We start from the raw sequence: 57,671 nt of genomic DNA, 5'->3' as shown, positions 1-57,671 counted from the left end.
ATGGCATCTGCGCCGCATTAAGAGTGTTTAGTGTATCCAAAAAACCAATCTCATTGTAATCATATACATGATTATTGGCGATTCCAACTACATCTGCCCCCAAGTCTTGCATCAGTGATACTCTGCTTGGGTTAGCTCTAAATGTGTATGCTTTTCCAGCAAGTGGCTCACCTCTATCTGTGTAGGCGAACTCATTATTTATCATCAATATATCTGCAGACTGCATTTCAGAGATAAGATCTTCTGAAAAACAATCATATACGCCATTCATTTGCTGATCCATATAAGCCGTAGTGGCAATACCCTCAGCAAAGGAAACATCTCCAGTAAAATCTAAAACGATGTCTCCGTCTATATCTTTATCAATAACATAAGTCTTGTCGTAGGCATAGCTCTGTATTCCTGTGATAGAACAATAATCATACCACAGAACATGAATACTCTTTCCTGTGAGCTGGTACCAAATTTCTGGAGAGGTAAAATTTGCATAACTTGCAATCTGTTCGATAACTTCATCTCCATAAGTTGATGTAACCATGGAAAGGAAGGATTCATCGATTGGATGCCCTCCAATAAATTCGTGTGTACTATTATTTAATATTGTGTCCCACGCGTCATCCAAATCTACGATTTCAATTCGTTGTGGTGTACTTGCCTCTAGATTTACATTATCTACCTCTGTTGTTATTTTACCGCATCCTTCTAGCAACAAGAGACATACGCAAACTCCAGCAATATAGAATCTACATTTCCTCATTTATCTGTGCCTTAACTCGGACAACAGCCTCCATAGCCCCCTCATATCCTGAATCAGCAGCCATTTCGTAATACGATAAAGCCGTTTCCAAATTCCTCTCAACCCCGTATCCGTTTTCGTAAAGAAAACCTAAATTAACCTGAGCAATTGCATAACCCTGCAATGCTGCAAGTTTTTGATAATATACCGCAGATGCGAAATCCACATCTACTCCAAAGCCATTGTAATACATATAGCCTAATTGATTAAGTGCAGGTGCATAATCTAAATCCGCTGCAAGTAGATAATACTCCATAGCCTGCTCATAATCTCTATCTACACCTAAGCCATTTTCATAAATCTGACCAAGATAATAGCTCGCCTTAGCGTAACCGTTTTCTGACGCAGTAGTGAAATAAGCAATAGCCTGCTCACTGTCCGCTTCTACTCCATAGCCCTTCATATATAAAAGACCTATTGCAGTATTTGCCAGATTCTTAGCGTACTGATCAGCTAAATCTGTGCTGTCTGATTTTGTAACCCTTGAATAGTAATCAAAAGCCTTTTTAAAATCTACCTCAGTACCTATACCATTTTCATAAGAATAAGCTAAATAATACGCGCCATCTAAATCTCCAGAAATCTGCGCCTTGTAGAATAAATCAAAGATTTCTTCCTCTGGTGAAGCAGTTTCTTCATCCTCAGTAGATTCCGATTTGCTTTCTGATTTTTCTTTTGTCTCTAAGTCGTCTTCCACGTCCTCGTCGACTAAATCCTGCTTAGCAAGCAATACTCTTGCTTTACCAACATAAGCATTAACCGAACCACCTTCGATAGCAGTATCAAATAACTCCATTGCTTTATCTAAATCCTGATCGATTCCTGTGCCTGTAAGGTAAAAATAGCCAAGGGCACAAGTACCATCTGCATTACCAGAATCAGATGCCATCTGATACCAGGAAATAGCTTCCGTAAAATCCTGCTTTACTTCTTCTGTGCCGTATTCAAGCATACGGCCAAGCATTACCTGAGCTTCTGTGTCGTCTTCGTAAGCTAAGACCTCAAGCTCATTGTATTTAAGAACGGTGTAGTCCTCTACCTCAACGTCGTCAAATGCGACCTGTTCTGTGGTATCTCCAGTGTCTACAACCTCTTCATCGTCTTTTTTTCCACATGCTATACATGTAAAAGAACACATAGCTAGTAGAACTAATAAACGAATATGACGTTTCATAGAATTCCTCCAAGGACATAATAAGTCCATCAGCGCAAATTATATCATAATTTACAAGGCTTTTAAATAAAAAAATGCATCAGAAAATCTGATGCATTTTTAAAAACTTTAGGAAGTTTTATTATATTGATTGTGCAATATCAAAATTGATAATTAAGCATTAACAATCTTTCCAAAATCTGGCTTAAGTGAAGCACCACCGATAAGACCACCATCGATGTTTGGCTTGCTAAGAAGCTCTGCTGCATTTGAAGCATTCATAGATCCGCCGTACTGAATACGAACAGCCTCTGCTGTTGCACCATCATAAAGCTTAGCAATAAGCTCACGGATGAATGCACAAACTTCTTCAGCCTGATCAGCTGTAGCTGTCTCACCTGTACCGATAGCCCAGATTGGCTCGTAAGCGATAACAAGGTTCTTTACCTGATCAGCTGTAACGCCTGAAAGATCCCATGTAATCTGACGCTCGATCCACTCCTTGTATGTGCCAGCCTTGCGAAGTGCAAGTGACTCGCCACAGCAAAGGATTGGTGTAAGACCAGCAGCGAATGCCTTCTTAACCTTTGCATTGATAAGAATATCATTCTCACCAAAGATGTCTCTTCTCTCAGAGTGACCCATGATAACATACTTAACACCAGCATCTACAAGCATAGGAGCTGAAATTTCGCCAGTGAAAGCACCCTTGTCCTCGATGTAGAAGTTCTCAGCACCAACGTTTACGTTTGTACCCTTAACTGCCTCTACTACAGGAACGATGTCGATTGCAGGTACGCAATATACAACATCAACATCATCATTTACTACTAAATCCTTAAGCTCAGCAACAAGCTTTACAGCCTCAGAAGGTGTCATATTCATCTTCCAGTTGCCGGCAATAATTCTTCTTCTTGCCATTTTTTCTCTCCTTTACGAGAATAGAACTTCGCTAGTTACGCCTACAAGCCTTAGTATCTTTTCGCTCGACTAGAATGTCTCGCGCAAAAGATCTAAGAGCTTGTTGTCTACTAGCTTGTTCAATTCTCTTAATCTACATAAATAAGATTTATTTACCTTTACGATTTATTTGTCGTCTGCTGCGTAAACGCCTGGTAACTCCTTACCCTCAAGGAACTCAAGTGATGCACCACCACCTGTAGAGATGTGGCTCATCTTGTCAGCGAATCCCATCTGGTTAACAGCTGCTGCTGAATCACCACCACCGATGATTGTTGTAGCGTCTGTCTCAGCAAGAGCCTTAGCAACTGACTCTGTACCTACAGCAAGTGCTGGGTTCTCGAAAAGACCCATTGGTCCGTTCCAAAGAACTGTCTTAGCTGTCTTAACCTTGTTAGAGAAAAGCTCTACTGTCTTAGGTCCGATATCGCAACCCATTCTGTCAGCAGGCATCTTGTCTGAATCATATACTACAGTCTCAACTGGAGCATCGATTGGATCTGGGAACTCTGCAATTGTAACAGCATCTGTAGGAAGAAGAATCTCCTTACCCATGCTCTTTGCCTTCTCAAGCATTTCCTTGCAGTAGTCAAGCTTTGTATCATCACAAAGTGATGTACCGATTTCATAACCAAGTGCCTTCTGGAATGTGTAAGACATACCACCACCGATGATAAGTGTGTCACACTTTTCAAGAAGGTTGTTGATAACGTTAAGCTTATCAGCTACCTTAGCACCACCAAGGATTGCTACAAATGGACGTACTGGAGTCTCAACAGCGTTTCCAAGGAAGTCGATTTCCTTCTGCATAAGGTATCCAACTACGTTAGAACCACCCTTAGCTGTGATGAACTTTGTAACACCAGCTACAGAAGCGTGTGCTCTGTGTGATGAACCGAAAGCATCGCATACATAATCATCAGCAAGATCAGCAAGCTCCTTAGAGAAAGCTTCGCCGTTCTTTGTCTCTTCCTCGCCACGGAAACGAGTATTCTGAAGAAGAACTACATCTCCTTCCTTCATAGCCTCAACAGCCTTTGTAGCTGCCTCACCTGTTACATTGTAATCAGGAACAAATGTAACTTCCTTACCAAGCTTCTCTGAAAGACGCTTAGCAACTGGTGCAAGGCTCTCGCCCTCGTTAGGACCATTCTTTACCTTACCAAGATGTGAGCAAAGGATAACCTTTCCACCATCAGCGATAAGCTTATTGATTGTTGGAAGAGCTGCCTTGATACGTGTATCATCTGTGATTTCACCAGCCTTAAGAGGTACGTTGAAATCGCAACGAACAAGTACGCGACGGCCCTTAACGTTGATATCATCAACTGTCTTTTTGTTTAATGCCATTTTAAATTCCTCCTTATTCTCCAAGCCCGCCTGTTACACTCTCAAGCCTCGGATATTGCCCTGCTCGACTAAAATGTCTCGCTGCGCAACACCGAGAGCTTGATAGCTACAGGCTCACTTAAATGCCATAAAAAAAGGGCCGCGGTCCAATAGGACCGGACCCTTAGAAATCCAAAAATTAGGATATTTGGCCATATGCAAGGAATGTAAGCGACGCTGTACTATGTACTGCGAGCGAAACATAACGAAGCAGATGGGCAAATAGACAATTTTTTTATGCTAACTCTGAGAAGTACTTGATTGTACGTACCATCTGTGATGTGTAGCTGTTCTCGTTATCATACCAAGAAACAACCTGTACTTCGTACTGATCATCAGAAACCTTAGAAACCATTGTCTGTGTAGCATCGAAGAGAGAACCAAATCTCATACCTACGATATCTGAAGAAACGATTTCATCCTCGTTGTAACCGAATGACTCGTTAGCTGCTGCCTTCATAGCTGCGTTGATTCCTTCAACTGTTACATCAGCCTTGTTTACAACTGCTGTAAGGATTGTTGTAGAACCTGTTGGTGTAGGAACACGCTGAGCAGATCCGATAAGCTTTCCGTTAAGCTCAGGGATAACAAGACCGATAGCCTTTGCTGCACCTGTTGAGTTAGGAACGATGTTAACTGCTGCTGCACGTGAACGACGAAGATCACCCTTTCTCTGTGGGCCATCAAGTGTCATCTGATCACCTGTGTAAGCGTGGATTGTTACCATGATACCAGACTGGATTGGAGCGTACTTGTTAAGTGCGTCAGCCATTGGTGCTAAGCAGTTTGTTGTACATGAAGCTGCTGAAATGATTGTATCAGAAGCCTTAAGTGTCTCATGGTTTGTATTGTAAACGATTGTAGGAAGATCGTTTCCTGCTGGAGCAGAGATAACAACCTTTCTAGCACCTGCATTGATATGAGCCTGTGCCTTTTCCTTTGATGTGTAGAAACCTGAGCACTCAAGTACTACGTCTACCTTAAGGTCTCCCCATGGGCAATTGTTTGCATCTGGGAATGCGTAAATCTTGATTTCCTTACCACAAACGATGATTGAATCATCTGTTGAAGAAACCTCATCAGCATGCTCATACTTTCCCTGTGATGAATCATACTTTAAAAGATGTGCTAACATCTTTGGGCTAGTTAAGTCGTTGATTGCTACTACTTCGTAACCTTCTGCGCCGAACATCTGACGGAATGCAAGACGTCCGATACGGCCAAAACCGTTGATTGCTACTCTTACTGCCATTTTTAAATCCTCCTAAAGATTCTTTTAAAATTTTCTTGGGACTGTAAAATTTAGCCCCGTATGCACTTCATTTTAAACAATCTGCAAATATAATTCAACCCCAAATTGAAATATTGTTAAATTTTTCTCAAAGTTATTCATTTATAAGTATTTTTACTAGTTCACCTAACCAAACTTATGGTAGAATTTTCCTGATTAAACAATGGTTCTTATGGAGGTGTAACAATGCTTTGGGACAATCACATGCACTGCAACTTTTCCGGCGATTCCGATGCAAATCCTATAGATATGATTAATGCTTCAAAAGAAAAGCATCTTTCAGGAATCACCTTTACAGATCATCTGGATATAGATTATCCAAAGGAATATGGTTTCTTTGATTTGGATTTAGAGCACTACTATCCTTCTCAGCACAAGCTTGCCATGGAAAACTCATCTTCGAATTTCACTATTCTTACTGGGCTTGAGATTGGAATTCAGCCTCATATAAAAGATGAGTGTAACAAGGCAATAAACGGCTATCCATATGATTTTATTATTGGCAGCACTCATTTAGTCGATAAATGGGATCCATATTTTGACAGCTTTTGGGAGAGAGATTCAGAGGAAAATCTACTAAAAAGATACTATGAATGCATTTTGGAAAACATTACCGTATTTACGAACTTTGACTCAGTGGGCCATTTGGATTATGCATTTAGGTATGCAAAATCAGAAGCTGTAAAAAATAACACTCACAAGCCTTATGCTGATATTATTGATGCCATTCTTGAACGCATTATAAAGCTAGACAAAGCTCTTGAAGTAAATACTGCTGCTCTCAGAAAAGGCATGAAAGGCCCAAACCCTGCGACCTCTATTATCAAAAGATATCGCGAATTAGGAGGAAAACTGATAACGCTCGGAGCAGATGCTCATACTCCAGAAGATGTTGCAGCCGATTTCGATCGTTTACCTGAAATACTAAACAACTGTGGTTTTAAAGAATTTGCTGTATACCAAAAAAGAAAACCAATGCTCTATCCTCTCGGATAAAGCATTGGCTTTATTTTTCTTCATATATTGTGCTGCGTCCCTTTCCATTTGTTTTGGATTCATATAGGGCCTCATCAGCTTTATGCATATTATTTTCCAGATTAATATGATTATCAACCTTTACTATTCCGCAACTGCAAGTTACAGTCTTGTGGGTTTCAGCTTTTTTCAACTCGCTTAAAATATATTGAGTAAGAAGCTTCGTCTCCATCGGTGAGGCATAAACAATTCCTATGAATTCATCACCGCCCCATCTGGCTACTATTCCTTCTTTTCCAACGCAGTCACTAAGCACCTCTGCAACAAGTTTTAGAATGGAATTTCCATATAGATGTCCATATGTATCGTTAAAGGTCTTAAAGTCATCCACATCAACCATCATTAAGGATACTTCTTTACCTACAAACTTCCTTCGCCGAGACTTTTCAAAGATTTCTTTAAAAATCTTATTGTTATAGAGCCCTGTCAAATCATCTACGTTTTCAGCTTTTCGGCTAAAACTATTTAGTCGGGCGAGCAAAACAAAGCTCATCAATGTGTATATTCCAACAAGAACAAACATAACACCTGTTCGTTGGTTAACTCTAGCCATAATCGCATCTATTGTGCCTGAAATATCCTTTTTAACGATGATATTCCAACCTAATTCTGCGTTATAGATAACATTATAACATGTGTCGCCATCAAACCAGGTATACGATTCTCCTGCTCTTACTTTTTGTGTAACCTGATTCTCTGTTATTCCCATGTATTTTGCCGCCTCTTCAGGCTTCATGTAGAATCCAAAGGAATCTTTAAACAAACTATAATTCACACCTAAATTAACAGCACAAATAGTAACATCATATTCATTCTCAAGGTCCGTTATCTTTTTTTGAAAACCCTCTATACTTCTTGAAACACTAACAACACCAAGAGTCTTAAAACCCTTATCTTGAACAAGACAGTTTACAAACAAGCTTATTTTATCAGCATTAAGCATATCAGTATCTACTTGTACATCTTGCGACTTTAGGCACTCCAAAAATGAATAATACCATGCATCTATTTCATCATCAGGACTGAGTGTTTTAAAATACCCTTTGTCATAATAGTATTTCAACGAGGATGCTGAAACAAAAGAGATACAATCATACCCATAGGTCAATCTATACTCCATTAAGTATGAATAAAGCTTATATGCATGTTCACCAGTAATCTCACCATCTTCTTCATGACACCAATCTCTAATAAATAGATCATTAGAAATCATATTAGCAACCAAAATCTGTTCAGAAGCAAAGGACGACAGCTGTCCATTAATTTCTCCAGCCGTCAGTTTTGCATCGTTCCGTGCTTGATTGTAAGCCATCTCTTTATAAAACGACAATTCACCAACCTGAACAAAGAAATATGCACCAATAATAAATATGATAATTATTGAATTAACTATAGCAAAAGCATATTTTTTAATCATCCAGCCATGCCCTCATACTTTTTCGATTATACATTATACTTTAGCACAGCTATTTGGAAATTATGTGAATTATTTTCTACAAATAAATGACTTCTTGTAAGCTATTTAAGGCAATACCCCACAAAAAGTCATTTTATTATTAGTTCTCGCTATCAAGTTTTAACAAGGAATTGACTAATTCCTCACATATCTCTAGCTCAGTTTTATTATCTGTTTCTATAATAATATCTGCAGCTGCAACATACTTTTCTCTTCGCTTCATCATTAACTCTTCGATGAATTCTACACTCTTGTTGTTCTCAAGCAATGGACGTTCGTGGCTGTCCTTCACTCTTTCAAGAATAGTTTCCGGCTTAGCTGTCAAAAGAACAACCCTTCCATTCCTCTTCATTTCCTGAACATTCACATCTCTAAGAGGAGTACCACCGCCGCATGAGATAACTACATTTTTCTTTGCCTGCATTTCTTTCAAGAGATTAGTTTCTGCATTTCTAAAATACTCTTCTCCATAAACTTCAAATATATCTGAAATAGGCATTCCTTCTCGCTCAACAATCTCCTGATCCATCTCAACTACATCCATAGCAAAACATGTGCTGAGAAAATCTGAAATTGTAGACTTGCCTGCCCCCATAAAGCCAATAAGAACGATATTATATCCAAACAATTGTCTAGCCTGGATTCTCTTGGCATTTTTTACTATATGCTTATAAATATCCTTTACTTCTTTACCATGGCGCTTATCCTGTAAACTTCTATCAAGCCATGCATCTCTTTTTTCATCCTGCTCTGGCTGAAGAATCTGAAGGCCATGTTTCTCCTTATAAGCCATGATTTCTTCCACAATGGAATTTCTCATAAGAAGTGCATTTAAAATAATTTCATCGCTTTGAGCAAGATGCTCTCTTAGTGTTTTAAGTGTATTCATAGCATTACCCCTTAGTTCATCATTTTACGAACTATAGTAACAAAAAAACAGACAGATTGAAACAAAAATTTCAATCTGTCTGAAAAATTATTTTTAGATTAAATTAATTTTAGAGATACTCTCTCTTTTCAAGAACCTTAATAATGTTACGGCCTTCTTCTGTACCTTCGATAATACGACGAGCTCTCTTAGAATCACCAATGTTGTAGATTTCAACATCAGAATCACCAAACTCCTCGTTAATAGCATCCATAAGTGGTGTGTTAGCTCTCATACCAAGGCAGATGAATCCTAAATCGAAATCAATGTTCTCGATTTCACCTTCTGGATTCTTAACGATAAACATATCGTTGCAAACTTCCTGAAGAGCTGTGTTTGTCATCTGACGTACGTTGTACTTAGCCATCTTTGTAGCTGTATCACACTTTGTAACAGGATCAAGACCATTACCAATAATAGGAAGCATCTCGATGATAGTAACATCTGCACCTCTCTCTGTAAAGAATTCCATTACATCAAGACCTACAGCACCACCACCTACTACTGCAACCTTCTTACCCTTCATATCTGCTGGGTATGTATCAAGTCTTTCAATCATCTTAATAACTGTAGCTACATTTGTACCTTCCTTATCTACAAGGTCCATTAAACCTTTGATTGGAGGAAGTGTAGGGTTTGAACCAGTAGCATTAACAATGATATCTGGGTTCAAGCTCTTAAGCTGATCAATTGTAGTGTCGTTATTCTTAAATATGAAAAGATTTCTAAGCTTGCTTGCACGATTAATCATATACTTAGGGAAATCAGCAAGACGCTTCTTATCTGGAATCTTTGAAATCTGAACAGATAATCCGCCAAGCTCTGCTTCCTTTTCAAGTAAGAATGTAGTACATCCTACCTCTGCAGCTGTACAAGCAGCTTCAAGACCAGCTGTACCACCACCTACTACAACAACGTTGCAAGGCTTATTAATTTTTCTCTTATAATATTCATCATTTGCATTAACTGCTGGGTTAACTGTACAACGGATAGGAATATTGAGACCAATTCTGTGGCCAGCACAACCAACGTTACAAGAGATACACTTACGAAGCTCATCTTCTCTATTGTATTCAACCTTGTTTACCCATGCTGGATCAGCAATAAGACCACGGCCCATACCGATAATATCAGCATCACCTCTAGCAAGAATATCCTCAGCGACCTTAGGATCACGAATGTTACCCATTGTTACACATGGCTTACCATATTTTTCCTTAACAGCCTTTGCCATGTATGAACGCCATCCATCTGGAAGATAGTTAGCATCAATCTGGAACTGAATAGAACTATTGAGACCAGCAGAGACATCAAATACATCTACCTCTTCCTGGAAATACTGTAAGTAATCAATAGCATCCTCAAGTGTATTTCCTCCCTCTACGAACTCATCCGCACTGATACGTACGAAAATTGGGAAGAATGGACCTACCTGCTTTCTTACCTCTTCTACAACAAGCTTTGTGAAACGTGCACGGTTTTCTGGGCTACCGCCAAACTCATCTGTACGCTTATTTGTTGTAGGTGAAAGGAACTGGCTTAAAAGATATGAATGACCTGCATGAATCTCTACGCAGTCAAAACCGGCTGTCTGCGCACGCTTTGCAGCCTCACCATACTTCTTAACGATATTGTAAATTTCTTCCTTCTCAAGTGGACGTGGAATCTCCCCGCCTGCCTTTGAAGGAATATCTGATGCAGAAACTGGCTGCTCACCTGTACGTGCTGAAACAGCAGATGCACCAGCGTGGTTAATCTGAATACCTACACATGCGCCATGCTTATGCATTCTCTCGCAGAAATACCATAAACGTGGGATAAAGTTATCATGATCAATTCTAAGCTGAGTTGTACCGTTAGAACCCTGTGGAGAAAATACACTGGCATTTTCTACCATTAAAAGACCTGTACCACCCTTTGCACGCTGCTCATAGTAATCGATATGAACGAATGTCATCTCACCATTCTGATCACCATAGTTTGTTCCCATTGGTGTCATCATGATACGATTCTTCATAGTCATGCGTCGAATTGTGAGTGGTTCAAAAATATGTGGATAATTGTTTTTCATATTAGACTGCTCCTATTTACATAATAAAGACGTTTAGAGCTGTTAAGAAAAAGCGGGCAAGCTTTTCTATGTTAAGAAAAGTATAATCCCGCTTTAATTACAAAATCCAATACATTTTTTGTTTTTAATTAATGCATTGAATGTACCAATATGAAATCTATCATTCTTTTAACCGCTGGCATCTGATATCTGCCCTTCATATATGCCATATAAACCGTATGTGAAACACTATGTTCAGCCGAAAGCTTCTTTATTATAACGTCTTTTCTGTAGATAGAATCAACATCCGCCACAAGAGCGATACCAAAATCCGCCGCAACCAAGGCTGCAATACCATTCTCATCAGGTGATTCACAGATATAATTAGGCTCTATATTATTCTGCAAAAAGAAATCTCTTGTAGCTCTGCCAAGACCTGACTTTCTGGTATAGCCAAGAACAGGATACTTTGCAAATACATCTGCAGTTACTTCTTCAACATCTTCAAGTGGATGCCCCTTTGGAACAATTACCACTAGTTCCTGTTGCATAATAGGTATAAATTTGATACTAGGCTCATCCTTTACAAAAGAACCAAAGATAATATCATAATTTCCAGCCTTCAATCCTTCTAAGCTCTTGGATGTAATCTCCTGGTGAAAATTAAATGTAACATCCTTATTGCACTCTTCTAATAAGAAAGCTCTACATATATTAGGGATAAAAGAACCAGCAAGTGGTGCTACATAAGCCAAATCAATATGCCCGCCAGTTCCTGCCAGCTGATGCATTTTTCTATCAGCAACATTTATTTCATTTAATATGCGATCAGCATGCTCAAAGAAAATATCTCCGGTCTTAGTGAGAACAACATTTCTTCCAGTCCTTTCAAACAATACTACCCCTAGCTCCTGCTCTAACGAGTTAATGGAACGGCTCAAAGATGGCTCTGAAATATGTAGTTTTTCTGCTGCTTGGTTAAAATGCTGCAGCCTTGCAGCCTCATAGAAATACATGATTTGATTTAATGTCATGGTCTTCCTTTCCGCATTTTGCACAAGTTTATATTAGTAAATATTATTCACTATAAACAATATTACCACAATTGATAGCATAAAGCTATTAATTCTGTTCAATAGAAGTATTGGAATTATTAATACTAACAATATAAAATATATGTATAAAGACTGTTAAGATTTTAACAAAGGGCAAGAATTAAAGGAGGAAATTTAAAATGGCAGAAAGAATTACAGGACATACCGAGCTTATCGGACTTATGGCTTACCCAATCAGACACTCTAGCTCACCAGCTATGCATAACGAGGCATTTGCTTACCTTGGGCTTGACTATGCATATCTTGCATTTGAGGTAGATAATAGCACATTGGAAGATGCTGTTAAAGGTCTTAGAGCATTAAAGCTTGTAGGTTCTAACGTATCAATGCCTAATAAAACAGTTGTAGGAAAATATCTTGATAAGTTATCTCCTGCTGCAGAACTCTGCGGAGCTGTTAATACAATCACAAATGAGAACGGTGTTTTAACTGGACACATCACAGATGGTATCGGTTACATGCAGTCACTTAAGGATTACGACATCGATGTTATCGGCAAGAAGATGACAATCGTTGGTTGTGGCGGTGCTGGTACTGCTATCCAGATTCAGGCAGCTCTTGATGGTGTTAAAGAGATGTCAATCTTCAACGTAAAGGACGCTTTCTGGAGCAACGCTGAAGATACAGTTAGAAAGATTAACGAGCAGACAAATTGTAAGGCTACACTTTACGACCTTGCTGATCTTGATGCTCTTAGAAGAGAAATTGCAGACAGCTACTTACTTGCTAATGCAACAGGTATGGGTATGAAGCCACTCGAAGGTCAGACATGGCTTCCAGATACATCTTATCTCCGTCCAGACCTTATCGTAACAGATACTGTTTACGCTCCTGCAAAGACTAAGTTCCTTGAGATGGCTGAGGAAGTTGGATGTAAGAGAATGAACGGTTACGGTATGATGTTATTCCAGGGTGCAGCTGCATTCAAGCTTTGGACAGGAAAAGAAATGCCAATCGAACACATGAAAGAAGTACTCGGAATTAAGTACGAGTAAATTTAAATTTAAAGGAGTTTGAAATGAACAAAAAGTATTATCCTGCGGCTCTAATTCTTTACTTGAACTATTTTATTCACGGTGTTGGCTGCTCTATCTTAGGTCAGTCAGTAATTAAAGAGGCTCTTGCTACAAGCTGGGGCGTTGAGGTAATGTCAATCACAGCTATTTCTGCTGCACTTGGTCTTGGAAGACTTATCGCTCTTCCATTTGCAGGTCCTTTATCAGATAAGCTTGGTAGACGTATTTCAGTTGTTATCGGTGGTCTTTCATATGCCATCTATGTTATCGGTCTTGCTCTTGCATTTAATGCTGGTGCAAACGGCGGTTACCAGATTGCTTATGTTTGCGCTATCGTTGGTGGTATTGCAAACTCATTCCTTGATACAGGAATTTACCCAGCTGTTTCTGAGATTATCAGCGAAGCTCCAGGTATTGCAACAATGGGAATCAAGTTCTTCATCGCTATTTCACAGATGTTACTTCCATTCTTCCTTGGTGCTACTGTAGCAACAAACGCAGCTGGACTTGTAAGCTACAACAGATTATTCTACATCTGCGGTATTGCTTACATCATCTTAGTTGTACTTATTTTCATCCTTCCACTTCCAGATTCAGATGCAGCTGCAGCTGAAAAGAAGGAAGGACTTATTGATAGCTTAAAGCATACTCATTTCTCATTTGAGTCAATTGCTATGATCCTTATCGGTTTCACATGTACAGGTACATTCCAGTTATGGCTTAACTGTGCACAGAACTTTGCTAAGACAAATGTTGGTTGGGAAGATCCATCAATCATGCAGACATATTACTCAATGGGTACTCTCATCGCTCTTGTTGTTACAGCAATTCTTACACGTAAGATTAAAGATGTTAGATTCATCGTTGTATATCCAATCATCTGTCTTGCTACATTGGTTTGCGTTCTTATGTTCCCAAGCCAGGGTGTTTGCAAGGTTGCAGCTTTCGCTATTGGTTGGGCTGGTGCAGGCGGACTTCTTCAGATCGCAACATCAGTTTGCAACATGCTCTTCCCTAAGATTAAGGGTACAGTAACTGCACTTGTTATGATTGCTTCATCACTTTGCAACTACACAATCCTTACAGCTGCATCTCAGATGACTCCATCAGGTGTTATGGTTATGAACATCGTTCTTACAACTATCGGTGTTGTACTTGGTTTATTTGTAAATCTTAGATATACTAAGATGTTAGAAGCTAATTCTTAATAATCGAGAGGATTTAAATATGAATACTGTTAAAGTAAGAAATGTAGTTATCGGCGAAGGTGTACCAAAGATTTGTGTACCAATCGTTGGTAAGACAAAAGAAGACATTCTTAAAGCTGCTGAGTCTTTCAAGGGTGTTGCACACGACGTAGTCGAGTGGCGTGTTGATTGGTTTGATGGCGTATTCGAATTCGATAAGGTTGAAGATGTATTAAAGGATCTTCGTGTTGCTCTTGGCGATACTCCTCTTCTCTTCACTTTCCGTACATCAAACGAAGGTGGCGAAAAGTCAATCGAAAAAGATGCTTACGCTAAGCTTAACAAAGACGCTGCAGCAACAGGTCTTGTTGATTTAGTTGATGTTGAAGTTTTCACAGGCGATGACATCGTTAAAGATATCGTAGCTGCTGCTCACGAAAACAACGTTAAGGTTGTTGCATCTAACCACGATTTCGATAAGACTCCTGAAAAGGACGATATCGTATCTCGTCTTCGTAAGATGCAGGAGCTTGGTGCTGATATTCCAAAGATTGCTGTTATGCCTACTTGCAAGAAGGATGTTGTTACTCTTCTTGCTGCAACAGAGGAAATGGCAACTAACTATGCTGACCGTCCAATTATCACAATGTCTATGGCAGGCACAGGTCTTGTCAGCAGATTATGTGGTGAGGCTTTCGGTTCAAGCTTAACATTTGGTGCAGTTGGAAAGGCTTCTGCTCCAGGACAAATGAATGCTTCAGACCTTAGCACAATTCTTAATCTAATTCATGAAGCTATGTAAAATATAAGCATTCTCGGGGTGATTTGTGCAATGTACAAATTGCCCTTTTTTTATTGAATACTATATTATGAATATTCCATATTGCTTTAACTTTACTTTGCTAAAGTGATATGGAACATTTATAATAAAAAGAAAAGGGGAATTTCACGCATGACTGGAATTAAACGTATTTTTTTCTTCATTGATGAGTATCTTGAAGAATTCATTATGGTTGTTCTGCTTATAGCTATGAGTGTCATTATGGGCATTCAAATTTTCTGTCGATATATTCTGGGAGCTTCTCTCTCCTGGTCTGAAGAAATCACAAGATATCTATTTATATGGTCTGCATTTTTTTCTGTTAGTCTTTGCACTAAAAAATGTATCTCAATAAAAATCGACCAATTCATCCGCAATCTCAAGCCTAGAAAAAAAGGATTAATGAAGGTTCTTAACCTTACTGTTGAGTTTGTGTTTTTCGTATATTTAGTTCCTTACGCATATAGATATTTATTATCTACAATCGAAAGCGGTCAGGTTTCACCTGCTTGTGGCATCCCAATGTACTATGTACAATCTGCTCCACTAGTTTGCTTCACACTTTGTGCCATCCGCATTTTAGAGCGTTGGTTCCTCGAATGGCATAATGTAATCCACGAGGAAGAGTTAAAGGATTGGCCATCACATTTAGCAGAGCTTGAACGCCGTGCTAATTTAAAAAGGCCTATGAGCAATCTCCTCTCTCATGAAAACTTCAATAAAGAAGTTCTTGAGCCAGAGGAAAAAGCATCCCAAAATCAGGAAGGAGGTAATTAAGCATGAGTGCTTTCACAGTTTTATTCTTATTTATAATTTGCTTAATTATAGCCATTCCAGTTTCCATCTCTCTTGGAATTGTTGCAGTTCTTCCTGGAGCTTTTGATCCTTCATTCACTGCCAGTGCAAGCTATGTTATCCGCTCTATGGTTGGTGGAATCGATAGTTTTCCACTTCTTGCCGTTCCAATGTTCGTACTTTCCGGAATCATCATGGCACACGGTCAGATATCAAAAAAGCTCTTTGATGTTTTCTCTTATTTCATTGGAAAGAAAACTGCAGGTGTACCATGTGCCGTAATCATTACATGCCTGTTTTACGGTGCAATTTCAGGTTCTGCCCCTGCCACTGTTGCAGCTGTAGGTTCAATGACTATTCCTCTTCTTCTTGAGATGGGATACGACAAAAAATTCTCCACAGCAATTGTAGCCGTTGCCGGTGGTCTTGGTGTTATCATTCCTCCAAGTATTCCATTTATTATGTACGCAATGGCATCTGGAGAATCCGTTGGAAATCTTTTTATTGCAGGAATTATCCCTGGTCTATTAATAAGCTTTTTATTAATGCTTTATGCTTACATTCATTGCAAGATTGTGGGTGAAAACAAAGAAAAGATTAATCGCGAAATTGAAGCACTACATGCTAAAGGTTTGGGCAAAATATTTAAAGATAGCTTTTTCGCAATTCTCAGTCCCGTAATTGTACTTGGATGCATTTATCTTGGTATTGCATCACCTACAGAGGCGGCTGTAATTTCAGTATTTTATGCCCTTATTATCAGCCTCTTCATCTACAAGACAATTCGTATTTCCGATATTTGGAATATATTTGTTGAAGCCATGAAAACCTATGCGCCAATTCTATTTATACTTGCGGCATCTACTGCATTCTCTCGTGTGCTTACACTTATGCAGGTACCACAGATAGTCAGCGCATATATTTTAAACAACTTCACAAACAAAATTATTCTATTACTTGTTATCAACCTGTTCCTTCTTGTTGTTGGAATGGTTATGGATACAACACCAGCTATACTTATTCTTTCTCCTATCCTACTTCCAATCGTCAAGGCGGTAGGCATGGACGGAATCCACTTTGGTATTATGATGGTTGTAAACCTTGCAATCGGATTTGTTACACCTCCAATCGGTGTCAACCTTTTCGTTGCAAGCTCACTTACAGATGTACCTGTTATGGACATCGCCAAGAAAGCAATGCCAATGATAATAATGTTTTTAGTTGCACTGCTTCTCATTACGTTTATTCCAGCAATCAGTTTAGTACTTATATAATTAGTAATTGGAGAATCTTTATGAAACTTAGACGAAATAAGATACTTGCTTTATCAACTGCATTATTAATTAGCCTTAGCTTTACTGCCTGCACTACCAGCTCTGCTGTATCTGACACTCAGACTTATGCATGGCCTCTTGGTACATCCAGCCCAGAAGATACCGTCACTCAAATATATGCTGAAAAATTTGCAGAGGAAGTATACAGACTTAGCGACGGGCAAATGGTTATTCAAGTATATCCTAACAGTGTGCTGGGCGGAGACAGAGAACTGCTTGAATCCTGCAAAGATGGTGATATTCCTTTTATAGTTCAAAACACAGCTCCTCAGGTAACCTTCCTTCCTGATGTTGCAATATTTGATATGCCATGTTTGTTCAGCACAATCGAAGATGTGCGAGCCAAAGTAGATAATCCAGAATTTATGGATAAGATATCCGATGTTTATGAAAACGGTGGATATCAGCTACTAGGATATGCCGATCAGGGCTTCCGTGTAATGACTACAAACACCCCTGTTTATTCCATTAAAGATTTCAAGGGACAAAAGATTAGAACCATGGAAAACTCTTATCACCTGGCGTTTTGGAAGAGCTTATCTGCTTCCCCAACACCTATGACTTTCTCAGAGGTGTATATCGGCCTTCAGCAAGGCACAATTGATGCTCAGGAGAATCCTTACGAGGTTATCGTATCAAACAGATTATATGAGCAGCAGGATTACGTTGTAGAGACTAATCACCTTCCTCATCTAATATCTTTAGTTGCAAGTGATGAATTTATGGATGGTCTTACTCCTAAGCAACAGGAAATAATCTCTGAGGCAGCCCGTACAGCCACAGAATATGCAAGAACTCAGTCTGATAACAGAATTGCTTCTCGTATAGCTACAATCGAAGAAAGCGGCACTGAAATCATTCCTCTTTCCGATGAAATACGTGAAGAAATCAGAAGTAATGCAACTCCTGTTTACGAGTCAATTAAAGCTAATGTTGATCCAGAACTATATCAGATTTACACCGATGGAATTATAGAATAGAGAAAAGCGATAGCTCATTTTTGAGTTATCGCTTTTTATCTTTAAATATTCTTAGCCTTTTGCTTAATTCTCGTAAGAGTATTATCTATAGATTTTTCTGATTTATTTAGTCTTTGAGCAATCTCCTTATAATCTAAATCCTGCATATAAAGCTCAAAAACCTTCTTTTCCATTGATGACAAAGCAGATTTTAAACGCTCTATTAAATCCATATTCTCTTCCGCTTCGATTATCAATTCTGCTGGATCATCTGAAGTAAATGCAGGCTCATCAAAATCCCCGACCTCATCATTATACAAAGAAACGTAGGCATTTAATGGCGAATGCTTCTTACGATTTCCAGCCTCAATAGCCTTTATCATTTGTCTATCAATGCAGAGCTGAGCAAAATGAAAAAATGTAACTTCAGAAGATGTATCATAATCTCCAATAGCTCCAAACAGACCTATCATGCCCTCCTGAATCAAATCATCGTTCTCTCCACCTACAAGAAAGTATTTCTTGGATGTTTTCAAAACTAAAGGCTTATACTTCTCACATATGTAATTCAAAACAGCCTGATCACCGCTTTGATATCTCGCAACAAGCTGTTCATCAGTTAACTCAACGTACTCCTCACGCTGATCCATAAATAGCTCCTTAGAATCTATTATTTAGATTGATTAATTCTCTGTCTAACAACCTCGTATGCAAGTACACCACAAGCAACAGATGCATTAAGTGAATCGATATCACCATACATTGGAATAGATGCGACCATATCGCAATTCTTTTTAACTAAGTCAGAAACACCATGTCCTTCATTTCCAATTACAAGGCCAATTGAACCAGTAAGATTAAGGTCATACATTGTAGTACCGCCCATATCAGCGCATACAAACCACATTCCCTGGTCCTTAAGTTCCTCCATTGTCTTGCTGATGTTTGTTACCTTGGCAACTGGAGTATAGTTGATAGCACCTGCAGAGGCCTTAGCAACTGTAGCTGTAAGTCCTACTGCCCTATGCTTTGGAATAACCACACCATGTGCTCCAACCTGGTTTGCTGTACGAATAATAGCACCAAGATTGTGTGGATCCTCTATATTATCAAGGATAATAAGAAATGGCGCTTCACCCTTATCACGAGCTGCCGCCATAATATCATCAAGCTCAACATAATCATAGCTTGCTGCATACGCCAACACGCCCTGATGCTTACCAGTCTCCGAAAGCTGGTCAAGACGCTCTTTCTTAACAAAACTGATTACAGTATCCTTGCTCTTTTTTGCTTCTCTAAGAATAGTCTGAACCGGGCCATCCTTGCAGCCTTCTAAAACAAAAAGCTTATCAATAGTCTTTCCACTTCTGAATGCCTCCAACACTGCGTTGCGGCCTTCTACAATTCTACTTTCTTCCATAATGCTAAAACCTACGGTTTGTTACATCAACAATTACATAGAATCTTTTTTTCATCGTTTTCACTATACTCTCAAAAAAGAGCCTATGTAATTGTCAACTATAAACCTTACTCTTTCTATAAACTACGCTAGTTACGACTACTAGCTTACTCTTTCTATAACTATACCTCGACCGCTGCCAGTTCCAGACCTCGGGTGACGAGCTCACAAATGCGATCCATATCGCCTGTAAGGTAGAGATAGCCAAGCACTGCCTCAAAACCTGTAGCGTCAAGATAATCAATTGTGCTGGCGTTCTTTGCCTTGGTATGTGGCTTGGAATTGCGTCCACGCCTATACCAATCAGCCTCTTCCTCTGTAAGCTCATCCATAAGAGCTAAAATCATGGCAGCCTGTGTAGGTGCCTTTACAATCTGGCTAGCCCTTTGGTGCAACTTATTAACTGGGGTATTCCCTTTATTTACCAATATAGAACGAATCACCAAATCGTATATAGAATCGCCTATGTATGCTAGAGTAAGTGGCGAATATGTTCTGATGTCTTTTGGCTCTATATTGAACTTTTCATTAAAATAGCTGTTTAAATCAACTGCCATACTACTCCCTCGCGAGTATCCTTAATCTCTACACCCTTTGCTAAAAGCTCATCACGAATTGCATCTGCTGTTGCAAAATCCTTTGCCTTCTTAGCCTCTGCGCGGCGAGCAATTGCATCATTAATGAATGCCTCAAGTTCAGCATCAACAGATGAACCAGCATCTGCAAGTGCCTTAGCATGACCAATTAAATCAAGAGAAAGCACTCTATCAAAGCTTTCTACAAGTGCGAGCTTAGTTGCATCGTTTGTATCTGCCTTTAAAGCGTCATAAAGCACTGTAATAGCCATTGAAGTGTTAAGGTCGTTAGAAACTGCCTCTAAGAATTTAGCCTCGAATTCAGCCTTTACAGCCTCATCAACAGCACCTTCCTCCTTAAGCTCACTTACACGCTTAACAAGCTTATTATAGGCCTGAACTGTGTTATCCAAATTCTCCCAAGAGAATACTAAAGGCTTACGATAGTGTGACTGCAAGCAGAAGAATCTGTATACAAGTGGATCATATCCCTTTTCCTGAAGAAGCGATACTGTAAGAATTGCGCCCTTTGATTTAGACATCTTACCAGACTGATCATTAAGGTGATTGCTGTGGAACCAGTAATTGCACCACTTATGTCCTAAGTATGCTTCGGACTGAGCAATCTCATTGGTGTGATGTGGGAAAATGTTATCAACACCACCGCAGTGAATATCAATATACTCACCCAGATGCTTCATAGAAATGCATGAGCACTCAATATGCCATCCTGGGTAACCAACGCCCCATGGGCTATCCCACTTAAGAGCCTGGTCCTCAAACTTAGACTTTGTAAACCAAAGAACAAAATCTGTCTTGTTCTTTTTATTAACATCCTCTTCTACATCATCACGAACACCTACTGCAAGCTGCTCTTTTTCAACTGCTGAAGAGAATACATAGTAATCCTGAAGCTTACTTGTATCAAAGTAAACATTGCCTCCAGCCACATAAGCATAGCCCTTTTCAAGAAGAACCTCTACCATGTGAATAAACTCTGGAATGCAATTTGTAGCAGGCTCAATAACATCTGGACGCTTATTTCCAACTGCATCAAAATCCTTAAAGAATGCATCTGTGTAGAACTTTGCGATTTCCATTACTGTCTTGTGCTCACGTTTTGCACCTGCAACCATCTTATCCTCACCAGTATCGGCATCGCTTGAAAGATGACCAACATCTGTAATGTTCATTACACGCTTAACATCATAGCCTGCGTACTCCAATGACTTGATAAGAGCATCCTGCATAATATATGTACGAATATTTCCAATATGTGCAAAATGATATACAGTAGGGCCGCATGTGTACATGCTAACCTTTCCCTCTTCTTTTGAGTGGAACTCCTCCACCTGCCTATTCAAAGTATTATAAAAAGTAAACATATTAATTCTCCTAGTCTTAGTCCGCATCTGTTACACATACAAGCCTAATCATTTACTTGCTCGACTAGAATGTCTCGCAAATAAATATTAGAGCTTGTCTGATACAGTTGCTCATCTATATTCCTTATTTTATGGGCTAATTTATAAATATAATAGCTTGTTACCTACAAATGCTATTTATAATTTATATCCTAATATCTTTTTATTTATTACGGGCACAGCCAGCGCAGCCTTCGCAGCTGCGGCCACTGTCGTAAACCGCGTTGCTGCCATCGTAAAACTCATAAAGCAAGCACACTGCCTGAGAGCTGATGCCCTCCTCACGACCTGTGAAGCCTAAATGTTCTTCCGTGGTAGCCTTGATATTAACCTGAGATACATCAATCCCCAAACATCGTGCTACGTTTTCTTCCATCTGCTCAATATATGGGCGAAGCTTTGGCTTTTGGGCGATGACAGTAGCATCAACATTGCCCACCACATAACCTTCATCCATAACGAGCTCTCTAACCTGCTCTAAAAGCTTCATAGAATCCGCACCCTTATACTTTGGATCAGTATCAGGGAAATGAGCTCCTATATCCTTTAATCCTGCTGCGCCAAGCACAGCATCTGCTATTGCATGCAAAAGTACATCTGCATCTGAATGGCCTAAGAGTCCCAGTGTGTGTTCTATCTTAACACCACCTATAATCAAATCACGGCCCTCCACAAGCTTATGTACATCATAGCCTGTACCTATTCTCATGTTGCCTCCTAATATTATAATCGAATCCGCGTATCACGCAGAATATCACCTACTAAACTACAGTATTATACCAAATAAAGAGGACTTTTAATAGTCCCCTTTACCCCTGTGGGTTACTATTCGCAGCCTATATAAATAGGGAAGTCCCTCCATGTGCTGCAGCTGGCTTTACATAGGGGCGTGATTTTGCGAATATTGCTGTTTTACTTATGGCCCTAATTTATGCAATGCGCCCAATGCCTCACCATTATGCTGCCATATACTCGTAGTACTCGTCCTCTGTTGCAAATAATTCGTATTCTCCGTCTACATATCCCATGTAACCTGCATCAATAACATATCCTTTCATAAAAAACACCTCCGTAGCATCCCGACAGTTCTTTATTAACTGTCTATAGGATAAACCACGGAGGTGTCCATATTTATTCCCTTGCATCCAATTAAGCTTAACTTTCGTTACTACTCACCGTTAAATTGGATTTTGTTATCTAACGTACTGCTGTCATATACCTACTATAAAGATCTGAGTGCTGTTTTAATAACTGCAAGTATAAGCCTTTAAATTGCTCATTCTTAGAGCACAGTAAGTAGTCTTCATCCCTCATAATCTTAATCCATGGAGTTGCAGTATAATAATCCCATATTGGATCATCCGTCCTCTGGGATAAATGTTCTAAAATACCTTGCATGATACTTAAATAATTGCCACCAGCTTCTCTTGCTTCACACAGTTTTTCTATTTCTGTTTTAAATTCAACTAAAGATTTAGCTATTAATAATCCTGTATTATCATTATCACCAATATAAGATCCAAATGGCGTCTTCCATTTTACATCTACACAATCACTGGCCTGAATGATAGATTTCTTAAATAGACTATGTAATTCATGATAATATTTGCTTGTAGAAAAATACACATCAAATGAATCGTATAAAACATGTTTGCATATTTGAGCGTTTATTGAAGTATCTGCAATATCTGTCTTTGACAACCAAAATGTGTAGTTATTATCAGCCAATCCTTCTATAAAAACTTTGTCCTCCTCATAGTAAAAATCTATTCTTCTATGAGATGGATTCGGCTTATATTTAGCCTTAACAGTAGGTTCAGAAACTAACAAATTTAAATTGCCAATATCATTAAAATCCGTATCATTGTTAAGTTTCTTGCGATTAAAAATCTTCATTATAACCTTATCTCCCTACAAACTGCCGATTTGTTAATTTAACTGTCTTCAATTATACAGAATCCTCATCCATCAATGAACACACAATTTAAAAATTGGTAACAAAAAAAATTCACAGGCTCTACTTGCTGAATAAATAGGTATAACCATCTATAATTATTGCTCTTAGTTATACCTTTTTAGATTCAATATAATGTTCCATAGCTCACTAAAAGGTATAACCTGCCATAATATCCCTCGCTAGTTATACCTTTTTGACTTCAATATAGTGTCTCATCGCCCACCAAAAGGTATAACCTGCCATAAATTCCCACTCTGGTTATACCTTTTTGACTTCAATATAATGTTTCATTGACTACCAAAAGGTATAACCCGCCATAAATTCCCAAGCCAGTTATACCTTTTTGACTTCATATTAATCCCTCATAAATTATAAAAGGTATAACCACCTCCCATATCAGCCCAAGATTATACCTTCACTAAAAGGAGCCCGCCACAAGGGCAGGCTCTAACAATTCAATTATTTAATTCTTCAAACTGGAGGTTCTCGAGTTCTTTTTTCTTTAAAATGCCCAACAAACTGGAATTTATCAATGTATTTATTCTAGTTGATTTCACCAACTATAAAATCTATTCAGTTTTAGATGATTCATCTGCCTGAATGGCTTTAACTTCGCGAGCTTTCTTTTTTCTCCTTCTTACAACAACAATAACTACTATTACTACTGCAATAATTAAAATATATGGTAGCAAATAAATTATCGCAATTACGATTTCTTGGACAGTTTCTACAAAGCCTACGAAGGAGGCGCCGAATGCTTCTACGAAGCGGTTCCATGCGCTGTCAGCTTTTACTTCAGAGTATGTGGCAACCTCAGTGATATCGATGCTTACAGTGCTGTAATCCACCTGGTCATCGAATGTCTTCATCTGGGCTGTGTAGCTTTCAATTTGATACTGAACTTCGTTGATTCTGTCCTCGATTTCAAGAAGCTCTGTAACATTTTCGGCATTGCTCTCAAGCTCCTGCAGACGCTCTAGTTTGGTATTAAGGCTCTTTAATCTGGCCTGTACGTCCACATAGCTTGATGTGATATCGTCCACAGATTCACTCTTGTAGGTTAGTGAGCCAACATCACCAACGCTTCCCATGAATGCTTCATATTTATCAGATGGGATGCGTGCCACGAAACCCGCACCTCGATTGCCGTATTCCTTATTACCACTTACAGAGGTTGATTCAAAGTATCCACCATTTTTGGTGACAATTTCTTTGATTGTAGCAACATCTTCATCAAATTTTTTTGATTCAAGGGTGATATATGAAGTGTACACAAGCTTTCTGCTAGTATCGTAGCCATCTAAATCAATATCTGATTCAGAACCTGTGCTGTCTGCATCAAAATCAGTGCTGCCTACATCATCACCTTCGTATTCAACATCAGCTACATCCGCTACTTCAGCAGCTTCCTCAAAGCCAGCGGCATTCTTAGAATAATATGCATTGCTTGTTGAAGCAGCTTCATAAGTACCGCTATCACTGCTGTCTGCACTGCCGCATCCTACGGCAAATAGCATTATTCCCGCAATAATTAATGCTAATAATCTCTTCTTCATAAAAGCCCCCTTTCAACTGATTAAGTTGTCTGTTTTTATTCTAAACCTTTTTTAGAATATTTAACAACCTTCTCTTCGCCCCAAGATACGCCGTTTTCATCATATGCTCTATCTGCAATGACTATCGAGCCGTCCTTAATCTCCTTTACAGCTCCTACATCTTGCTTAATCGAACCTAGCGATTTAATATATCCATCTGAAACAAGGTACAGTGTAATAAATTCACCTTCACATGAACTTAAAATATAATTTGCATCCTTAGTATGGATAAAGTAATCAGTTACATAAGAATACTCATCACAAGCCTCATCACTAGACTTATCATTGATAAAGATTTTATGAGTATAGCTTCCATCATCTTCCGCAGAAGTCAGGGCATAGAAAGTGTCCATCGTTCCATCATTATCAACATCAATATACTCATTGAAACCTAACTCCGAAAGCTGAGTACTGTAGAATTCATCATCAGGAATATATGCCTCATTAAAGCCTTCTATCTCAGAGTATGGCACTGTAAAGCTAATAATGCCTGCTGCATATGGTGCAATTTCATATTGCTGGAATAAAAATACTATCCCTCTATTATCAAGATACCACTCAGGACATGCCTCTCCGTCAAAAGAAGTCTTTATACCATCTTCATATCCAGAAATTATTCCGTCATCCTGGAATAACATATCTTTCGATTCCTGAGTTGACTCATCTATTGTTTTGATGATGTAATTCATAGCTGTATCTTCAATAGTAGCTTCATCACCAAAATCACTAAGAGAAAGCTGCTTTCCAGTAGCAACATCAAAGGTGTAGCCTGACTCTCCAGTCATGCCGTGGACTCCGCCTTGATATAAATAATCATAAACTACAAAACTAAATATTTTAGCATCCGCTCTAATTACCTCCACAGACACATCATTTGAGTAAGTGGTCTCATAGTAATCAATATCAGGATTCTCATCAGCGTACTCTTTGTTTGATTTGTTTTCTTCAGTAGCATCACTATTCATAGTATCTGCAGTTTGATTGAAGGTCTTTACCATACCTGAAAACATATCATCTAAAGCAGCTTGGAGCTCCGGATGATCATCATCAGTAATCTGGATACACTCAATTCCACCAGTGAAATACTGATAATCCTCTGCTGCGACTGATGTAATTGCATATTTAGGCGCTGTAGCTACCTTTTCTACATCCTCCTCATTTTCTTCTTTATCCTTATTCTCTACCGTTGTAGATTCTTTAGTACTTTCTTTTTTAGATTCTGCATCTGACTGATTACTACAAGCCACGATTGCTGTGGATGCACAAAGGCAAGCTAAAATTAAGGCTAATCTCCTTTTCATTACATACCTCCATTAATTAAAACTATTCCTCTTTTTCATCAGTATACATATTTACCGTATTATTTCAAGTAGTACAGTTGAAATTTTAGAATTCTTTACAATTATTTAAGAATTTAGCCAGACACAAAAATGGGATTCCCCTAGAAAACTAAGGGAATCCCGAAAAGGAGGATATATTATAACAAAAGAAATAGTAGCTTATTTAATAACCAGGCGCTTTGCACCTTCTGCCGCAAGTGGACTTCTAACAGTCTCACTCTCTTCAAATGTAATCTGTGCACAAAGCTTTGAGCCCTTCATACGTTCTGCCGCAAAAGTAAGTCCATTATTCTTTCTATCAAGCTTTGGAGAATCAATCTGATCTGGATCTCCAAGAAGCACAACCTTTGAGCCTTTGCCTGCACGTGTGATGATTTCCAAAATCTGACCGATGGTACAGTTTTGTGCTTCATCAACGATAATGAATGAATTAACTAATGAACGTCCGCGCATGTATGCCAAAGAACAAATCTCGATGATACCAGTATCAAACATGTCCTCAATCTGCATCTTTATCTGTTCTTTTTCTTCATTTTGCCCCTTCAATAGAACCTGAAGATTATCCATAAATGGAGCGATGAGCGGTGTCATCTTCTCTTCCAAATCACCAGGTAAAAATCCTAAATCATTATCTGATAAAGTGTTACTTCTGGTAATCATAATTCTATCGAATCCGTTGTGGTAATAGCCCTGTAATCCAGCTGCAAGAGCTAAGAAAGTTTTAGCTGTACCAGCACTACCTTTTAAAATAACAAGTGGCAATTCTTCCGGATTAGCAAGAAGTGCATATAGTGCAAATCTCTGACCCACATTTCGTGGCTGGCAGTAAGGTGTGTAATAATCACGGTCCTTAAGGATGTGCCATCCGTCTGTCTTGAATGTGTATAGAGCCGAATTGCTGCCTTCCCGGCAAATACCAAATTCATTCTCAATAAAGCCTTTATTAAATGGACTTTCGATATCTTCTGGAAGGATATCTCTACGACCTGTGTAATTCTCGTTATCGAGAATCATTTCGTTGTGATAGCCTTGAACAACACAGCCACACATTGTAGCGTTTATTCGCATTGAAATATCATTTGTAACAAGAATAGTTTCCAAGTCTGATTGTTTGGCGATGCCAAGCACACCATTTATTATTCTGTTATCAGGACGATCAAGTGAATACTCAGCTGGAACCAGCTTCTCAAACTCAGATTCTTTGGCAATTTTAAAAGTGCCACCATTTGGCATCGTAACCCCGTTTGCATAGTCACCCTCGATTGATTCGATGTTTCGAATGCTTTCTCTGGCGCCATATCCGACCTCTGCATAAGCTGTCTTTTTTGAGTCAAGCTCTTGTAGCGTGGTTGTAGTGATGATGACATTATTGTCGTCAAAACCGAAAATTGCTGTAGGGCAGTGAATCAAAATGTTCGTGTCTAAAACGTAATTCTTCTTCATAGGGGTCACGCTCCTTTTATTAAATTTCAGCCCTGATAAGCTTCTTTTTCCTCGCATATCAGGGAACCTTTTATAGATGTTACCGAAAGGTTTTTCTTAACTATATTTTATACCAATCGCCCCATTCTTTCTACAATATTTTGTGTTAAAGTATGTAGAGTTTGTGAATTCACACACAAAATATAGGAAACAAAAAACCTGTAGGAATAAGCACTTTAAAAGCCTATATCCTACAGGTAAAAACGTCTATCTTCTATTAAATATGACCTACCAAAAGCAAGCCTGCCAATCCATAATATGTAACAACAGCAACTAAATCATTTACGGTAGTGATAAGTGGACCAGATGCTACAGCAGGGTCAACCTTAATCTTGTGGAAAAAGATTGGAATGATTGTGCCAATAAAGCTTGATACAATCATCGCAATAAATAGTGAGAATCCTACAATCGAAGATACCTTAAATGCTGCAAACCAAATGTATCCCTTTAAGCTATGAAGGTATAGTGCCACAAAGAATAAAGCAAGTACACCTAAAATCAATCCATTTGTACCACCAACGCGCATTTCCTTAAGAACGAATTTAGCCTTTTCAAGACCTGAAATTTCTTCATCCATAAGCACACGAATGGTAACGGCCAGTGACTGTGTACCAACATTTCCTGCCATATCAAGAATCAGTGATTGGAACACTACAACGATTGCAACCGAAGCTACAACCTTGTCGAAAATACCGATAACTGAGCTTGTAACAAGGCCAAGTCCAAGCAAAAGTAAAAGCCATGGAATACGCTTTTTGATACTCTCTGGCAAGGTTTCGTTGAGATCTTCCTCTGCAGTCAAACCGGCCAACCTAGCGTAGTCTTCACCCATCTCATCATCTACGGCCTCGATGATATCCTGAGATGTGATGACACCGATAATCTCATCGTTTGGATTAAGAACTGGAATTGAATCCTCCGCATAATCCTTTAAATCTTCGATAGTATCCGAAATGTGGGCCTCCGCCTTAACACTTGGATAGCTGTGACTGATGATGTCATCAAGTGGTGTGTAATCCCTAGCAAGAATCAAATCTCTAAGCTCGATGGCTCCACAGTATTTGTTATTATCATCTTCTACGTAAATTGTGTTGATGTTATCATTGTCCTTAGATTGAGAAATCAAAGAACGCATTGCCTGCTTAACCGAAAAATTCTGCTTGATAACTATGAAGTTAGTAGTCATCATGCTACCTACTTCATCTTCATCGTAGGAATTGATAAGTCGTACATCGGCAGATGCATCCTTATCCATGAGGGCGATGAGCTGCTCTCTCTGCTCCTCATCTTCGATATCCTCAAGAGCATCAACCGCATCATCGGCATCCATGTTTTCAAGGACATCGGCAGCCTGCTCTGGAGTAATTTCTGCTAAATATTCTCCTACGTCTTCAATGTAAGGAAAGATTTCTGATAGACGCTCAGCACCTAAGATTCCAAAGAGTCTCTGTCGGTCTTCTGTATCCAGTGACTCGTACGCTTCAGCGATATCATTCTCATGATAATCGTCCAAAGCCTCCATCAATTCTTCTGCGTCAAGGTGTGAACGAAGTAAATCAATGATTTCTTTGATCTTGTTGTCTTCTAATATCTCTTTTGTTTCCATGTTGTTCTCCGCTAACAAAAAAAGAATGTCATATTGCTCCAAGAGACGATGACATTCTTAATCAACATGAAAATAAAGCTCTTTCGACTATATCATAAAAGAACAGCTATCCACGTATATAAAAAATGTCTCGTCGCTACATAATCGCCCATGACTGTCTGATTTGTCCATAGCTGTTCTCCTTTCATTTAATTTAGAATTTAATTGTTTGAATTGTACATAAAAAACATAACATAAAAAACAACTTTTTGTAAACCCCATTTACGAAAGTTTATCAACCATTTTTCTATCGAAGGTAACAGATTCAACTCCATCAACCTCAATTTGATAGAGAGCGTTTGCTGCCAAGTGCTCTGCAGCCTGCTCCACGTTTCTTATGCCAGTTGAAATAACGAACTTCTCCATTAAAGCATCAAGGCCATCTTCAGTGATTTGACACTCCTCACTGCTCATTCCCATTCTCTTTAACACCTTAGGTAGAGAGAATCTACGGAAGATTTCCTTCTTCTCCTCTACTGTGTAATCAGGAATATCAATAACCGCAAAACGTGACATAAGTGGTGCAGAAATATCTGCCTTAACATTTGCTGTAGCGATAGGATAAACACCCATTGTAGGAATCATACATTCCATATAATTATCTGTAAATCCAAGGTTATCTAAAAGTGTAAGCAGTACATCAGCTGGATTTCCATTGCCCTTACCTGAGTTAGCCTTATCAAGCTCATTAATAATAAATACAAGATTGCTGGTGCCTGAGTTTGCAAATGCTTCCATAATAATACCAGGCTTAGCATTTGAGTAGATTCTTGAGCTACCTGTAAGCTGTTCTGGATCGTTGATTGAGCTCATATCAAGTGTAGTCCATGGAAGCTTGAGAATTCTAGCTACCGCATATGCGATTTGGGATTTACCAACACCAGCAGGCCCGCAAAGAAGCAAACCATAGCTTGGAAGTGTATGTGTTCTGTTGACCTGTATTACTGTCTCCATGATTCTTTGCTTTACAGATTCAAGACCATACAGCTCCTCATCAAGGATTCTTCTGGCCTCTACAGGATCAATTGCCTCAAAATAATCACTCTTCCACTGAATGCTTGTCATTATAGAAAGAGCTCTTTGCGCATGACGTCTCTCTTCTATTGTAACTTCAGAAGATTTTGCAACAGCAAGATTTCTTCTTGCCCACAGACGAATGTTGTCTGGAAATGTTCTTCCGGCACATGTGATAAAATCGGTAATGGACTGAATGCTGGTAAGCTTCATATCATCGCCATCTTCTGCCTCATCATCATCAAGCTCCTCTTCCGATGGAGCATTTGATGCAAATAAGCGCTCTAACATAAACTGCAAAAATCCATCTTCTGAAGAAAGCTTTCCGTTGCCGATTCCAGTCTCTCTAATCTTGCAAACTGCATAACCCTCGTCTGTGACATGGCCTGAAAGTCTTACAGGGATACGATTCTCTCCCAACCAGCCAAGCAAGCTTACAAATCTTGAATCTACTTTTATAATATCTGAAGAATGTACACCATCAAAAAGCTCAGCCTCAAAGCTGGTCCTTGAAAGTGGATTAGTAAATACACCGTTGATGTGATGTTCAAGCTTACCATCTACATCTTCAAGCACTAAAATAGGCTTCTCTACAGTGGCTTCTGGTTCATCGGACTGAAATGTAGTGTAAGTCTTAATTGCCTCACCCTTTTCCTTTTCGTCCTGTGCAAAATCAAATACTGGCATAACACTCTCCTTTATCAAATTATTACAAATACTTCTTCTGCTGTGTAAATCCTCGCCCTCTAACTTCGGAAACTCGGCTAACGATAATAAATGCCTCTGGATCTATTTCGTGCACCATCTTCTCAGCCCTTGCCAGCTCTCTAAGTGTAACAATTGAAAGAGTTATCTCAGTTTCTTTCCCAAGATATCCTGTTCGACCATACATCACCGTTACGCCTCTATCGATATCTCTAAGGATTGATTGTCTGATTTCGTCACTCTTTTTGCTTACAACCTTTATCTGAGTTCTAGCCTTTCCAAGGATAAGAGTTCTGTCTAATGTAATAGTATACAGAATAACGAGTATAATTCCATACAATACTAGATTTTTATTTGTAAAAATTGCCTGAATACATAAAATTACTACATCAAATCCCCACATCAGGGTTGAAATTGGAATTCCTGTGTATTTATTGATAACAATAGGTGGTATATCCATGCCACCAGTAGAAGCACCTGTTCTGATTACAACTCCAAGGCTAACGCCTATGAGAAGGCCTCCGAAAACAGTGCATAGAAAAATATCATCAACAGGTGTGATTTTAGATGCCAGGAACTCACAGATATGTAGCTCTACCGGCATACAGAATGTTGAAAGAAGTGTATTTGCAGCAAACCTACGGCCCATTATTTTTAGCCCAACCAAAAACAATGAGGTATTGATTGCCAAAACAACTAAGGAAGTTTTTATTCCAAACATATGGTGGACGAAAAGCGCTATACCTGTTCCGCCACCAGTAATGAGCTTTGAAGGCTCCAAAAAGAATGCTACCGCAAATGCGTAAATAAAGTTTCCTAAAATAACAATTAATGCGGTCTTTAATATCTTTTTCATATTCTCACCTGCTATTTCTAAAAATTTCGCAACAGGTAAGATTGTACATCTATTACGGACATTTGTCAGCACAGCACGGTAATACGTTAGCGAACTAAAGCATCATGCCATGCTACAAGTCAAAATCGTCCGTAACACATTCGTCTAACTCAGGCACCTCAACATAAGCTGATTCCAAGCCTTCTCTTATCAGTTTCCAGTTCTGAAGAAACCAAACTGTCTGAGCTGGATGCTTGTAAAGAGACAGCATCTGTGCCCCTTCATACTTATATGGATATACAAGTGGTATGTTGGTAGGACGTGCCGTAGTAAAAAATATAATGTTTTTATATAGGTGTTTTGTCATTGCCTGCGGTGTTACACAGTAGTAAATGCTCTCACCAAAGTCTTCCGAATAATAGAAGTTCATTTCAGTCTGTTCCACATCAGATGGATCCATGCCCTCTACCGCAAATTCATTTACTCGAAGAGCCTTGATATCCATATCTTCTATTTCTTCTGCTGTGGCATTTTTCAAAGCTTCTTTCCACTTTTTTGCTTCAAGAGGACTCATCAAGCCTGCAAAAAATCTATCTTCTTTTTCTACTTTTTCGGATTCTTCTTCTGATTCAGTTGGATCTTTTCCGGTTTTTAACCAGTGATTAATAATATTGAGATTCTTGTTAAGCTGAGGAATATAAGCTGCATATTGCTTATCAAGCTTAACCATGTTTTTAAGATATTCTTCAAACTCTTTTTTATAAGCATCCAATGCATTTTTCCTGCGAAAATACATAGGAAGACCTACCAAAAGAGATATTCCCATAAAAATGACAAACAAGTTAATAATAATCCAGTCCATCCATATCACCTCAAACTATCTTTAAAGAATTGAGTATCCTATTAATCCAATCAAGCCAAGCAATAATAAGGTGTTTACTATCGATATAATAATAAGGACTTTGGTTGAGCGACCGCTCTTTTTAGAGGTAGAGATGTATACCTCCTCCATTTTTGTTTTGAAGTCAGCAGTTGCGTCAGCCACCTGTGCCTTTAATGGGGTGCTGTAGTCAAGGGAGTCCTGCAATTTTTGGACCTTATTACTAAGCTCCTTCATCAAACGCTCATTATTCTCCTGTCCGTCTATCACCTGATGCTTAAGCGTGTTGTTATCCTTGCTGACAAATTCAAGGATTTCTTGCATGCCATAGAGTTCTTTTTGAAGGCGATTAATTTCATCTTTGATAGCTTCTTCATTTAACGCTACATATCTTTCACGAAAAATTAGATTACCTTTATATTCCCCCTGCATATAACAGCCTCCTGTGAATATATTCTAGTCTAATTACATAATTATAATTACAAGTCAATTTTACCACGTTTTACTATGTTTTGTATAGTTATATAGAATAATATACTAAATCTAGTAAGACAAGGACCCGCCTTTTTATGAGGCGAGCCCTTTAAATAATTCATAACTATAATGCAAAGCGAGATACAAAATCCTGAAGCTCCTGTGCATTTCCTGCAAGTCTATCAGATGCCTGTGCAACCTCATAAGATGATGCTGTCTGCTCCTGTGAAGCAGCTGAAACATTTGAGGTTTCATCGGCAACCGCAATACTCATCTCTTCAATATCATGGATATTCTTAGCAATTGTATCGGTTCCGCCTGATAACTGCTCTACGATAGAACTCATTGTATTTGATTCCTCTGAAATAGAGTTAACCATTGTCACAATGTTATTGAATGTTCCACCAGCCTCATTTACAAGCTCAGAACCATTAACAACCTCATCTGCACCCTGTCTCATAGCAGCAACTGCTTCCTGAGAATTCTTCATGATACCAGCAATAAGCTCGTTAATCTTCTGTGCAGCCTGATTTGATTCGTCAGCAAGCTTTGAAATCTCACTGGCAACAACTGCGAATCCTTTACCCATTTCACCGGCACGCGCAGCCTCAATCGAAGCATTAAGTGAAAGCAAATTGGTCTGACTTGCGATTTCTGCAACAGTTACAACAAATTGATCGATACTCTTTAGGCTCTCTCCTAAGTCCTCTACAACATTTGCTGTGTTCTCAACTGATTCTCTGATTGTATTCATCATCTCAGTTGCATTAGTCATATCTGCAGCTCCGTTGATAGCTGCTTCATTTGTAGCTTTAATCATTTCTGATGAACGACTAATAGCTTCTTTGAATTCCTGCATATTTGTAACAAACGCATCAGTTTCATTTGTAGCTGCTGATACAGCGTTAATCTGTCCAGATGAAGACTGAGCTACATTTGTACAAGATGTTGCTACCATCTCACTAGCCTCAGCAGACTGTGAAGCTGATGCTGATAACTCTTCTGATGCAGATGCTACAGATGATGTTGTATCTGAAATCTGAATCATAAGGCTTCTAATATTTTCATGCATAGCATCAAGGGCTTCTGAAATAGAACCAATTTCGTTATTGTGCTTCTTAAGTTTACGCACATCTTCCATTTCCGGATTTTCTGTAAAATCACTATTAGACATGCGAATCATCTGTTTAGCAGAAAGTACGATTGGAGCAGTAATCTTATTTCCAAAGTAGAAGGCGATGATAAATCCTACAATAATAAGTACAACAAGGATGATTACAGTTGCAACAATACTCTTCATTAAGGAAGCTTGAGCGGTTGCACGATATTCAGCTTCAAGGGCATCCAAATCATCAATCCATACACCTGTACCCATTACCCAATCAAATGGCTCGTAGTATGCAGTATAGTTAATCTTTGGAAGTTCTTCAGTTTCATTTGGCTTTGCAAACATAAGCTGTGTATATCCACCGCCATCCTGCATACCATTTTCAATCATCTGCTGAATGAACTTATTACCAGAGGAATCTGTTAAATCCCATCTAGACTGACCTTCTGTGTCACGTCCTAAAAGAACAACATTAACACCCTCTGATGTATCAACCCAGAAGTAACCATTGCCATCATTGTATCTTAATTCTCTGATGATATCTGCAGACTGTTTCTGTGCCTCAGCAAGAGACATTTCGCCAGCCTTATATTTTGCGTTCATAAATTCGCAAATACTCATAGCTTCTTCAGTCTCATACTTAAGCTGAGCTTTAACGTCATCAAGCAGACGTTCCTTATAGGCAGCTGTCTGAGAATTATTAGTAGAAACCGTATTTATGATTGTAAAAAGTGATATTACTCCGGCAGTAATAATTACAGCGCCAACAATAACGGCAATCAATACAGTCTTCAAACTACCTCTTTTTTTACCCTCCATAAGTAAATCTCCTCCTACAAAGTTGTATTATATAAAACCCCACGTTTTAATTACTGACTTTAATTTATCACATGTTGTCAGATATTTTTATAATTTCACAGATAATTCATCGTTTTCTAAATCTCATCTTAGCCTTATTAAATCCTACATTACCATAGCCTGTAGCATACCCCTTTATAACTTCCTTCTTCACTTCCTCGGTAGTTAAAAACACTTTCTCTTTTGCTTTAGATGAATCCTCTGACTGCATTTCCATGAGTTCCTGGCTAAATTGAGTCAACTGGTATTGCATTTTCATCATATTATTAGCCATATTTTTCATTATCTTTAAAACGTCATCCTGATACTTTTCTATGAAATCGTTCATAGTCTCCTCTGTTACTCGAAGCAGCTTAGTTTCAGAATACGTAACAATTGTATAAATAGCAGGCGCACCTGTAAGAATACCAAACTCTCCAAAGCAAGCTTCTGGCCCAAGCAAACCTATCAAAACTTCATTTTCAGTGCCATATCCTGTATACATCTCCACATGGCCTGAAATAATTTTATACATATCAAGATTCTTTTCACCTTCTTGTAGAACCACTATCCCCGCAGGTACATCGTAGATTTTATCTCTATTAAGCACACTATTATTATCAAAAAAAGATCCCATAGTCTTCTCCTCCTATTATTTGGTAAAGGTCTTCATTACCCCAAATACTCAGCTTTGTACCCCTACTTTAAAAATAATACAACAAAATTGCGAAGATTTAATGTAGGCAGTGTGGCTAGTGTAAAAAAGCCTCATCTGTTTTTCCACAGATGAGGCTTTAATTACCTAAAATATAAACTTTTCTATTGCGGCTGCTACACCGTCTTCATCATTAGATGGCGCAATATAATCTGCCCACTCTTTTGTCTCTTCCTGAGCATTAGCCATGGCCACCGAAAGTCCTGCGTATTGCATCATTGGAATATCATTGTATCCATCACCGCAGGCTATCAAATACTTTTTGTCTATTCCAAGCTTGTTTAACAATATTTCTAGAGATGACGCCTTTTCAATCCCCTGTGGCATTATCTCAAGGAAATATGGCTCTGAGAAAAATATAGTTACAGCTCCGTTCAGCTTTTCATTAAGCTTGTCCTGCACCTGCTTAAGCACCTTGTGCTCTCCAGTACATAAGAATTTAACAGGTGGGTCTAACTGTGCCTCTTCATCCAAATGGAACACCTGTCTTACAGGAATGTTATTGATTCTGGATTCGATTTGCACATACTTATCGTTCTCATCGTTGGTGATAATCCCCTCTGAATCGTATGTTAGAGATGCAACACCAAATTTATTAGCGCAACGCACAATATCTGCAAAGTATTCTATTGGGAGAGTCTCCCTGCGGACCACTTCTTTTGTCTTGCAGTCGATAATCATGCCACCATTATATGAAAGGATGTATCCGCCCACCTCTTCCAAATGAAGCTGCTTCGCTATCTTGACAATTCCAGGAACCGGACGCCCCGATGCAAGAATAATCTTTACGCCTGCCTTCGCAGCTTTCTTTATTATCTCTTTGTTTTTACTACTAACCTCTTTTTTACTATTTAAAAGAGTTCCATCTAAATCTAATGCTATTGCTTTGTATTTCATAGGGCATATATTATCAAACTGCGCATAGATACGTCAATTTCTAATCTCACTTTTTAAATGAGAATATAAGTATGCTGGAGACCACTTTAGATTAACTGGCGTTACCATAGCCTTGAAAACTATCGATGGTGCCTGGGTTCCTTTGTAGACATCTAAAAAATCATCTAAATTTTCGCTATTAAACCCATCAAAAATCAAAAGCTCCGATATATTTTCATCGCAATCCATACCTGCTTTTGCAGATTTGCTATTATCAATTAGATGCTCTATAGACTTATGAATGTCATCACTAGAAATATTTACAATATCAGCTCCAATAGCACGACAGGCTCTTGTAAGTGCTGCCATTTTATTGAAAGTAAGATTATATATGAATACTCTCATGCTATACCCCTTTGTATCGATTTTTTATAAGTATAGCATAGCCTAGTGCTTTTGCAATCTGTATGAAATCCATGGAGGACTGGGGAAACGCCTACAAAAATGATTAACCTTACAACTTACCACCAGAGGTAGCAATTCCTTCTACAAACTGCTTCTGGAAAAAATCATAAGAATCGTATTTTTATAAAGTGTTATAAATCATGGTACTTACAACCAATATCAGGTATAATATCTTCATAAAATAAAAGGGAGGTATTTTACTATGGCAAGATTTACTTTGCCCAGAGACATTTATCATGGAAAGGGCGCACTTGAGGCTTTAAAATCATTCGAAGGCAAGCGCGCTATCATCTGTACTGGCGGCGGATCCATGAAAAGGGGTGGTTTTTTACAGAAGGTTGAGGATTATTTAAAAGAAGCTGGTATGGAAATCGAGCTTTTCGAAGGTATCGAGCCTGATCCATCTGTAGAGACAGTTATGAAAGGTGCCGAGGTAATGCAGAAATTCCAGCCTGACTGGATTGTTGCAATCGGTGGTGGTTCACCTATCGATGCTGCCAAGGCTATGTGGATTAAGTACGAGTATCCAGATACAACATTCGAAGATATGTGCAAAGTTTTCGGACTTCCTAAGCTTCGTACAAAGGCAAAATTCTGTGCTATATCTTCTACTTCAGGAACTGCTACAGAAGTTACTGCATTTTCAATCATCACTGATTATCAAAAGGGTATCAAATATCCAATCGCTGATTTTGAGATTACACCTGATGTGGCAATTGTTGACCCTGAGCTCGCTCATACAATGCCAAAGAAACTTGTAGCTCACACAGGTATGGATGCTATGACACATGCTATCGAAGCTTACGTTTCTACAGCAAATTGCGCATACACAGATCCACTTGCAATCCACGCAATTGAAATGATTATGAATACTCTTGTTAAATCATACAACGAGGATATGGAAGCAAGAGATGCAATGCACGATGCACAGTGCTTAGCTGGAATGGCATTTTCTAATGCCCTTCTTGGTATCGTTCATTCTATGGCACACAAAACAGGTGCTGCTTTTGCTGATTTAGGAGCACACATCATCCACGGTGCTGCTAATGCTATGTATCTTCCAAAGGTCATCGCATTCAACGCTAAGGATCCTGTAGCTAAACAGCGTTATGGCGTCATCGCTGATTACATGCATCTTGGCGGCTCAAATGACGATGAAAAGGTTAAGCTCCTCATCGATTATTTGCGCAAGATGAATGATGATCTTAATATTCCACATAGCATCAACCACTACGGTCCTGATGGACTTCCTGCCGAGCAGGGCTTTGTTCCTGAGGATGTTTTCCTTGAGAGACTTCATGATATAGCTGCTAATGCTATCCTTGATGCTTGTACAGGTTCTAATCCTAGACAGCCAAGTCAAGAAGAAATGGAAAAGCTTCTTAAGTGCTGCTACTACGACACTGAGGTTGATTTCTAAATTATGTCATAGATTCCTGTTTTTCCTCAGAAAAACAGGAATCGTAAATACCAAGAAAATAGATTCTTCTATTTTCTTGTCCTGCAAAGCAGGATTCTTGCTGACAATTTCATTGTTTTGTCAGCAAGAAGTCATAAAAATTGGGAGGCCATTTGGCCTCCCATTATTTCTATTATTTAACTTCTACAAGTTCAATTGTAAAATTAAGTTCTTTTCCGGCCATCTCGTGATTTGCATCAAGAGTGATATTTGTATCATCCTTAGCTACAACCTTCACTGGGAATGGTCTGCCGTATGGATCCTGCAAGTATACCTGCTGGTCTACAACAAGCTCCTCTGAACCTGGAAGCTGTGCAATCTCTATTGTAAAGACTGCATCCTCATCACGCTGACCATAAGCTTCCTCTGGCATAAGGTGAATATCTACCTTATCACCCACTTCCATATTTGCAACAGCTTTATCAAAACCCTTAATCATCATGCCTGCGCCGCAAACAAACTCAAGTGGCTCGCCTCTGTCATATGATGAGTCAAACTGTGTTCCATCATTGAATGTGCCTCTGTAGTGTGTGCGACATGTCTTACCTACATTCTTGCCTTCAAATTCAGGCTCAGAGTGGCATCCGCCACACCCAGAGTGCTCGCCACAGCTATGGCCTTCCTCGTGATCTCCACATGTATGACCTTCACCATGATGATTACAATTTACACCAGAGTTAACAAGCTCACCCTTAAGGTATGCGTCAACTGCAGCATCAACATCGCCTGATGCGCCAGCACAAAGCTCAATTCCGTTCTGGCTAAGAGCTGCCTGTGCGCCGCCTCCGATGCCACCACAGATAAGTACATCGATTGACTTGTTGCTAAGAAGACCTGCTAAAGCACCGTGGCCCTGTCCATCTGAACCAATAACCTCAGAAGAAACTACCTTGCCATCCTCTACTTCATAAATCTTAAACTGCTCAGTATGTCCAAAATGCTGGAACACCTGACCATTATCATATGTAACTGCTATTCTCATTTTTATACTCCTTTAAACAAAATCCCTGTCATTATAACAGAAATTTTATAAAAAGTGTGCACGTAATTCATCAGCTGAGATTGGCGAAAGGTAAGCTGGTGCAATATCAAATACTGTCTTTGCTCCTGTAGCACCTTCTGCATTAAGACGATAAATTGCTCTAGCATATGCTGTTAAAACAGCTCCTGTAAATTCAGGATTAGAATCAAGATTCAAGCTGTACTCGATAACGTGCTTGTTGCCATCGAAGCCTGTTTCGCCTGTGTAAATAACACTTCCTCCATGTGGCAAGCCGCTATGATTCTTCTTAAGCTCTTCTGCAGAAATAAAGTTAACTGTTGTATCGTAATCAGAAAAATAGTTTGGCATTTCTTTAATCTCTTTTTCGATACGGGCCTTATCTGCTCCATCTTCTACTACAACAAAGCACTCTCTTGTATGCTTCTCGCGAGTTGTAAGAGTAGGATTCTCTCCACTTCTAACTCTCTCAAGTGCCTCTGGAACTGGAATAGTGTATTGTCTAGCATCAACTACACCATCAATGCGTCTAATAGCATCTGAGTGTCCCTGGCTAACGCCCTTGCCCCAGAATGTGTAAGCCTCTCCCTTTGGTAAGATAGATGTTGCATAAAGTCTGTTAAGAGAGAACATTCCTGGATCCCAGCCACAAGAAATAAGGCCAAGCTTACCAGCTGACTTTGCTGCCTTTTCAACATTTGCAAAATGCTCTGGAATTCTAGCATGTGTATCAAATGAATCAATTACGTTGTAAAGAGCTGCGTACTTTGGTGTCATCTCTGGTAAATCTGTAGCGCTACCTCCGCAAATAATAAGAACATCTATATCTTCCTTACCAGTATCCAAGTCTGCTGTAGATCTAACTGGTGTATTTGTTTTTACTGAAACTGACTTAGGGTCTCTTCTAGTATAGATTGCAACAAGCTCCATATCCTCGCTAAGAGAAACGGCAGCTTCTGCTCCTTTTCCCAAGTTTCCATATCCTAAAATACCTACCTTTATCATGGTTATCCTCCTATAAAATCGAATTTTGCACTAATAATATCAAATTTTGCGCCATTAAGAAAGTCAATATACTTTGACTTTTTGTGGGCTACTTAAGGAAAAAGCCCACAAAAACCTTTACATTCTTAGCATTATATATTAGTTATCACTAGAAACAGTTCCTCATTCGTCACTGTTTCAATGATCTCCTTTAAAAGCAGAAAATATATCAATAGAAGCAGCCATCTTTTTTAGATCAGCAAGATTCTCTTTTAGATATAGTTCCAACTGCTGCACTTCGATTTCTGCAAATCCATCATTTTTCATAATTTTGCATTCAGGGATTTTTCCTTCCGCTGATCTAACTCCATCCTGAAAGGTAACAAAGGCATATTTATCCCCCTGCTCGCTCCTGCAAACAGCAGATACTGACATTTTTAATTCTCCTGCTTTCAAATCTTTCATCTCACCCTCCGATTGTTAACCCTAATACTCCTCATCAAATATCTTGTAAAATAAACGGTCAAAAAATCCGTATTCTCTTTTTTTAAAACTTGCAAACGCAGTCATACACTCATCACAATAGTAACCTTCCGCTTGTACATCAAGAGATACTGGTTTCTCATTAATAATCGATTTATCTTTATAATTCTCAGGATACCAAAAAACTTTAGTATCTCGTAGAGTCTTTGCCTTGACAATTCCCGGTCTCATTTCTTTACCACAATTAGGACAATTCATAACAAGTCTTCCTCCGCTCATTTTATTTTGGAATACTCAGAAAACAGATTTTAATAACTGAATAATCATCTGAACGCTTTAATTGTAACATTACCATTCCCAATAAACTGCAAGATTTATCAATATCTTTATTCTAGATGATTTGTCTGCCTAATCAAAGCGTTTTCTGAATATGAGCAGAAGTCAGCTTCCCGCTCTAAGGATGATGAGAAAAAGCTTTGGAGCGATTTCATGAAGTTATTTGAGAATTGTGGCAAGCTTAAGGATTCTGATTATAAATCTGCCGAAGCTCAAGCTATGGTAAAGGACATCAAAAACTACATCACAAAAAACTTCTATGAATGCACCAATGAAATTCTTGCAGGTCTTGGTAAGATGTACGCTGCAGAAGGCGAATTCAAGTCAAACATCGATAAAGCCGGTGGAAATGGTACTGCTGAATTTGTCAGCCGCGCAATTGCTGAATATGTAAAGTAGCCAGGCAGGAGGCACCAAAGTACCTCCTGTTCTTGATATAAATATTCTATTCTTCTCCACCTCTATTATCTTCAATTTGATGTCCTTTTTCATCTTCGTATAAATGACCTAAACCATATTAAAATAATCCACATATATCATAATTTGGTTCTTGATTAAGCATAAATCTTGTTATATATTTTTTGTTGTTTTTCAAATGCTCATTCGAGCGATAACTCCCTGATTTTACTATTAATTTAGAAAGGATATTAATGAACAAAACTTCATCACAAGAGCAAAGAATTGACGATTTAAAATCTGAGCTAGCTAAAATTACCAAGGAACTATCTAAAGCTCCTAATGGGTCACTTAATGCGGTGAAAACTTCAAATGGTTTCAAATATTTTCAAATAGAAAAGAACCATGGAACTGTAAAAAGAACCTACATCAAAAAAGAAAAGATTGCATTAGCAACTGCCCTTGCCAAGAAGCGATATAACAAGATTCGCAAACAAGAAATTGAAAATGAGATAGCATCAATTAAACTAAAATTAGATAGAACTCCAAAAATCTCTTCAACAGATCTACTCTATAACATTCCAGGCTATAGTAATCTTCTTCAACCCTTGCTAAATCCCAATTACATAAAACAACAGAAATGGCTATCACAACCTTATATACATAATGACAAACACCAGGAAACACTTCGATTTAAAACATCTGCTGGAATTACCGTAAGATCTAAATCAGAGACGCTTATAGTTCGTGGATTATCAGATTATAATATTCCATTTAGATATGAATGTGGGCTCGAGATTAATGGAACTATATATTTTCCTGATTTTACAATATATAAAGCTTCTGAAGACATTGAATTAATCTGGGAACACTTTGGAATGATGGACAATCCTGAATATCGATTCAATGCACTGAACAAACTTAATATTTATATCAATAAAGGCTATGTTCCAGGCCATAATCTGATATGTACCTTTGAAACTATTAATTCACCACTTACCGAAGATATTATTAAAAGAACCATTGAAGCTTACCTGCTGGACAAAAAGGTATAGATTCTTGAAAAACATCAGTTTTTCAGGAATCGTAAATACCATGAAAATAGAGTTATCTATTTTCATGTCCTGCAAAGCAGGATTCTTGCTGACAATTTCATTGTTCTGTCAGCAAGAAGTCATAACCATCTATCATTATTGCTCTTAGTTATACCTCTTTGACTTCATTACAATGTCTCATTGCCCACTATAAGGTATAACCTGCCGCAAAATCTCACATTGGTTATACCTTTTTGACTTCAGTATAATGTCTCATTACCCACAATAAGGTATAACCCTCCATAAATTCCTAAGCTAGTTATACCTTTTTGACTTCAATACAATGTCTCATTGCCCACTATAAGGTATAACCTGCCGCAAAATCTCACATTGGTTATACCTTTTTGACTTCAGTATAATGTCTCATTACCCACAATAAGGTATAACCCTCCATAAATTCCTAAGCTAGTTATACCTTTTTGACTTCATATTAGTCCCTCATAATTTATAAAAGGGTATAACTACCTCCCATATCAGCCCAAGATTATACCTTCACAAAAAGAGCCCGCCACAAGGGCAGGCTCTAACAATTCAATTATTACTGTACACAAAGCTCACAATCTAAGCTAGGGCACTGTGAGCATCCTACTTATTTGCGATAGCTGCCTGTGCTGGTGTAGGCACATGACGTATCTTTTATATCACTTGAAGCGGTCGACAGTTGTTTTTTTTTCCAATCGGAAGTGGTCTGCTTATATGCTTCATTTCCAAAGGCAGGATTTAGATACCAAATGAATTCCCCGTGATCATACACCACTCGATCAACAAAGTTATCAATCACTGTATCAGGTATCTTAGCCCTGGAATCATAAGCAGTCATCTTAATGAACTCAGAAAGACTTTCAATACGTCTATCCTTTGCTTCATTATCTTCCAATTCTAAAATCTGCTGTCTACACTCACTATTAATCTTTTCAATGTTCGAAATCTGATCTTCAAGTTTCTTTTTCTTACTTCGAAAGACTTCTCTGGAAATATCTCCGTCAGCACACATATCAACAAGATTAGCCATTTGCTTATGCAGCTTATCCAATTGCTTCATGTTTCGTTCAAGCTTTTCCTTATCATTTCTTTCAGGAGCCTTAACCTCAGCCACATCACTTAACATTGACATTGCTTCACGGTAAATAGCTTCCTTATTGTTTAAAAGCTTTTTAAAAATGAAATCAGCCTGAACTTCCAACTTCCATTCCATAAACGATGAGTTGTCACAGATTCCATCAACCTCAAGGCCTTTCTTCCTTCTACTTTCAGGTGTGCCTGTTCTTAACTGTCCATAGCACTGATAGATATACGAAAGATTTCCATCTTTTGCCTTGTGAGCGATTCTTCTGTTCATAGCATGACCACAGGTACAAACAAGTTTGTTACCCCAGATATGCTTGCATGGTGACTGACCAACAGATCTGCCATTCTTATCACGCTTTCCGATTCGATGTTTTGCTCTTAACTCCTGAGCCCGATCAAAATCTTCAGGTGATACAAGTTTCTCATGAGTGCCTTCCACATAAACCTTTTCAACGGCTCCAAAATTATTGATTTTCTTTTGAACCAGATAATCAGGAACATATTGCTTACGATAAACGATTCGTCCGCAATAAAAAGGATTTCTAAGCACCCTGTTAATGTTACCGGACTGCCATCTGGTAAGTCCTGTTGCAGTCTTTCGGCCCTCCTGCTCCATGATGTCCTGAATTTTACGAACACCATTGCCGGATAAATAGAGCTCGAAGATTCTCTTCACGGTCTCAGCCTGTTCTTTATTTACAACAAGCTTATCCCCTACTCTATCGTAGCCAAGGATATTACCATTGCCATACAGAACTCCATTCTTAAATGAAATCATCTGACCGGCTTTTACTCTCTGTGAAATCTTCTTACTTTCGTTCTGAGCCAGCGTTGCCATGATTGATAGACGAAGCTCTCCGTCCTCATCATTCATTGTCCAGATATTGTCTTCTGTGAACCACACCTCCACGCCGTAAGATTTGAGGATTCTGGTCTGCTGCAGTGTATCAACTGTGTTTCTCGCAAACCTAGATACCTCTCTGGTAATAATTAGATCAAATTTCTTTTCTTTTGCATCCTGAAGCATTCTCATAAAAGATTCTCGCTTGTGAATAGACGTACCGGTGATACCCTCATCAATATATCTATCTACCAGCTCCCAGTCAGGATGCCTTTGTAATAATTCATCATAGTACTGCACCTGATTCTCCAGTGCAGAAATCTGCGCCTCATGCTCTGTAGAAACACGGGCGTAGATAGCAGCTTTTCGCGCCATATTGCACCTCGCATTCCCAATTAAGCTGTCAGTACTATGAGTACATCATACAGCTTAATTATATAATGGTTACTCTAATTACTCAATTGGTAAATCACGCTTTTTCGCGATATACCGCAGTTCTTCGTCTGTTATCTTTCCTTCTTTGTTAAGCTCCTTCATAATGTCAAAAGCAGCATACTTAATAGCCATTTCCTCAGCCTCTGGAGGAAATGTAAGCTCTTTTAATTCCTTCATGACCATCCCTCCTAAAGCTTCTCAATGAAATAATTTTCCATGTAGGAAATCAATTCACAATGAATACGGCTTGCCTTTCTTCTGACAACCGGAACAGATACACCAGCTTCTTCTGCCAGTGTGTAGTAATCCTTCTCCTGCTTAAGAAGCGGAATGATAAGTTCCTGCTCCTTCACACTAAGTGCATGCAGGTGTCTCTTGAAAGAAGCATATTCATCAGCCATCATTACAATGACATACTCTCTTCTCTTGAATTCCTGTACCAGAGCCGGATCTGATAAAGCATCCTCTGCTGAATTCAGTCCTTTGATAGCTCCCTCAAGCATTACATCAAGAACCGCTTCATCCGCTGTAGGATTACTATAGTTACCCAAATTCTGAATACGGACTCCAAGTTCATCTTTGTGATTGCTACGCTTTCTTTCCTTCTCTGCCTTAATCTCGTAGATCAGTCTCATCTTGCAATCCTCGATGATTCCCTGGAAGGAAGAGTAATTGGAATAAATCAGTTCGGCCCTCTCCCTAGCTGATTTGTCACCGTAGCTTTCATAGATATTAACCATAGTGGCCATATACACCTCCTATATTCAGTTGTGTTTATGTCACTTGGCTGCGCGCCGCTTCGTAACTCTTACATGTTTAAGTCTAATTGGAATGCGCCTTATATTCGTTAGCGCGGATGTGGACATAAGGTACACATAATGTGAACCTTAACCCTCAAGAATCTGAATCTGTCTTAGCAATTCAAGCGCAGACTTCTTTGCCTTGTCCGTCTTCAGATTGTTCAGAATCTCTATTGCTTCATTAACAATAGGATCAAGATTATCCGGTGAATCACCGTTTAATATGTAATCAGCAGATACATGAAACAGGCGACTCAGCTGTGTAAGCATCTCAGCTGAAACACCTCTGCTGTTGTTCTCATAATTGGAAATAGCAGACTTCCCCTCAAGATGAAGTTCTATAGCAAGCTCCTCCTGGGTAAATCCAGCATCTGTACGTAACTTTTTAATTCTTCCACCAACTGTAGTTACATCAATTACTCCGTTGTTTCTGTTTACTTTCTTCATAGCTACACCCTTTCCGGTGCCTTCCAAAACAGAAGCGAACCGAAAAAAGAGCGCAAAAATAAAAGAGCACTGCAAAACAAATACTTAAACCAGCTGATACGCATATACGTATCTTCCAGTAAGCTTCTGTTTTGCAGGCCCTTTTTAATCTGAATAGATGTCTTATGCTCTCTGGCTGCATCTATCCGTAGTAAATACGACTCTCTTCACAAACTCTTGGATGCCAGACGTCACTCATTTGTAAGTCCTTTAACGCCATACTGACGACCAATCCAGCAATCTCCCTGGCATCCTCATAAATATTTAATTGTAAATCTAATTGCTACTTGCCTAACTTGTTAAGCTTCGCAGCGTATCCGGTTAAACGAGCATGCCTCTTCTTAGCAAGCTCCTCCTCGGATCTATTATCATCGAATACGGATACCTTGCCTTTCTTCACGCACACAACAAGGCGAGCACCGCATTCCGGGCAGACCATATACGAAGTTGTACTAGCTGACTCCATAAGAAATCCACCACATCTGTGGCAGCAAACCACGCATTCCCCAATTTTTTCCTCCGCTGAACTCATCAACATCACGCCTCCTTTGTCTTTCAAGCTTGATATCTCTCATTCGGAAAAGGGAAAGAAACCGATATGATGAGCATACTATAATCTCCCGATAATGGCCTTTCCGTAGTGTAGTCAACACTGCCATCATCAATGCACGACTGGTCTGATCTGTAAAAACTGTTTAGCACACATTACGCGAGGTCTTTAATGACCTTAACAGCCACACCCTGAATCTCACAGTCTGAAACAATGATGTCCTTCATAGTCTTATTCTCAGGATGAAGTCTGATCTTCTGATTCTCTTTGTCTACAAAATAGCGCTTCAGCGTGTTCTCATTCCCTACAAGTGCAACAACAATATCGCCATCCCTGGCTTCTGATTGCTTTCTGACAAGTACCAGATCTCCGGGAGAGATTCCAGCATCAATCATGGACTCGCCCTTCGCCCTAAGTAGGAAAAAAGTTCCGTTGCCAAACATAGAAACAGGCAATGACACATAACTTTCAGCGTACTCTTCCTCCAGTGTGGGAACGCCGCAGGAAACAGCACCAAGAAGTGCTACGCTTGTAAACTCTGTCTGAACCTTCTCGGTCTGCGCAGTAGAAATATGCTGGCCATCATATCTGATCATGCCATTGTCACTCATGGCTAACAGATACTTATATGCAGTTCCTCTGGCAATACCGACCGCATTGGCAATCTCTGTTGTAGACGGTGAGTGGCGATAATTCTTGTAGTATTCCTCTACAAATGCCTTAATAGTACCCATAAGCTCTGTAGATTTATGTCTCATACGCCGCTCCTTTCTAAAGGAAGCAATCTGCTTTCGTTACTTCCTATTTGAAAGTATATCACCACAAACACTTGTTTGCAACAATAATCTACAAAATATCGAAAATTTCTGACAGCCGCGAAAATCGTGCACTCCCCCTTTTATGATACCTATTGTAACAAAAAGCCTGTCCCAATTTAGGGACAGGCAAATTCGCAGTTTTATTCTTTATATTCGTAAATATCCTAAATTATATAATTAGAGGAGTCTTTGATGCTGAAATTAGTAAATCTTCTTTCCATTATCATTGAAGTGGCGGCCATCAATACTCTTTTGTTGAAATACATATAAATGTTTTACATTTCCTCTTTCTGCCATCGCTAATGCATTTCTTGCAATATACAACATATTCTTCGGATTCAACGTAGCAAATATATTAACCGTTATACCCTCTGGAAGTTGCCTTAATTCTGATGACACCGTTTGTATTAACTCTGGACTGTAATGCCTACTCAAATCATTCCCCCGCTCTCTGTACACCCTAATGGTAGGCAAACTAGCTTTCAGGCGTGGAAGCTGGCGGTATTCTATAGGATATGTATCTTCGATTACAAAATTTATCTCTTTAGGAATATTTCCATTCTTGAAGTTTTTTCTTTCTATTTTTACTTCTGCTTTATCTTCAGGGTAATCGTTATCATCAATTGGAAAATCATCAAATAATTCATTAACAACTATTTTAATTTGCATATACTGCGGAACTTTTTTCAAATTACACTTTCTTATGTTCAGCACTTTAGCCGAAAACCAGAACCACCAATAGTGATAGGAATGATATGTATTTACTCTGTTCATCATCACACTATCATGATTATATTTTCTAAATATACGAAGCACAATAACACATAAAACTATTCCTATTACAACATTACTACTACTTAAAAGCAGAATATAAAAGACGTTATCTGGCTCTATTATATTTGCCTTTAGATAGTCTGAGAACATACCTTTTATATTACAAATATTAGGGATTATTAGCACAAATATCAAAATTATTATTTCAATAATCTGTATACCATTATCCTCTATTATTTTTAGTAATCGCTTCATCTGTTGTTCCCCCTTTTACATATATGCCATCGACTTTTTGACATTCATGCAATTCAGTTATTACCTTAGTGCACGTATCTCCTGCCCAAATTCTAACTTGTTTTCTTCCAGCAATTATGAATAGTATATAACCGCATCCACTAGTTTCGTTTTCTATAGAACTTCTCCAGTCCTCCCAATCTATCGAAGATGGTATAGGTACATCCTGTGGATGGGTATGCCATACTCCCATATAATAGCTCTTTTTCACTTTTTCTTTCAGCAAAAAGCTATTATGCCGCGGATCTTTAATCGTAAAATGAATTCTATTGCAATAATCCCCACTGAATGGATGAGATATTTTCTCCAATGAGACATTTTTTGTAATATCATGCTGATATCCTACTATATAACCTCCACTTTCTGGGCTATTCACTTCATTCTGCAACCACTTATACATTTCATCAAAAACATCGGTTAGTACATCCAAAAATCTACCATCCGGCAATATGTATTTTACACAACTATTCTGTTGAGTGATTTCCACAACAGTTACACATCCCTTCGTAAAATTTATAATTTTTTTGGTATCCTTCTTCTTTCGTCACAGTCAGTAGATAATTATCTTCATCATCTACATCAAATATCTTCTCAACACAATATAACATCGCAGCGACTGTTCTCAGCAACACTGCAGTCCCATAAGGAGCCCTAGTTCCACCACAACCATTTCTAATAATCAATCTGTTATGTGCATCTTCTTCTAATCGATTTGCTTTATTATTTATAAGAGCTCCTTTTTCATCTGTGTACAAGCACTGAAAACATCCTTTTTTATTGTATTCTACTTTTAGAAGATGACTATAATTACCTCCAGCTTCAATCCAAGCATAAATTACAGGAATTGAACAATTATTATCCTTCAACAGATTATTAAAATACAATTGTTTATCACTACTACCAATTGTGAATATTATAATATCTTGGCTTTTTATCTCACTAAGCAAAGCATCTCTATCTAAATCTTTTCCAATTGCCCTTATATGTATTTCTGGATGTAAATACTCCAAGAATATTCTTAATGAATAAGGTTTTTCTAATCCTTGTCCAAATCCACCATAAGCCCATCTCATCACGTTATCTGGTTCAAGCTGATCTCCATCATAGACCGTAATGTTGCGAAATCCATTTTTTACCATTTCGGCTGCCGCATAACTACCTAATGAGCCTGCTCCAACGATGAGAACTTTTTTATCCATTAAATCAATTCTATTTCCAATAGCTTTACTTAACGCATAATAATCTTGTCGCTTGGACTTGATAATTCTTACTTCAGTAATATCATTCTGTATTTTAGCGATTACACTATTTTTAGTAGCATTATTAAATGACACTACCATTGTAAACACTTTTCTAACATCATTAATCAACATTCCAAATGATAAGATCATAGAACGCGCTTTTATCTGCTCAGATGATATAAATTCAAATGATTCCCGTGATATATGACTAATTTGCTTACCATATAAAACATTCAAGATGTCATTTTTTCCCCATCCTGTTTTCTTTGTCGGAGGAATAATACCTCTATTATCTATAAGAGGTATGTAATAGGCACAAATATCAGCACGATGTTTCCAATAACAGTTATCTCCATCTTTCTTTTCTTTATCATTAAGACTAATTCCATGTGCTACACATCTCATTTCGTCTTTACCTAAATAGACATTCAATTTTTTTGCCTTTGAATCATCACCTAAATAAATATCTATTTTTCCCTCTTCAGCAACATCGTCCCAATAATATAGAAACTCCTTCTGTAGTTCCTTTTCTATCTGCAGCTTTGAAAGATTAACTAACTCTAACAATCTTTCAATTGCATCTACTATTTTTTCTTCGAACGTAAAGAGTGACATTATCACGCTTCCAGACTCATACAGACATAGCGCTTTATAATTTCCCTCCGGAAGTGATTTATCCTTTCCTATGTCAAACCCTTCCGTCATGATGTGTGGGTAAGCATCACAAGTATCATTCACTGCAAATATAGTCACTCGTGAAGATGGAACGCTTTCTTCCGGACATAGCATTAAAAAATCATGTTTTCTTATAGAAAAGGTTATATACTTAAGCTTGTTTTCAGATTGTTGAATACATGATATTTCATCATACGCCTCTAATATATGTATAGCAGTTAATAATTCATCCAAAATTATGCTCCTTCTTTGTATTTGTAGATGCAGACATAGCTTTCTTTTCCGGAACTACAAACTGTTCACCTAGAACTTTTTGAACATATTTTGCAGCATCGTGTTCTGATTCTACATTTACTGCATTTGTTAGATTGTCCACTGCAACACATAATCTCTTATAAAACGTAACCATATACGTTTTACTACTTTCTCTCATTTTCGAAAAAATATCTGTATATGGTTTAACAGGCAATCTTTTCGAAATATCCGCACTTATAACTGCTCCTGATGCATCATAATATACATTCGTAAAGGAATTCTTAATTGATTCCATAGTTTTCTTAAGCGCAAGTAAATCATCGTCACCATCATCAGATGTACATTCCACAAAATTATCACATACCAAATATGTTAATCCTATACTTGGCGGAACCTCATGATCCAACTTAGAATTACTGTATATTTCATTTCTCCACTTTTTAACAAAACAGATTATTCTTCTTAACTGGTCATTACCGTTAATCTTGTTACATAAGTTTTCATTTAAGCCATCAGGATCTGCTTCTTCCCATTTGTATATACCTGTATCCTTACCTCGAGCCAAGTAAATATCTCCATCATCATCTGCATATAATGGAAGATCTATGTGCATCCACTCTTCACCATTTTCATAATATGAAGCTCTTACACATGGTTCTTTAATATCCACCGATCTCTTTGAAATGTCAATTGACTCTTTTAAATACCTCTTAATTTTTCTTGGATCAGGGTTTTCATCAATATTCAATGGAATCATAACAGCTACATCCATATCTACCACGTCTGAAACAATAGTAGTATTGTACTTATAACTACCTTGAATAAACATACGAATATCGCTCTTATTTACTGTAATTCCATGATCCTTTAATTTGCCTGGTAACTTAGTTTTTATTTCATCTTCTAATATTTCGCGCTTTTCTCTAAGATTATCCGCCTCACTACTTATACGAATTTCTTTATGAAAATCAGAAAATTCTTTTTTCAATTTCATTTTTTCACTTAACCTCCTAATACATTTCTAATAAATCAATTTCGTCTTTGCTTAACCTAATAATTGTCCTGAATACTTACCTTCCTCAACCCTAAAAAAGAATTCACTATACTGGTCACCATCAAATATTTCAAGTAATTCCCTCATATTCCAAATCAGATTAGCATCATTGACTTCATTTCTATCTAACCAAAACACTTTTCCTTCATCCGAATCTTTCAAACTTCCAACAAACTCATTAGTTTTATACAAAAGAACTATGTAACGAGTACCATCTTCTTGAATCCAATCCTTAAACCCACATGGAATTGGATTTTTGATTGTCAAGCCAGTTTCTTCTTTCATTTCTCTTATTACAGAATCGGTCAAAGACTCATCAGCCTCTATATGTCCCCCTGGAAAAACTAAACCACCAGGGTGTCTTGTCCCCTTTTTTTCTTGCACAAGAATTTTATCGTCCTTATATATTAAACACATATTTGTGAGTTCAATTTCTGTTGTTCTAGTCATGCTTCCACTTCCTTAATCTCTTAAATAAGCCAACGCAATTGAATGCGTTGGCTTATTACTTACTCATTTACTGCCATTTTATTCAATCTCGTTAATTTAGCCATACCACTATTAGCTCCACGAGGTTGTCTTAATGATCGCTTCTCAATTTCCTCTATACTCATAGTAGATGATATAGATTGCAAAACTTCTTTAAGTCGTAAATTTATCTTACTGTTTCTTGACTCAGCTCGTCTAATGATTCCTTGGCAAGCTACAGGAGAAATATATATTTCTTCAGGAGCATCAGCAGAAACAATATCTTTCATGCTTCCATATTGACAGTTTTCTGGACGTACAGAACAATTAATCACACCATCATTAGTGGAAATAATCTCTTTACCTAAATTGTAATAGTCATAATCTTTTTCAATAAGATTGATTTGACCATCATCAAAATTCTTTGGATTATCAAATCCCTTTTCAAATCTGCCTCCCAACCATTCTACTACCGGAACAGCCCAAGAGTTTCCAATCGCAGTATATCTAGTCGTTCTCTTAGCACCTTCTAAATCTGTATAATCAGCAGGAAATCCCATTAATCGCTCACATTCAACTGGTGATAACCTTCTAATTCTATTGTCTTGGACAACAAACAGTGAACCATTCAATGCAGCTGCATTACCATTCCATTTTGTTCCGTACGCAGCATAGAGACAATCTGTATAAGCCCTAAACACCTCATAATGGTGTCCATCCTTTTCAAACACCAATTCTTGTTCTGGGAAATAATCAATTCCATCTTTAAACTCAGAGTTGTGATTTTCAAACAAGACATTCTCTGGAGCAAAGTCCTTACCACCAGCCAAAACATATAATCTCTTTCTCTGCTGAGGAAGTCCGAAGAATTTTGCATCTATTACTCTCCAAGCAACATTTCTTTTCGGTCCACGTACTAATCCTGCCCTTGGCCATTTCTTTTCTTCAATAGGATTTTCTAATCCTGCCAAATACGAGATTAAACATCCAAAAGCATTCGTTTTATCAGACAAAACGCCTTCAACATTTTCCCAAAAAACAATCGTACGATTCTTCCCCTGACTCTCGCGAACTTTATCATTCGCATCTATAATATCAACATATTTTAGTGTCAAGTTACCTCTATCGTCGTTCAAGCCATTCTGAAAGCCAGCAAAAGAAAAAGCCTGACAAGGAGTTCCTCCGCATATCAAATCAGGAGCAGAGACTTCACCGTTTAAAATCTTTTCAGGGATGTCTGTCATATCACCCAAGTTAGGAATATCCTCATATTTTTCCTTTAAAACATATGAAGGAAAATCCGCAATTTCAGAAAACCATTCAAATTTATATCCCATTGGTTCCCATGCAACAGAAGCTGCCTCTATTCCAGAACATACACTTCCTATCGTTTTAATCATCACTTTATCACTCCTTATTATCGTATAGCATTATTCGTCATTTTCGGTTTTAGCATTCAGGCGATTTCTCCATTCCTGAATATCATACCAAGGACAACCTTCACATCCTTTTTCCGCATCCTTACCTTTTTTAGGAATGCTTTCATCCCAATCTGGACCACCTTTGTAAAAATAATCGATCCCGAAAATTGTTCCTCTTTTACCAGTTTGAAAACAAGTGCGGCACACTTCTCTTTTTTGCTGATTTCTTTGATTTGTTAAAAGCTGAAACTTACTTCTGATTTCTTCATCTGACATTTCGTCAGGATTCTCTGATTTAGTATCATCGTCCCATCTAATTTCCGAAAACTTGTGATCAGGCAAAACATTTCTACTCTGAACATTCTCATAGACATCTATTCCGCCTAAAACCCTTATAATTCTTTTTCGCAATGCAGGAGACCATGTTTCATATCCATTTCCAGCTAATTCAACTCTTGGAATATGAAGTAACATCAAATGAGTCGTATTTTTACCGCAATTTGGGCAATACATTTTTGTGTTTGTCGAGATAGTATAACCAAACTCTTTAAGATCTTGTATTCTTCTTGCAAAATTTGGATTTGATGGTAGCTCACAATTTACACACTTCCATTCTCCATCCCTAAGTGAATCAAAAATATCCTGTGTGACCTGTGCATTTTTCCCGCTCCAAAAATCATCTTGATCCTTATTCCATTTTTCCAGATGATTAGGATTCATCAAGTCATATACTTTGTTCATGTAGCTAAAGAGAGCTGGCTTATCCTTATAATCAATACTTACACCTGTTCTTCTATACTCTATAGGCAACCACCCATCCCATTTTTCTTCTGGATAGTCAAATTCAGCTTCTACATATACTTCTGACGCTTTTGTATGTGCATGAATCGGATCTGCCTCATTAATTTTAATATTCTTGTTCAATTCTTCCATTATTATCTTCTCCTCCCTCAAGAATAATCAATTCATCAATACTACACGAAAAATAATCGCAAAGCTTCGCAATTGTTTCAAGCGATACAGGTTCTTCTTTACCCATACGCGCAACGATATTGGAGCTTATTCCTACATTCTCAACAAGATCTTTCTTTTTCATCTTATTATCGATTAGTTTTTTCCATAAACCATCGTAGTTTACTTTCATTATCCACCTTCCTTGCGCTATCTCCCAATACAATATGTAGTGGTCGAGTCTCTTCATCTCGCCCAATAGAAAGTGTACTACAAATTTATCGTTTGTTCAATATAAAATAACTAATTCGTCTATAAAATTCACTATATCATGATTTTTAATAATGGTAACATTTTATCTCGGTTAATAGTAGTCCGAGAGTCCCGTTTGTAATACAAGACTCCCGTTTTGTAAGTGAAAATCTAGTTTTGTAAATGAGATTCCCACTTTGTAAATGAAAATCCCATTTTGTAAACGAGATTCCAGCTTTTTATTTTATATTTGTCCATGTTATAATTCGTTCAGCAGATTTTATGTACAAAAACAAGAGATCAATTCTCGCTCGAAACTTTTTGTATTCGGAGAATCCATCCCTGGTTCAGCAGATTTAGTTTTACTTCTGACGGCCTGTACATAAATTAAACTGTTACTTTTTGAGAAGTTTTGGCTTTAAGATTATGTTCTCGGCGGCAACCGGTGAACATCCTAGTTTCTTTAGCAAATCTTCTCCATAATAAAAGCTGAACACTTCGTATGGGCTACGGTCGTTCAGCTTTTTTCTTTTATAAGAGTTGATATGATTCATCATCAAAAAAATATCTTCCTGGGTTAGTTCATCAAAGCTTGTACCCTTTGGTAGAATTCTTCTTATCAATTCATGATTAACCTCACATGAACCTTTTTGGTAAGGGGCACTTGGGTCACAATAAAACACTCTAGTTCTAAGACAAGGGATACTTTTTCTATATTCAATCTCCTTTGGATTAGAGAATTCGCTTCCATTGTCTGTGAGTATGACAGGAAAAAGTTGATTAAATGTAGCTTTTCCCAACACTTTATCAATGGCATTTATTATTCTTATCACCGAACCTGATGTATTAGCATCTCTTAGAAATGCAAGCATTAAACTGCTCTCTACAAAATGAAGTGTTAATAAACATTTGCCACCAACCCTTCCAATAACAGTATCTAATTGTACTGTTGTTGCCTCAGGGTGTTCAGACATATATTTTAGATAATCCTGATAATTACGTCCTATCCTACAACCTCTATCAACCTTAAATTCAGCTTTTTTATATCTGGGACGATATTTTACCTTCCTTGGCAAATCAATGTTTCTAACATCAAAAAGCTGTGCGTCTACATAGTTGTATAGAGTTTTTTCACTACACATCAAGTCATCAACATTATTTAGATAGATTTGGTGCAGTGATTGGCCATTTTTAACCAACGGGCTAATTATTTCATTTATTCGAGCTATATCATCTTCATTAGACAGGATACCTGTCCTAGATTCTGAGATAATTGCATATGCTCTTTCATGCGCATCAGCTGGGTCATATAATCGCTTCATCAAAGTGCATTTATCCAGTTCCGAGCATCCATTACACACATAGGGTGGTTTACTCTTAATGGAGCAAATATCTTCTTTAAAATCTGGGCAATGTAGTGTGCATTCGGAGCATAAACTACATTTATATGCAGATTTATGAGTACAATCATTACCACATAAATCTTTGGTTTTACAAGTAGACCTATGCTTACAAGGGTTATATGGATATCCTGGTCTGCCACTTTTCTTGTCATAGGAGTACTTTTTTATTTCCTTTGCTATTGTGGTGCGGTCTTTACCTAATTGCTTACCAATCGCCCCAAAAGATGCATTGTCCTTAAGCATCTGAGCAATTATTAAACGATCTTCATATGATAAAAACTTTGACATATGGTGACTCCTTTCTAGCCGCCAGAAATCAAAGAATAACAAAAAAGAGACCAACCTTCCAGTCAGTCTCAAATATTTGTAAGAGAGAATCCATACCTCCCTCTTGCATCTCAAAATATATAGTTTTGGGAATCATCCGGGGTAAGAGGTATGGAATCTCGGATTACAATTGAGG

Annotated in this window: 56 protein-coding genes (1 of these 56 running past the window's edge); 10 read left to right on the top strand and 46 right to left on the bottom strand. The window is 38.2% G+C overall.

From position 1 onward, the window contains the following. The 5 genes from T498_RS15160 to gap form a co-directional block, all read right to left on the bottom strand. Positions 1-757 carry the 5' portion of a CapA family protein gene (locus T498_RS15160; RefSeq protein ID WP_051524646.1) on the bottom strand. Its footprint begins 623 nt before the window's first position, so the window shows 757 of its 1,380 coding nt (coding positions 1-757); it begins with the start codon at positions 755-757; its stop codon lies beyond the left edge, outside the window. Continuing rightward, positions 744-1,970, bottom strand: a complete 1,227-nt coding sequence (locus T498_RS0106775) for an SEL1-like repeat protein (protein WP_028235255.1) — start codon at positions 1,968-1,970, stop codon at positions 744-746. The genes T498_RS15160 and T498_RS0106775 overlap by 14 nt, the downstream gene beginning before the upstream one ends. Before the next feature lie 153 nt (positions 1,971-2,123). Then, a complete protein-coding gene (tpiA, locus tag T498_RS0106770) occupies positions 2,124-2,870 on the bottom strand; it encodes a triose-phosphate isomerase (RefSeq protein WP_028235254.1) in 747 nt (248 codons plus the stop codon). 165 nt (positions 2,871-3,035) lie between these two features. Further along, positions 3,036-4,259 (bottom strand): phosphoglycerate kinase, encoded by a 1,224-nt coding sequence (locus tag T498_RS0106765; protein WP_028235253.1) that lies wholly within the window; start codon positions 4,257-4,259, stop codon positions 3,036-3,038. 274 nt (positions 4,260-4,533) lie between these two features. Continuing rightward, on the bottom strand, positions 4,534-5,550 hold the full coding sequence (gene gap, locus T498_RS0106760; RefSeq protein WP_028235252.1) for a type I glyceraldehyde-3-phosphate dehydrogenase: 1,017 nt from the start codon (positions 5,548-5,550) through the stop codon (positions 4,534-4,536). A gap of 225 nt (positions 5,551-5,775) precedes the next feature. On the opposite strand from gap, the gene T498_RS0106755 reads away from it, so the two are divergent. Then, positions 5,776-6,585: a histidinol-phosphatase HisJ family protein gene (locus T498_RS0106755; RefSeq protein WP_028235251.1), complete on the top strand. Its 810-nt coding sequence runs from the start codon at positions 5,776-5,778 to the stop codon at positions 6,583-6,585. A 10-nt stretch (positions 6,586-6,595) separates the two neighbouring features. On the opposite strand, the gene T498_RS0106750 is transcribed toward T498_RS0106755, so the two are convergent. The 4 genes from T498_RS0106750 to T498_RS0106735 all read right to left on the bottom strand — a co-directional run bounded on the left by T498_RS0106750 (position 6,596) and on the right by T498_RS0106735 (position 12,092). Further along, the gene (locus tag T498_RS0106750; RefSeq protein ID WP_028235250.1) at positions 6,596-8,041 is read right to left on the bottom strand and encodes a diguanylate cyclase domain-containing protein; all 1,446 of its coding nucleotides are present in this window, start codon (positions 8,039-8,041) and stop codon (positions 6,596-6,598) included. Positions 8,042-8,180: 139 nt separating this feature from the next. Further along, the gene (locus T498_RS0106745; protein ID WP_028235249.1) at positions 8,181-8,969 is read right to left on the bottom strand and encodes a shikimate kinase; all 789 of its coding nucleotides are present in this window, start codon (positions 8,967-8,969) and stop codon (positions 8,181-8,183) included. Between the two features lie 109 nt (positions 8,970-9,078). Beyond that, complete coding sequence (locus tag T498_RS0106740; protein WP_028235248.1) at positions 9,079-11,079, bottom strand: oxidoreductase; 2,001 nt, start codon at positions 11,077-11,079, stop codon at positions 9,079-9,081. 128 nt (positions 11,080-11,207) lie between these two features. Continuing rightward, positions 11,208-12,092, bottom strand: a complete 885-nt coding sequence (locus tag T498_RS0106735; protein WP_028235247.1) for a LysR family transcriptional regulator — start codon at positions 12,090-12,092, stop codon at positions 11,208-11,210. Between the two features lie 200 nt (positions 12,093-12,292). Here T498_RS0106735 and T498_RS0106730 point away from each other — a divergent pair, with 200 nt between their 5' ends. The 6 genes from T498_RS0106730 (at position 12,293) to T498_RS0106705 (ending at position 18,305) form a co-directional block, all read left to right on the top strand. Further along, positions 12,293-13,168: a shikimate dehydrogenase gene (locus T498_RS0106730; protein WP_028235246.1), complete on the top strand. Its 876-nt coding sequence runs from the start codon at positions 12,293-12,295 to the stop codon at positions 13,166-13,168. A gap of 23 nt (positions 13,169-13,191) precedes the next feature. Then, positions 13,192-14,397: an MFS transporter gene (locus T498_RS0106725; protein ID WP_028235245.1), complete on the top strand. Its 1,206-nt coding sequence runs from the start codon at positions 13,192-13,194 to the stop codon at positions 14,395-14,397. Between the two features lie 19 nt (positions 14,398-14,416). Continuing rightward, the gene (aroD, locus tag T498_RS0106720) at positions 14,417-15,178 is read left to right on the top strand and encodes a type I 3-dehydroquinate dehydratase (protein ID WP_028235244.1); all 762 of its coding nucleotides are present in this window, start codon (positions 14,417-14,419) and stop codon (positions 15,176-15,178) included. Positions 15,179-15,328: 150 nt separating this feature from the next. After that, positions 15,329-15,973 carry a TRAP transporter small permease gene (locus T498_RS15155; RefSeq protein WP_330372244.1) on the top strand — a complete coding sequence of 215 codons (645 nt, stop codon included), beginning with the start codon at positions 15,329-15,331 and terminating at the stop codon, positions 15,971-15,973. A gap of 2 nt (positions 15,974-15,975) precedes the next feature. Next, positions 15,976-17,265, top strand: a complete 1,290-nt coding sequence (locus tag T498_RS0106710; protein ID WP_028235243.1) for a TRAP transporter large permease — start codon at positions 15,976-15,978, stop codon at positions 17,263-17,265. A 20-nt stretch (positions 17,266-17,285) separates the two neighbouring features. Beyond that, positions 17,286-18,305 carry a TRAP transporter substrate-binding protein gene (locus T498_RS0106705; protein WP_028235242.1) on the top strand — a complete coding sequence of 340 codons (1,020 nt, stop codon included), beginning with the start codon at positions 17,286-17,288 and terminating at the stop codon, positions 18,303-18,305. A 41-nt stretch (positions 18,306-18,346) separates the two neighbouring features. Here the strand turns inward: T498_RS0106705 and T498_RS0106700 are convergent, their stop codons facing one another. The 18 genes from T498_RS0106700 to T498_RS15150 all read right to left on the bottom strand — a co-directional run bounded on the left by T498_RS0106700 (position 18,347) and on the right by T498_RS15150 (position 37,610). Continuing rightward, positions 18,347-18,934: a sigma-70 family RNA polymerase sigma factor gene (locus tag T498_RS0106700; RefSeq protein ID WP_028235241.1), complete on the bottom strand. Its 588-nt coding sequence runs from the start codon at positions 18,932-18,934 to the stop codon at positions 18,347-18,349. A gap of 20 nt (positions 18,935-18,954) precedes the next feature. After that, positions 18,955-19,704 carry a 23S rRNA (guanosine(2251)-2'-O)-methyltransferase RlmB gene (rlmB, locus tag T498_RS0106695; RefSeq protein WP_036978018.1) on the bottom strand — a complete coding sequence of 250 codons (750 nt, stop codon included), beginning with the start codon at positions 19,702-19,704 and terminating at the stop codon, positions 18,955-18,957. A 161-nt stretch (positions 19,705-19,865) separates the two neighbouring features. Further along, positions 19,866-20,300, bottom strand: coding sequence for a Mini-ribonuclease 3 (locus tag T498_RS0106690; RefSeq protein ID WP_028235239.1), 435 nt, complete (start codon positions 20,298-20,300; stop codon positions 19,866-19,868). After that, complete coding sequence (gene cysS, locus T498_RS0106685; RefSeq protein WP_242839214.1) at positions 20,285-21,703, bottom strand: cysteine--tRNA ligase; 1,419 nt, start codon at positions 21,701-21,703, stop codon at positions 20,285-20,287. The genes T498_RS0106690 and cysS overlap by 16 nt, the downstream gene beginning before the upstream one ends. A 202-nt stretch (positions 21,704-21,905) precedes the next feature. After that, on the bottom strand, positions 21,906-22,451 hold the full coding sequence (ispF, locus tag T498_RS0106680) for a 2-C-methyl-D-erythritol 2,4-cyclodiphosphate synthase (protein WP_028235237.1): 546 nt from the start codon (positions 22,449-22,451) through the stop codon (positions 21,906-21,908). Positions 22,452-22,939: 488 nt separating this feature from the next. Next, on the bottom strand, positions 22,940-23,638 hold the full coding sequence (locus T498_RS0106670) for a hypothetical protein (RefSeq protein ID WP_028235236.1): 699 nt from the start codon (positions 23,636-23,638) through the stop codon (positions 22,940-22,942). 630 nt (positions 23,639-24,268) lie between these two features. Beyond that, on the bottom strand, positions 24,269-25,255 hold the full coding sequence (locus tag T498_RS0106665; RefSeq protein ID WP_028235235.1) for a DUF4349 domain-containing protein: 987 nt from the start codon (positions 25,253-25,255) through the stop codon (positions 24,269-24,271). 35 nt (positions 25,256-25,290) lie between these two features. Further along, complete coding sequence (locus tag T498_RS0106660; protein ID WP_028235234.1) at positions 25,291-26,595, bottom strand: DUF3298 and DUF4163 domain-containing protein; 1,305 nt, start codon at positions 26,593-26,595, stop codon at positions 25,291-25,293. A gap of 198 nt (positions 26,596-26,793) precedes the next feature. After that, positions 26,794-28,077 carry a PhoH family protein gene (locus T498_RS0106655; RefSeq protein ID WP_028235233.1) on the bottom strand — a complete coding sequence of 428 codons (1,284 nt, stop codon included), beginning with the start codon at positions 28,075-28,077 and terminating at the stop codon, positions 26,794-26,796. Between the two features lie 256 nt (positions 28,078-28,333). Beyond that, complete coding sequence (gene mgtE, locus T498_RS0106650; protein WP_028235232.1) at positions 28,334-29,722, bottom strand: magnesium transporter; 1,389 nt, start codon at positions 29,720-29,722, stop codon at positions 28,334-28,336. 261 nt (positions 29,723-29,983) lie between these two features. Beyond that, positions 29,984-31,462, bottom strand: a complete 1,479-nt coding sequence (locus tag T498_RS0106645; RefSeq protein ID WP_028235231.1) for an AAA family ATPase — start codon at positions 31,460-31,462, stop codon at positions 29,984-29,986. A 22-nt stretch (positions 31,463-31,484) separates the two neighbouring features. Beyond that, positions 31,485-32,336 carry a YitT family protein gene (locus tag T498_RS0106640; RefSeq protein WP_028235230.1) on the bottom strand — a complete coding sequence of 284 codons (852 nt, stop codon included), beginning with the start codon at positions 32,334-32,336 and terminating at the stop codon, positions 31,485-31,487. 112 nt (positions 32,337-32,448) lie between these two features. Next, entirely contained in the window at positions 32,449-33,177 is a 729-nt protein-coding gene (locus T498_RS0106635) for a hypothetical protein (RefSeq protein WP_028235229.1), read from the bottom strand. Between the two features lie 21 nt (positions 33,178-33,198). Continuing rightward, entirely contained in the window at positions 33,199-33,627 is a 429-nt protein-coding gene (locus T498_RS0106630; protein ID WP_028235228.1) for a hypothetical protein, read from the bottom strand. Positions 33,628-33,793: 166 nt separating this feature from the next. Next, positions 33,794-35,596 carry a methyl-accepting chemotaxis protein gene (locus tag T498_RS0106625; protein ID WP_028235227.1) on the bottom strand — a complete coding sequence of 601 codons (1,803 nt, stop codon included), beginning with the start codon at positions 35,594-35,596 and terminating at the stop codon, positions 33,794-33,796. A 106-nt stretch (positions 35,597-35,702) separates the two neighbouring features. Then, a complete protein-coding gene (locus T498_RS0106620) occupies positions 35,703-36,251 on the bottom strand; it encodes a Crp/Fnr family transcriptional regulator (RefSeq protein WP_028235226.1) in 549 nt (182 codons plus the stop codon). A 165-nt stretch (positions 36,252-36,416) separates the two neighbouring features. Then, complete coding sequence (locus T498_RS0106615; protein ID WP_028235225.1) at positions 36,417-37,226, bottom strand: Cof-type HAD-IIB family hydrolase; 810 nt, start codon at positions 37,224-37,226, stop codon at positions 36,417-36,419. A gap of 33 nt (positions 37,227-37,259) precedes the next feature. Next, complete coding sequence (locus tag T498_RS15150; protein WP_036978013.1) at positions 37,260-37,610, bottom strand: DUF3783 domain-containing protein; 351 nt, start codon at positions 37,608-37,610, stop codon at positions 37,260-37,262. Positions 37,611-37,872: 262 nt separating this feature from the next. Here T498_RS15150 and T498_RS0106605 point away from each other — a divergent pair, with 262 nt between their 5' ends. After that, positions 37,873-39,090, top strand: a complete 1,218-nt coding sequence (locus T498_RS0106605) for an iron-containing alcohol dehydrogenase (RefSeq protein WP_028235224.1) — start codon at positions 37,873-37,875, stop codon at positions 39,088-39,090. A 172-nt stretch (positions 39,091-39,262) separates the two neighbouring features. Here T498_RS0106605 and T498_RS0106600 read toward each other — a convergent pair whose 3' ends face one another. The 4 genes from T498_RS0106600 to T498_RS0106585 all read right to left on the bottom strand — a co-directional run bounded on the left by T498_RS0106600 (position 39,263) and on the right by T498_RS0106585 (position 41,854). After that, positions 39,263-40,111 (bottom strand): FKBP-type peptidyl-prolyl cis-trans isomerase, encoded by an 849-nt coding sequence (locus T498_RS0106600; RefSeq protein ID WP_028235223.1) that lies wholly within the window; start codon positions 40,109-40,111, stop codon positions 39,263-39,265. Between the two features lie 45 nt (positions 40,112-40,156). Next, positions 40,157-41,134: a diaminopimelate dehydrogenase gene (locus T498_RS0106595; protein WP_028235222.1), complete on the bottom strand. Its 978-nt coding sequence runs from the start codon at positions 41,132-41,134 to the stop codon at positions 40,157-40,159. A gap of 177 nt (positions 41,135-41,311) precedes the next feature. After that, positions 41,312-41,578, bottom strand: coding sequence for a hypothetical protein (locus T498_RS15145; protein WP_036978011.1), 267 nt, complete (start codon positions 41,576-41,578; stop codon positions 41,312-41,314). A gap of 21 nt (positions 41,579-41,599) precedes the next feature. Next, entirely contained in the window at positions 41,600-41,854 is a 255-nt protein-coding gene (locus T498_RS0106585) for a PF20097 family protein (RefSeq protein WP_028235221.1), read from the bottom strand. A gap of 153 nt (positions 41,855-42,007) precedes the next feature. On the opposite strand from T498_RS0106585, the gene T498_RS0106580 reads away from it, so the two are divergent. Both T498_RS0106580 and T498_RS0106575 read left to right on the top strand, forming a co-directional pair. Then, on the top strand, positions 42,008-42,331 hold the full coding sequence (locus T498_RS0106580) for a TipAS antibiotic-recognition domain-containing protein (RefSeq protein WP_028235220.1): 324 nt from the start codon (positions 42,008-42,010) through the stop codon (positions 42,329-42,331). A gap of 251 nt (positions 42,332-42,582) precedes the next feature. Beyond that, positions 42,583-43,383 carry a hypothetical protein gene (locus tag T498_RS0106575; RefSeq protein ID WP_028235219.1) on the top strand — a complete coding sequence of 267 codons (801 nt, stop codon included), beginning with the start codon at positions 42,583-42,585 and terminating at the stop codon, positions 43,381-43,383. A 628-nt stretch (positions 43,384-44,011) separates the two neighbouring features. Here T498_RS0106575 and T498_RS0106570 read toward each other — a convergent pair. The 15 genes from T498_RS0106570 to T498_RS0106500 form a co-directional block, all read right to left on the bottom strand. Next, positions 44,012-45,706, bottom strand: coding sequence for a recombinase family protein (locus T498_RS0106570; RefSeq protein ID WP_028235218.1), 1,695 nt, complete (start codon positions 45,704-45,706; stop codon positions 44,012-44,014). A 78-nt stretch (positions 45,707-45,784) separates the two neighbouring features. Then, positions 45,785-45,943: a hypothetical protein gene (locus tag T498_RS16720; protein WP_155951029.1), complete on the bottom strand. Its 159-nt coding sequence runs from the start codon at positions 45,941-45,943 to the stop codon at positions 45,785-45,787. 11 nt (positions 45,944-45,954) lie between these two features. After that, entirely contained in the window at positions 45,955-46,515 is a 561-nt protein-coding gene (locus tag T498_RS0106560; protein WP_026508797.1) for a hypothetical protein, read from the bottom strand. A 138-nt stretch (positions 46,516-46,653) separates the two neighbouring features. Beyond that, positions 46,654-47,013 carry a helix-turn-helix domain-containing protein gene (locus T498_RS0106555; protein ID WP_036978009.1) on the bottom strand — a complete coding sequence of 120 codons (360 nt, stop codon included), beginning with the start codon at positions 47,011-47,013 and terminating at the stop codon, positions 46,654-46,656. A gap of 322 nt (positions 47,014-47,335) precedes the next feature. Further along, positions 47,336-47,584, bottom strand: coding sequence for a hypothetical protein (locus tag T498_RS17000; protein ID WP_022518945.1), 249 nt, complete (start codon positions 47,582-47,584; stop codon positions 47,336-47,338). Positions 47,585-47,757: 173 nt separating this feature from the next. Continuing rightward, positions 47,758-48,360 (bottom strand): transcriptional repressor LexA, encoded by a 603-nt coding sequence (gene lexA, locus T498_RS0106545; RefSeq protein WP_028235216.1) that lies wholly within the window; start codon positions 48,358-48,360, stop codon positions 47,758-47,760. A 261-nt stretch (positions 48,361-48,621) separates the two neighbouring features. Next, complete coding sequence (locus T498_RS0106540) at positions 48,622-49,449, bottom strand: hypothetical protein (RefSeq protein WP_028235215.1); 828 nt, start codon at positions 49,447-49,449, stop codon at positions 48,622-48,624. Then, positions 49,418-49,975 (bottom strand): Mov34/MPN/PAD-1 family protein, encoded by a 558-nt coding sequence (locus tag T498_RS0106535; protein ID WP_028235214.1) that lies wholly within the window; start codon positions 49,973-49,975, stop codon positions 49,418-49,420. The genes T498_RS0106540 and T498_RS0106535 overlap by 32 nt, the downstream gene beginning before the upstream one ends. After that, the gene (locus T498_RS0106530) at positions 49,953-51,638 is read right to left on the bottom strand and encodes a ThiF family adenylyltransferase (protein WP_028235213.1); all 1,686 of its coding nucleotides are present in this window, start codon (positions 51,636-51,638) and stop codon (positions 49,953-49,955) included. The genes T498_RS0106535 and T498_RS0106530 overlap by 23 nt, the downstream gene beginning before the upstream one ends. Then, positions 51,631-52,653 carry a cyclic GMP-AMP synthase DncV-like nucleotidyltransferase gene (locus tag T498_RS0106525; protein WP_028235212.1) on the bottom strand — a complete coding sequence of 341 codons (1,023 nt, stop codon included), beginning with the start codon at positions 52,651-52,653 and terminating at the stop codon, positions 51,631-51,633. The genes T498_RS0106530 and T498_RS0106525 overlap by 8 nt, the downstream gene beginning before the upstream one ends. A gap of 51 nt (positions 52,654-52,704) precedes the next feature. Further along, positions 52,705-53,163: an 8-oxo-dGTP diphosphatase gene (locus T498_RS0106520; protein WP_028235211.1), complete on the bottom strand. Its 459-nt coding sequence runs from the start codon at positions 53,161-53,163 to the stop codon at positions 52,705-52,707. Between the two features lie 59 nt (positions 53,164-53,222). After that, positions 53,223-54,581 carry a DNA cytosine methyltransferase gene (locus tag T498_RS15140; protein WP_051524645.1) on the bottom strand — a complete coding sequence of 453 codons (1,359 nt, stop codon included), beginning with the start codon at positions 54,579-54,581 and terminating at the stop codon, positions 53,223-53,225. Positions 54,582-54,611: 30 nt separating this feature from the next. Further along, positions 54,612-55,535 (bottom strand): restriction endonuclease, encoded by a 924-nt coding sequence (locus T498_RS0106510; RefSeq protein ID WP_051524644.1) that lies wholly within the window; start codon positions 55,533-55,535, stop codon positions 54,612-54,614. After that, the gene (locus tag T498_RS0106505) at positions 55,510-55,746 is read right to left on the bottom strand and encodes a helix-turn-helix domain-containing protein (RefSeq protein ID WP_028235209.1); all 237 of its coding nucleotides are present in this window, start codon (positions 55,744-55,746) and stop codon (positions 55,510-55,512) included. Before T498_RS0106505 ends, T498_RS0106510 begins: the two co-directional genes overlap by 26 nt. A 454-nt stretch (positions 55,747-56,200) precedes the next feature. Continuing rightward, positions 56,201-57,496, bottom strand: coding sequence for an IS30 family transposase (locus T498_RS0106500; protein ID WP_028235081.1), 1,296 nt, complete (start codon positions 57,494-57,496; stop codon positions 56,201-56,203). Between the last annotated feature and the right edge of the window lie 175 nt (positions 57,497-57,671).

This window comes from Pseudobutyrivibrio sp. MD2005, assembly GCF_000621865.1.
Taxonomy (GTDB): domain Bacteria; phylum Bacillota; class Clostridia; order Lachnospirales; family Lachnospiraceae; genus Pseudobutyrivibrio.
Note: the sequence above shows the minus strand (reverse complement) of the source record. Positions and strands in the feature narration are given on the sequence as shown.

Excerpts from the sequence above, each read along its gene's own strand:
- T498_RS0106775 (WP_028235255.1), bottom strand. The coding sequence starts at position 1,970 with ATGAAACGTCATATTCGTTTATTAGTTCTACTAGCTATGTGTTCTTTT.
- tpiA (WP_028235254.1), bottom strand. The coding sequence starts at position 2,870 with ATGGCAAGAAGAAGAATTATTGCCGGCAACTGGAAGATGAATATGACA.
- T498_RS0106765 (WP_028235253.1), bottom strand. The coding sequence starts at position 4,259 with ATGGCATTAAACAAAAAGACAGTTGATGATATCAACGTTAAGGGCCGT.
- gap (WP_028235252.1), bottom strand. The coding sequence starts at position 5,550 with ATGGCAGTAAGAGTAGCAATCAACGGTTTTGGCCGTATCGGACGTCTT.
- T498_RS0106755 (WP_028235251.1), top strand. The coding sequence starts at position 5,776 with ATGCTTTGGGACAATCACATGCACTGCAACTTTTCCGGCGATTCCGAT.
- T498_RS0106750 (WP_028235250.1), bottom strand. The coding sequence starts at position 8,041 with ATGATTAAAAAATATGCTTTTGCTATAGTTAATTCAATAATTATCATA.
- T498_RS0106745 (WP_028235249.1), bottom strand. The coding sequence starts at position 8,969 with ATGAATACACTTAAAACACTAAGAGAGCATCTTGCTCAAAGCGATGAA.
- T498_RS0106740 (WP_028235248.1), bottom strand. The coding sequence starts at position 11,079 with ATGAAAAACAATTATCCACATATTTTTGAACCACTCACAATTCGACGC.
- T498_RS0106735 (WP_028235247.1), bottom strand. The coding sequence starts at position 12,092 with ATGACATTAAATCAAATCATGTATTTCTATGAGGCTGCAAGGCTGCAG.
- T498_RS0106730 (WP_028235246.1), top strand. The coding sequence starts at position 12,293 with ATGGCAGAAAGAATTACAGGACATACCGAGCTTATCGGACTTATGGCT.
- T498_RS0106725 (WP_028235245.1), top strand. The coding sequence starts at position 13,192 with ATGAACAAAAAGTATTATCCTGCGGCTCTAATTCTTTACTTGAACTAT.
- aroD (WP_028235244.1), top strand. The coding sequence starts at position 14,417 with ATGAATACTGTTAAAGTAAGAAATGTAGTTATCGGCGAAGGTGTACCA.
- T498_RS15155 (WP_330372244.1), top strand. The coding sequence starts at position 15,329 with ATGACTGGAATTAAACGTATTTTTTTCTTCATTGATGAGTATCTTGAA.
- T498_RS0106710 (WP_028235243.1), top strand. The coding sequence starts at position 15,976 with ATGAGTGCTTTCACAGTTTTATTCTTATTTATAATTTGCTTAATTATA.
- T498_RS0106705 (WP_028235242.1), top strand. The coding sequence starts at position 17,286 with ATGAAACTTAGACGAAATAAGATACTTGCTTTATCAACTGCATTATTA.
- T498_RS0106700 (WP_028235241.1), bottom strand. The coding sequence starts at position 18,934 with ATGGATCAGCGTGAGGAGTACGTTGAGTTAACTGATGAACAGCTTGTT.
- rlmB (WP_036978018.1), bottom strand. The coding sequence starts at position 19,704 with ATGGAAGAAAGTAGAATTGTAGAAGGCCGCAACGCAGTGTTGGAGGCA.
- T498_RS0106690 (WP_028235239.1), bottom strand. The coding sequence starts at position 20,300 with ATGGCAGTTGATTTAAACAGCTATTTTAATGAAAAGTTCAATATAGAG.
- cysS (WP_242839214.1), bottom strand. The coding sequence starts at position 21,703 with ATGTTTACTTTTTATAATACTTTGAATAGGCAGGTGGAGGAGTTCCAC.
- ispF (WP_028235237.1), bottom strand. The coding sequence starts at position 22,451 with ATGAGAATAGGTACAGGCTATGATGTACATAAGCTTGTGGAGGGCCGT.
- T498_RS0106670 (WP_028235236.1), bottom strand. The coding sequence starts at position 23,638 with ATGAAGATTTTTAATCGCAAGAAACTTAACAATGATACGGATTTTAAT.
- T498_RS0106665 (WP_028235235.1), bottom strand. The coding sequence starts at position 25,255 with ATGAAGAAGAGATTATTAGCATTAATTATTGCGGGAATAATGCTATTT.
- T498_RS0106660 (WP_028235234.1), bottom strand. The coding sequence starts at position 26,595 with ATGAAAAGGAGATTAGCCTTAATTTTAGCTTGCCTTTGTGCATCCACA.
- T498_RS0106655 (WP_028235233.1), bottom strand. The coding sequence starts at position 28,077 with ATGAAGAAGAATTACGTTTTAGACACGAACATTTTGATTCACTGCCCT.
- mgtE (WP_028235232.1), bottom strand. The coding sequence starts at position 29,722 with ATGGAAACAAAAGAGATATTAGAAGACAACAAGATCAAAGAAATCATT.
- T498_RS0106645 (WP_028235231.1), bottom strand. The coding sequence starts at position 31,462 with ATGCCAGTATTTGATTTTGCACAGGACGAAAAGGAAAAGGGTGAGGCA.
- T498_RS0106640 (WP_028235230.1), bottom strand. The coding sequence starts at position 32,336 with ATGAAAAAGATATTAAAGACCGCATTAATTGTTATTTTAGGAAACTTT.
- T498_RS0106635 (WP_028235229.1), bottom strand. The coding sequence starts at position 33,177 with ATGGACTGGATTATTATTAACTTGTTTGTCATTTTTATGGGAATATCT.
- T498_RS0106630 (WP_028235228.1), bottom strand. The coding sequence starts at position 33,627 with ATGCAGGGGGAATATAAAGGTAATCTAATTTTTCGTGAAAGATATGTA.
- T498_RS0106625 (WP_028235227.1), bottom strand. The coding sequence starts at position 35,596 with ATGGAGGGTAAAAAAAGAGGTAGTTTGAAGACTGTATTGATTGCCGTT.
- T498_RS0106620 (WP_028235226.1), bottom strand. The coding sequence starts at position 36,251 with ATGGGATCTTTTTTTGATAATAATAGTGTGCTTAATAGAGATAAAATC.
- T498_RS0106615 (WP_028235225.1), bottom strand. The coding sequence starts at position 37,226 with ATGAAATACAAAGCAATAGCATTAGATTTAGATGGAACTCTTTTAAAT.
- T498_RS15150 (WP_036978013.1), bottom strand. The coding sequence starts at position 37,610 with ATGAGAGTATTCATATATAATCTTACTTTCAATAAAATGGCAGCACTT.
- T498_RS0106605 (WP_028235224.1), top strand. The coding sequence starts at position 37,873 with ATGGCAAGATTTACTTTGCCCAGAGACATTTATCATGGAAAGGGCGCA.
- T498_RS0106600 (WP_028235223.1), bottom strand. The coding sequence starts at position 40,111 with ATGAGAATAGCAGTTACATATGATAATGGTCAGGTGTTCCAGCATTTT.
- T498_RS0106595 (WP_028235222.1), bottom strand. The coding sequence starts at position 41,134 with ATGATAAAGGTAGGTATTTTAGGATATGGAAACTTGGGAAAAGGAGCA.
- T498_RS15145 (WP_036978011.1), bottom strand. The coding sequence starts at position 41,578 with ATGAAAGATTTGAAAGCAGGAGAATTAAAAATGTCAGTATCTGCTGTT.
- T498_RS0106585 (WP_028235221.1), bottom strand. The coding sequence starts at position 41,854 with ATGAATTGTCCTAATTGTGGTAAAGAAATGAGACCGGGAATTGTCAAG.
- T498_RS0106575 (WP_028235219.1), top strand. The coding sequence starts at position 42,583 with ATGAACAAAACTTCATCACAAGAGCAAAGAATTGACGATTTAAAATCT.
- T498_RS0106570 (WP_028235218.1), bottom strand. The coding sequence starts at position 45,706 with ATGGCGCGAAAAGCTGCTATCTACGCCCGTGTTTCTACAGAGCATGAG.
- T498_RS16720 (WP_155951029.1), bottom strand. The coding sequence starts at position 45,943 with ATGAAGGAATTAAAAGAGCTTACATTTCCTCCAGAGGCTGAGGAAATG.
- T498_RS0106560 (WP_026508797.1), bottom strand. The coding sequence starts at position 46,515 with ATGGCCACTATGGTTAATATCTATGAAAGCTACGGTGACAAATCAGCT.
- T498_RS0106555 (WP_036978009.1), bottom strand. The coding sequence starts at position 47,013 with ATGAAGAAAGTAAACAGAAACAACGGAGTAATTGATGTAACTACAGTT.
- T498_RS17000 (WP_022518945.1), bottom strand. The coding sequence starts at position 47,584 with ATGAGTTCAGCGGAGGAAAAAATTGGGGAATGCGTGGTTTGCTGCCAC.
- lexA (WP_028235216.1), bottom strand. The coding sequence starts at position 48,360 with ATGAGACATAAATCTACAGAGCTTATGGGTACTATTAAGGCATTTGTA.
- T498_RS0106540 (WP_028235215.1), bottom strand. The coding sequence starts at position 49,449 with ATGAAGCGATTACTAAAAATAATAGAGGATAATGGTATACAGATTATT.
- T498_RS0106525 (WP_028235212.1), bottom strand. The coding sequence starts at position 52,653 with ATGAAATTGAAAAAAGAATTTTCTGATTTTCATAAAGAAATTCGTATA.
- T498_RS0106520 (WP_028235211.1), bottom strand. The coding sequence starts at position 53,163 with ATGACTAGAACAACAGAAATTGAACTCACAAATATGTGTTTAATATAT.
- T498_RS15140 (WP_051524645.1), bottom strand. The coding sequence starts at position 54,581 with ATGATTAAAACGATAGGAAGTGTATGTTCTGGAATAGAGGCAGCTTCT.
- T498_RS0106510 (WP_051524644.1), bottom strand. The coding sequence starts at position 55,535 with ATGGAAGAATTGAACAAGAATATTAAAATTAATGAGGCAGATCCGATT.
- T498_RS0106505 (WP_028235209.1), bottom strand. The coding sequence starts at position 55,746 with ATGAAAGTAAACTACGATGGTTTATGGAAAAAACTAATCGATAATAAG.
- T498_RS0106500 (WP_028235081.1), bottom strand. The coding sequence starts at position 57,496 with ATGTCAAAGTTTTTATCATATGAAGATCGTTTAATAATTGCTCAGATG.